Source organism: Pseudomonas sp. 300, assembly GCF_055803035.1.
Genome location: NZ_JAVLRV010000002.1, coordinates 813708 through 871378, shown reverse-complemented (window position 1 = coordinate 871378; position 57671 = coordinate 813708). Strand labels below are relative to the sequence as shown.

The following is a 57671-nucleotide window of genomic DNA, read 5'->3' as shown; positions in this document are numbered from 1 at the left end:
CGAGCAATTGATAAGTCGGGCATGTCGCGTTGCAGAACCCGCAGTGCACGCAGGTGCGCAGGATGCTTTCGGCTTCCTTGGCGCGGGGCAGGCGCCGGGCAGTCTCGCTCAGGGTTGTCTGCATGGTTCAAAGCTCCGCGTACAGGCGTGCGGGGTTGAAGATGCCCCGTGGGTCGAGTTGCTGCTTCAGGCTGCGGTGATAGCGCATCAACGCGGCAGGCAGCGGCTGGAACGGACTGTCGATCAGGCCATGGCTGTAGCAGGTCACATGGCCGCCGACCTCATCCACGACTTGGCGAATGAACGCCGCTTCGGCGTCAGACTTGAGCCAGCGCTGGGCGCCGCCCCAGTCGAGCAGTTGCCGACCGGGAAGGGACAGTCGAGGCGTGTTGTGCGGCACCGACACGCGCCACAGGGGCTGGTCTTCATCGAAAAAGCTCAGTCGATGTTCGTTGAGGTCCGCCCAATACGAAGCGTCCAGCCGCTCACCGCCCAAACGGTCATGAGCCGCCGACACCGAGCCTTCGCCGCCCTCAAGCCGCAAGTGCAGGCGTTGCCCGTCGTGGCACGCGGCACTGATCGGCAATGGCTGCTGACCCCATTCTGCAAGGCGCAGCAAGGCACGATCGCTGTCCATCTCCAGGCTGATGCTCAAGCATTGCCGGGGTCTGGGCAGGACTTTGAGCGAGACTTCGGTGATCACGCCAAGGGCACCAAAACTCCCGGCCATCAGGCGCGACAGGTCGTAGCCGGCGACGTTCTTCATCACTTCGCCACCAAAACGCAAATGCTTGCCATGCCCGGTGATGACCCGCGTGCCGAGGACGAAATCGCGCACCGAGCCTGACCACGGCCGTCGCGGTCCCGACAGGCCACTGGCGATCATTCCGCCGATCGTGGCATCGTCGCCGAAGGACGGCGGTTCGCAGGGCAGCATCTGTTGCGCTTCATCCAGTACGTGCGCCAGTTCGTACAAGGGCGTGCCGCAGCGGGCGGTGATCACCAGTTCGGTCGGGTCGTAGCTGACGATGCCCCGATGGGAGCGCGTATCGAGGACCTCTCCGGCAACGATGCGTCCCAGAAATGCCTTGCTGTTGGAACCCTGAATACGCAGCGGCGTGGCGTTTTCCAGCGCTTGATTGACCTGCTCCAGCAGCGCGCCGCTGTCATCGATATCGAGTTCGCTGCGCATCAGAAACGCTCCAGCTCAGGGAAGGGCAGCTGGCCCAGGTGCACATGCATGGCGCCAAATTCGGCGCAGCGATGCAGCGTCGGAATGTTCTTGCCGGGGTTAAGCAAACCGCCGGGATCGAACGCGGCTTTGACGGCATGGAACAGGGTCAGCTCATCGGCGTTGAACTGCGCGCACATCTGATTGATCTTCTCCCGGCCCACACCGTGTTCGCCGGTGATGCTGCCGCCGACCTTCACGCACAATTCGAGGATTTTGCCGCCCAAGGCTTCGGCGCGGTCGAGCTCACCCGGTTGGTTGGCGTCGAACAGAATCAACGGGTGCATGTTGCCGTCACCGGCGTGGAAAACGTTGGCGACGCGCAAGTCATACTCGGCGGACAACGCCGCAATCGCGTGCAATACACCGGGCAATTCGCGGCGCGGGATCGTGCCATCCATGCAGTAATAATCCGGCGAGAGCCGACCGACCGCCGGGAACGCATTCTTGCGTCCAGCCCAGAAACGCACGCGCTCGGCTTCATCCCTGGCCTGACGCACTTCAGTGGCGCCAGCTTGTTCCAGCACTTGGCGTACGCGGTTGCAGTCATCGTGGACGTCGGCTTCGACGCCATCGAGTTCGCACAGCAGGATGGCTTCGGCGTCCACCGGATAGCCGGCGTGGATGAAGTCTTCAGCGGCACGAATCGCCAGGTTGTCCATCATTTCCAGACCGCCCGGAATGATGCCGGCGGCGATGATGTCACCCACCGCTCGCCCTGCTTTTTCGACGGAATCGAACGCCGCCAGCAGCACCTTGGCGGTCTGCGGTTTGGGCAGCAGTTTGACGGTAACTTCGGTGATCACCCCGAGCATGCCTTCGGAACCGGTGAACAACGCCAACAGGTCGAAGCCGGGAGAATCGAGGGCATCGGAGCCCAGCGTCAGGTGCTCGCCGTCGACGGTCAGGATGTCGACCTTGAGCAGGTTGTGCACGGTCAGACCGTACTTCAGGCAATGCACGCCGCCGGCGTTTTCGGCGACGTTGCCGCCGATGGAACAGGCAATTTGTGAAGACGGGTCCGGTGCGTAATACAGGCCGAACGGCGCCGCTGCCTGGGAAATCGCCAGGTTGCGCACGCCCGGCTGGACCCGTGCCGTGCGGGCGGCCGGGTCGATGTGGAGGATGTTGTTGAAGCGCGCCATCACCAGCAGCACGCCTTTTTCCAGTGGTAACGCACCGCCGGACAAACCGGTGCCGGCACCACGGGCGACCACCGGCACGTGCATTTCATGACAGAGCTTGAGCACGCCTTGCACTTCGTCGAGATGGCGTGGCAATACCACCAGCAGGGGCGTGGTGCGATAGGCCGAAAGTCCGTCGCATTCGTACGGCTTGAGTTCTTCCCGCTGATGCAGGACTTCCAGCGCCGGCAAGCGGGTTTGCAGGGCCCGCAGCAGCGTGGCCTTATCGACATCCGGCAGCACACCGTCAACGCGTTCATCGTAGAGAATGTTCATAGTCGTTTTACGATACTCCGTATCGTGAATACCGGGGGAGCGCTTGGGTGTATATCCGTTTCTGCGGCAACGGCTACTTATGGTTCCGCCCTTATGGCGGGTTACTTGGAGAATCACCCAGGGCGACTACCGCAATGGCACCGCGAGGCGGCCTACCGGCCGGCCTGGTTCTTCGGATGTACGCATTCCCCCTGTGGGAGCTAGCCTGCTAGCGATGGACGTCAACGATAACGCGTACTGTCTGAATGACCGCGGTGTCTGGACGTCCATCGCGAGCAGGTTCGCTCCCACAGGGAAACGCGTTCTGCTCCGGCTTTTGTTTTTGATCTTGCTGTTGATCTTGATCGCCACAAGGGCGGAACCAATAGCCGCCATTACCGCAAAGCCGGATATGCCCACTCAGCTCAATGCCCGCCCACAACCATATGGCTGAACGGCGCCACATAAGCCTGCAACGTCACCAACCCACCCACCAGAATCGCCAGAATGATGGAGTGGAAGAACACATAACGCAGGATTTCCCCTTCATGCCCATACCAGCGCGTGGCAGTGGAAGCCACCACGATTGACTGGGCGTCGACCATCTTGCCCATGACCCCGCCGGAACTGTTGGCGGCGGCCATCAACACCGGGCTTAGCCCCAGTTGCTCGGCGGTCACCCGTTGCAGCCCGCCGAACAGCACGTTGGACGCCGTGTCCGAACCGGTCAGCGCCACGCCGAGCCAGCCAAGCAAGGTGCCGAACATGGGGTAAAAGATCCCCGTCGCGGCGAACGCCAGGCCCATGGTGGCGTCGAGCCCCGAGTAGCGCGTGAGGAACCCGAGCGCGAGCATCGCGACGATGGTAATCAGCGAGTAACGCACCACCCAAATCGTGTGCAGGTACTGCTTGATCAGTTGCGGGATGGAATAACCCATCAACAGCCCGCCCAGGATCGCCGCCAGCAAGATGCCGCTGCCGGTGCTGGTGAGCCAGGTGAATTTGTAGACCGCGTCCTCGGTTTTAGGCGCAGGCACCACTGGCGGGACCTTTTCGATTTGCTGGTGGATCGCGCCGAAAGTGACGACCGGGGCAAAGATCGGGTTCGCTTCGCGCAGCGGTTTGCCTTGAGGATCGAGCTTGACGGAATGGGTGACCGGATCAATCGCCGGGCGGGTATCGAACATGTTTTTGAAGCCCTGGGTGCCCCAGGCGAACACGAATACCGTGAGGATGATCCACGGCATCCACGCGCGCATGACCGCAGGCTTGGCGTCGCTGGCGAACGTCGCGCTGGCGACGGGTTTTTCTTCATGCTCGTCGGCAATTTTGGAGTTGTCGACGCGCCCGGACAGCGCGGCGGAGGTGTGCACGGTCGCGGGTTTCCACACCCTGAGGAAGCCGGTCAGGCAGGCCATGGAAATCAGCGCGGCGATCACGTCCACCAGCATCGGCCCGTGGTAGTTGGACACCAGGAACTGCGGTACGGCGAAACTGACCCCGGCGACCAGAATGGCCGGCCAGATTTCCAGCATCTTGCGCCACCCGGCAAAAGCCCAGATCAACCAGAACGGCACGATCACCGAGAAAAACGGCAATTGCCGACCGACCATCATCGACAGTTCCATTTCATCCAGGCCGGTGACCTTGGCCAGCGTAATGATCGGCGTGCCGAGGGCGCCGAATGCCACGGGCGCGGTGTTGGCGATCAACGCCAGGCCCGACGCCGCCAATGGCGAGAAACCCAGGCCAATCAGAATCGCGCCGGTCACCGCCACCGGCGTGCCGAAGCCGGCAGCCCCTTCAAAGAAGGCGCCGAAGCAGAAGGCAATCAGCAGCAGTTGCAGGCGGCGATCGTCGGTAATGCGCGCCAGCGAGTCCTGCAGCACTTTGAACGAGCCGTTCTCGGTGGTCAGTCGGTGCAGGAAAATGATGTTCAGCACAATCCAGCCGATCGGCAGCAAGCCGTTGGCGGCGCCGTAAAGAGCGGCTGAGCCTGCCATGTTAGCCGGCATGCCGAAGGCGAAAATCGCGATGACCAGCGCCGAGGCGAGGGCGAGCAAGGCCGCCAGGTGGGCCTTGATGTGGAAAAATGCCAGGGCCGCGAGCATCACCACGACCGGCACTGCTGCCATGATGGTTGAAATGACCGGGTTGCCGAACGGATCGTAGATTTGCTGCCAGACCATGTTCCACCTCTGCTTTTTATTGTTGGGATTGCAGACCCCGAAGGGGCGGTGGCTTGTAGTATAGGTGGCATTGCGCCGCTGACCGGTTGAGCGTTCACACGCTTGAATGGGCGTTTTTGGTGCGTGGCGCTGAGCTAACATGGCCAATGGGTACAGGCACGACTCGGCCTTCAACGACGAGAGGAATGCAGCAATGACTGAACGTCATTTGGTCCACACGGAAACGCTGTCGAACAGTTGCAGTATCAAGGTCAAGGCCGAGATCCTGCGAGACGGCTCGTTGGGAATGTTCATCGGCATCTACCGACCCGATGGCTCGGCCATTGAGGAGAATGACCACCCGTCGTTGCATTTTCTCGACATGGAGGCCGCGATGGAGTGGGGGATCGAGCAGGCCAAAGCTATCGGCAATGGTCAGCGGACGTTGTAGGGCCTGACTCTGGATGTGCTGTATGCCGGGCCCGTGATCAAGGGGAGCTGACTGGCGGTCCTTGCCAGAAAAAAGCCAAAAGAGTACAAATGTACTCCATGACGACTTTAACTCCCCGCCGTACTGCCATCCTGACGTTTATCCGTGATCGAATCGCGGAACACGGTCAGTCCCCGAGCCTCGCTGAAATCAGCGAGGCCTTTGGTTTCGCCTCCCGCAGCGTGGCGCGCAAGCATGTGCTGGCGCTGACCGACGCCGGTTTTATCGAGGTCAATGCGCATCAGGCCCGAGGCATTCGTTTGCTCGGGCAACCGGCGCGCCCCGAGTTGCTGGACATTCCGGTCCTCGGCCGGGTGGCGGCGGGGGCGCCGATCGGTGCCGATGCCGAGGTGCACAGCCGCTTGCTGCTCGACCCGTCGATCTTCTCCCGGGTGCCGGATTACATGCTGCGGGTCCAGGGTGACTCGATGATCGAGGACGGCATCCTCGACGGCGATCTGGTGGGCGTGCATCGCAACCCCGAAGCGCTCAATGGCCAGATCGTCGTGGCGCGGCTTGACGGCGAAGTCACCATCAAGCGTTTCGAGCGGGTCGGCGACGTGGTGCGCCTGTTGCCACGCAACCCGGCCTACAAGCCGATTATCGTCGACGCTGATCAGGACCTCGCTATCGAAGGAGTGTTCTGCGGTCTGGTGAGGCAAGGGTGATGGGCGCCGTCGTTGCGCTGGATACGCTGTTCAATGGCGGCCAGGTCTGGAAAGGCCGGCCTGCGCCACCGACGGTCAGCCCGCAACCAACCGGGCATGCTGCGCTGGATGCGGCATTGCCCACCGGCGGCTGGCCGGAAGCGGCGCTGACTGAAATCCTCCTGGCCGGGCAGGGCGTCGGCGAGTTGCAACTGGTGTGGCCGGCGCTGGCGCGGTTGGCGGCGGCGGGCGAGCGTATCGTGCTGGTGGCGCCGCCGTACGTGCCGTATCCGCAAGCCTGGCAGAACGCCGGGATTGATCTGCGCCAGTTGTCGATCATCCAGGCCAGTGAGCGCGATGCGCTGTGGGCGGCGGAACAATGCCTGCGCTCGGGCAGTTGCGGCGCGGTGCTTTGCTGGCCGCACAAAGCTGATGACCGTGCCTTGCGGCGCTTGCAGGTGGCGGCAGAAACCGGCTCGACCCTGGCATTCGCCTACCGCTCGATCCATGAAGCGATCAACCCGTCACCGGCCGCGCTGCGCATCGCCATCGATGCCAGGCCTGCGCAATTGCGCGTGCTCAAGTGCCGGGGCGGGTTGGCCCGCTCGGCACCGATTGCCTTCCCTGTGGGGCATTGAGGTTGCCATGCGCTGGGTGTGCATTCTCTTCCCGCAATTGGCGCTGGACGCGGTACTGCGTCAGCGCCCCGACCCCGATGAGCCGCTGGCGCTGCTGACCGGCCCGGCGCAGCGTCGGGTGTTGCAGGCGGTCAACGCTTCGGCCAGGGCCCTGGGCTTGCGTCCGGGGCAGTCGATGACCGCCGCGCAGGCCTTGAGCAAAGGCTTTGTCACGGCGGAATACGATGCGGCCGAAATCGAGCGCTGGCAGCAGTTTCTCGCAGCGTGGGCCTACCGCTTCAGCTCCCAGGTCAGCGTGCATTACCCGCGTGCGGTGGTGTTTGAAATCGAGTCCAGCCTGGGGTTGTTTGGCGACTGGCCGCAATTCGAAGCGCGCTTGCGCACTGAACTCGGCGAACTGGGCTTTCGTCATCGGATTGTTGCCGCGCCCAATCCGGTGGCGGCGCGGGTATTGGCCAATGCGTATGACGGTCTGGTGGTGCCGGACGATCAAGCCTTGCAGCATCATCTGGGGCAATTGCCTGTCGACCGGATCGCTCTGGAGCCGGCGGTGGCCACGGCGTTGTCGCGCATGGGGCTGCGCACCTTGAGTCAGGTGCAGGCTTTGCCCCGGCAGAGTCTGGCGCGGCGTTTCGAGGCTCAGGTGCTCAAGCATCTGGACGCGCTGTTTGGCGAAAGACGGCTGGCGCTGGCGTTCTACCTGCCGCCGGACCGCTTCGATGTGCGCATCGAGCTCAATTTCGACGTGCAATCCCATCAGGCGCTGCTGTTTCCGTTACGCCGGCTGACCGGCGATCTGTCGGCGTTCCTGTGCGGTCGCGACAGCGGTGTGCAGCGTTTCGACCTGCACCTGGAACATGCCGGGTTGCCGGACAGCGTGATCAAGGTCGGCCTGCTCAGCGCCGAGCGTGATCCGGCGATGCTCTTCGAACTGGCCCGAGGGCGGCTGGAACAGGTTCAGGTCGAGGCGCCGGTGCGCGGTTTTCGTCTGCGCGCCGAAGACTTGCCGGCCTTCGTTCCGCAGTATCAGGAACTGTTCGACGATCGTCCGCAGCAGTCCTTGCCTTGGGAGCAACTGCGCGAACGCTTGCGCGCGCGGCTGGGGGATGACGCGGTGCAAGGCTTGCGGTTCCAGGCCGATCACCGGCCGGAGTGCGCCTGGCAGGCCAGCGCCGAGAGCCAGCGCTGCGCAGTGATGCCTGGCGTGCAGCGTCCGGGCTGGTTGCTGACGGAACCGCAAGCGGTACACGAAGGTTCTACGCGCATCCTCATGGGCCCGGAGCGCATCGAGTCCGGTTGGTGGGACGGCGCCGACGTGCGCCGCGATTACTACCTGATCGAAACCCGTTCCGGCCAGCAGGGCTGGGCCTATCGTGCGGTTGGTGAGGACGGCCCGTTGTGGTTGCAGGGCTGGTTCGCATGAGCATCGATTATGCCGAGCTGCATTGCCTGTCGAACTTCAGTTTCCAGCGCGGCGCCTCCAGCGCCCTCGAACTCTTTCAGCGGGCGAAAAAACTGGGCTATCAGGCGCTGGCGATCACCGACGAATGCACGCTGGCGGGCATCGTCCGCGCCTGGCAGGCGGCCAAGTCCGTAGAGCTGCCCCTGATTATCGGCAGCGAAATGCGCATCGAAAACGGTCCGAAACTGTTGCTGCTGGCCGAGAACCTTGAGGGCTACCAAAACCTGTGTCGGCTGATTACCCGAGCGCGGCGTCGTTCGCAGAAAGGCCAGTATCAGGTGCTGCGGGAGGATTTCAGCGAGCCTTTGCCGGGGCTGTTGGCGTTGTGGGTACCGGATGCGCTGGATGATTTTCAAACCGGTCACTGGCTGAAGCAAACCTTCGCCGAGCGCCTGTGGCTGGCGGTCCAGTTACATCGCGGTCAGGACGATACCCGGCGATTGAGTGCGTTGATGACATTGGCAAGGGAGCTGCGGATCCCGGCAGTGGCCAGCGGCGATGTGCACATGCACGCACGCGGGCGGCGCGCCTTGCAGGACACCATGACCGCGATTCGCCATCACCTGCCGGTGGCCGAGTCCGGGTTGCGCCTGCACCCCAACGGCGAGCGGCATCTGCGCAGCCTCGACGTGTTGCACTCGCTCTACCCGCAAGCGTTGCTCGATGAAACGGTGACCATTGCCCGGCGCTGCACCTTTGATCTTGGCCAGTTGCGTTACCAGTATCCCCGAGAGCTGGTGCCGGAAGGCCACAGCGCCGCGTCCTGGCTGCGTGAGTTGACCGAACGTGGCGCTCGCGAGCGCTGGCCCGAAGGTGCGAGCGAGAAGGTACGCGGGCTGATCGACAAGGAACTGGGGCTGATCGCCGAGCTGGGTTATGAAAGCTATTTCCTGACCGTTCAGGACATTGTCGCTTTCGCCCGGCGCGAGAAAATTCTCTGTCAGGGTCGGGGCTCGGCGGCCAACTCGGCGGTGTGTTTCGCCCTAGGCATCACCGAGATCGACCCGGACCGGATGAATATGCTGTTCGAGCGTTTTCTCTCCAAGGAACGCAACGAGCCGCCGGATATTGATGTGGACTTTGAACATGAACGCCGCGAAGAAGTCTTGCAGTACGTGTTCCAGCGCTATGGCCGGACCCGCGCGGCGCTGACCGCGGTGGTCAGCACCTATCACGCGGCCGGCGCCGTGCGCGATGTGGCCAAGGTGCTGGGTTTGCCGCCGGATCAGATCAATGCCCTGGCCGATTGCTGCGGACACTGGAGTGACACGGCGCCGCCCGTCGAGCGCCTGCTTGAAAATGGCTTCGATCCCGAGAGCCCGGTGCTGCGCCGAGTACTGAGTTTGACGCAACAGCTGATCGGTTTTCCCCGACACCTGTCCCAGCACCCCGGCGGTTTCGTCATTTCCGAACAACCGCTGGACAGTCTGGTACCCGTAGAAAACGCCGCCATGGCCGAGCGCACCATCATCCAGTGGGACAAGGATGATCTGGACGCGGTCGGTTTGCTCAAAGTGGATATTCTGGCGCTGGGCATGCTCAGCGCGATTCGGCGTTGTTTCGATTTGCTGCGCCGTCATCGCGACCTGGATTTGAGTCTGGCGTCGATCCCCTCCGAAGACCCGCAAACCTACGACATGATCGGCCGTGCCGACACCATCGGCGTGTTCCAGATCGAATCCCGGGCACAAATGTCGATGCTGCCCAGGCTCAAGCCCCGCAAGTTTTATGATTTGGTGATTGAGGTGGCCATCGTTCGTCCGGGACCGATTCAGGGCGGGATGGTGCATCCATATCTGCGGCGGCGGAACAAGGAAGAACTCGAAAGCTATCCGTCCGAAGAGTTGAGGGAAGTGTTGAAACGTACGCTTGGGGTGCCGCTGTTTCAGGAGCAGGTGATGCAGATTGCGATTGTCGCCGCCAGTTACAGCCCCGGCGAAGCGGATCAGTTGCGCCGCTCCATGGCCGCCTGGAAACGTCACGGCGGTCTCGAACCGCACAAGGATCGCCTCGCTGCAGGCATGAAGAAAAAAGGCTACGCCCCCGAATTCGCCGCGCAGATTTTCGAGCAGATCAAAGGCTTCGGCAGCTACGGATTCCCCGAGTCCCACGCCGCCAGTTTTGCCTTGCTGACTTATGCCAGTTGCTGGTTGAAATGCCACGAGCCAGCGGCCTTCGCCTGTGCGCTGATCAACAGCTGGCCCATGGGTTTCTACAGTCCGGACCAGATTCTGCAAGATGCGCGCCGGCATCATTTGCAGATCCGCCCGGTGGACGTGCGCGCGAGCGACTGGGATTGCAGCCTCGAACCGGTTATCGGCGCGCAGCCGGCGATTCGCATGGGGCTGCGGATGATCAAGGGCTTTCGCGAGGACGATGCGCGGCGTATCGAAGCCGCGAGGTCGAAGGGGGCGTTTATCGACATCGCCGACCTCGGCGAGCGGGCGCGACTCGATGCCCGTGCGCAGGAACTACTGGCTGATGCCGGGGCGTTGCGTGGGTTGGCCGGTGATCGTCATCGAGCACGCTGGGAAGTGGCGGGCGTGCAGAAGCAATTGGGTTTGTTCGCCGGTTTGCCGAGTCAGGAAGAGGACGCGGTGGCATTGCCCAAACCCACGGTGGGCGAAGACCTGCTGGCGGATTACAACAGCCTCGGCACCACCCTCGGCCCTCATCCGTTGGCGCTGCTGCGGGGGGAATTGAAAGCCCGGCGCTGTCGCAGTTCGCAGGAGCTGCTGGAGGTCGAGCATGGTCGGCCGGTCAGCGTCGCCGGGCTGGTGACCGGTCGGCAGCGTCCGGGCACCGCCAGTGGCGTGACTTTCGTCACACTGGAAGACGAGTTCGGCAACGTCAACGTGGTGGTCTGGCGCGACCTGGCGGAGCGGCAACGGCGGGTGTTGGTCGGCTCGCAGTTGCTCAAGGTCGACGGGCGCTGGGAGAAGGAAGGCGAGGTGCGGCATTTGATTGCCGGACGGTTGAGCGATCTGAGCGAATTGCTCGACGGCATCAGCGTACGCAGCCGGGATTTCCATTGACCCCAATCCACCTCGATCCCACAGGGATCTGCGGCTACCCCGGATTGCCGCAAGATTCAGCTACCCTCTATGAAACCATTGGCCTGCGCGATGCTCGAAACAAACGGGTACCATTTACAGGACACAGAGCCAGTCGATGCAGTTTCTAGACGATAGCCACGGGTGTGCCGGATGGAACGGTGAAATGGCCGGGCGCATCCGTGCGTTCGACTGGAGCCGCACCGAACTGGGCAGTCTGGAGACCTGGTCCGCAAGTCTGTGCAGCGCGGTGCAATTGCTGCTCGCGTCGCCGCTGCCGATGGTCATGCTCTGGGGCCGTCCCGGCTACATGATCTATAACGATGCGTACTCGTCGTTCGCCGGTGGCCGACATCCTTATCTGTTGGGCTCTCCGGTGGAACTGGGCTGGCCGGAAGTCGCCGAATTCAATCGTCACGTGGTCGACACCTGCCTGGCGGGCGGCACCTTGTCCTATCGCAACAAAGAGCTGGTGCTATTGCGCGACGGCGTCCCCGAAGACGTCTGGCTGGACCTCTATTACAGCCCGGTGGCCAATGACGAGGGGCGGCCGGCCGGGGTCATGGCAATGGTGGTTGAAACCACGGAACGTGTGAATTCCGAACGCCGGCGTCAGGAAGCCGAAGATGCCTACCGCGCCGACAATGAGCGCGTGCGTCTGGCGTTGAATGCCGGGGCCTTGCTCGGTTCGTTCGTCTGGGACGTCAAAGGCAATCTGCTCTCCGGCGATGAACGCTTCGCCCGGACCTTTTCCTTTCCCGCCGGGCATGACCTCGGCGACCTGCCAACGGACTTCGCCGAAGCACAGATTCATCCCGACGACCGCAGCTGGGTCAGCGAGCGGGTCAATCAATCCGTCACTACCGGCGAGCCCTTGAACGCCGAATATCGGGTCCTGCGCCCCGACGGCAGCTACCTGTGGGTGCAGGCCAGCGGTTGCTGCGAATTCGATGAGCAGGGCGAGCCGTTCCGCTTTCCCGGCGTGTTGATCGACATCCACGAGCGCAAGACCGCCGAAGAGTCCCTGCTCAAGTTCACCCGAAACCTGGAGCAGCGCGTCGCCGACGAAGTTGAAGCGCGGCTGGCGGCGGAAGAGCAACTGCGCCAGTCGCAAAAGCTCGAAGCCATCGGCGGTCTCACGGGCGGGGTGGCCCATGACTTCAATAACCTGCTGCAAGTGATCGCCGGCAACCTGCACCTGCTGGCGAGGCACGAACCGGACAATGCCAACGTGCAGCGTCGGGTCTCGGCGTCGATTGCGGCGGTGGAGCGGGGGGCGAAACTGTCTTCGCAATTGCTCGCCTTTGCCCGCCGTCAGCCACTGTCGCCAGCGGTCTGCGACCCACGGCAGATCTTCGAAGGCCTGGGCGAGCTGCTGCAACGGGCGTTGGGCGAAACCATCCAGATCGATGTGCGGCTGCCTCAAGCGTCCTGGCACATCAACGTTGATCGCAACCAACTGGAAAACGCCATTCTCAATCTGGCGATCAATGCCCGTGATGCCATGGCGGGCGAAGGCACCATTGAACTGAGCGCCGAGAACGTGACCCTCGACCGCAAGTTTTGCGCGGGCAAAGGTATTTCCCCTGGCGATTACGTGCGTGTCTCCGTGGCGGATACCGGTGCCGGCATGTCTGCGCAGGTGCTCGCACAAGCGTTCGAACCGTTTTTCACCACCAAGGCCGACGGTCAAGGCACCGGGCTGGGACTGAGCATGGTGTTCGGCTTCGTCAAACAGAGCGGCGGACATATCGAAATGGCCAGTGTCGAGGGGCAGGGGACACGGGTGCAGTTGTATTTTTCGCGCAGCCTGCGACCGTTGCTGAGTGAAATCGCGGCCACTGACGTGCAACAGCGCGGCGGCCACGAAACCATTCTGGTGGTCGAAGACAACGAGGCGGTGCGTAGCTCGGCGGTGGAGTTGCTGCGGGAGGAGGGCTATCAAGTCCTGACGGCGGCCAACGCCGACGCCGCCATGCAGATGTTGCTGGAAGGCGTGGTGGTTGAGCTGATTTTCACCGACGTGGTCATGCCCGGCCTGATCAAAAGTTCGGACCTGGCCGCTTGGGCAAAAGTGCAGAATCCACCCGTGGCAGTGCTGTTCACCTCGGGCCACACCCGTGACATTATTTCGCGCAATCACCAACTCAACCCCGACACGTTTCTGCTGAGCAAACCCTATGGCCCCGAGGCGCTGACCCGAATGGTCCGCACCGTCCTCAATGGCTGAACACCGATCCAATTGTAGGCGCCGGCTTGCTGGCGATGGCGTCCGTCAGATCGCTATCGCCAGCAAGCCGGCTCCTACAATTGGATCGCTAAATTCCTGGCTATGCGTCAATCTTTCGAACCTTCTAATCAAGGCCACCTGATGACTTCCAAGCGCACCTCCAATCCTCCTTCCGGCATGGTCAGGGTACGCGGGGCCCGTGAACACAACCTCAAGAATGTCGATGTCGATATCCCCCGTGATGCGTTGGTGGTATTCACCGGCGTATCCGGTTCAGGGAAGTCATCCCTGGCGTTTTCGACCTTGTACGCCGAAGCGCAGCGACGTTATTTCGAATCCGTGGCGCCGTATGCGCGACGTTTGATTGACCAGGTCGGCGTACCCGATGTCGACTCCATCGAAGGTTTGCCGCCCGCGGTAGCCTTGCAACAACAACGGGGCACGCCGAGCACGCGGTCTTCGGTGGGCAGCGTGACCACGTTGTCGAGCCTGATCCGCATGCTGTATTCCCGCGCCGGCAGTTATCCGCCGGGGCAAGCGATGCTCTATGCGGAAGACTTTTCACCGAACACGCCTCAGGGCGCATGCCCTGAATGCCATGGTTTGGGGCGGGTGTATGAAGTCACCGAAGCCCTGATGGTCCCGGACCCGAGCCTGACCATTCGCCAGCGCGCGGTCGCTTCCTGGCCCATGGCGTGGCAAGGGCAGAACCTGCGGGACATCCTCGTGACCCTGGGCTACGACGTTGATAAACCCTGGCGCGATCTGCCGAAAAAGCAACGCGACTGGATTCTCTTCACCGAAGAAACCCCGACGGTTCCGGTGTATGCAGGGCTCACACCCGAAGAAACCAAAGTCGCGCTCAAGCGCAACATGGAGCCGAGCTACCAGGGCACCTTCACCGGTGCCCGGCGCTACATCCTGCACACGTTCACCCACTCGCAAAGTGCGCTGATGAAGAAGCGCGTCTCGCAGTTCATGCTCGGCAGCCCATGCCCGCTGTGCGACGGCAAGCGCCTCAAACGCGAGGCGTTGTCGGTGACCTTTGCCGGTTACGACATCGGCGAGTTGGCGCAAATGCCGTTGCTGCAAGTGGCGGAAGTCTTGAAACCGGTGGCGGCGCACAGTTACCTCGAACAGGCCGATGAGGCGGGCGAAGTCTTGACCCACGAGCAGACCCGCGAGGCCCGTGAGCAGCGAGTGGCCCACGGTGCCAGCGGTCACGCCAATGCGCCGGATGTGCGCCACACGCCCAACCTGTCGGTGGAAAAGCGCCTGGCCGCGCAACGCATCGCCCAGGATTTGCTGGAGCGGGTCAGTACGTTGACGGACCTGGGGCTCGGTTACCTGGCACTGGAGCGCAGCACGCCGACGTTGTCGTCCGGTGAGCTGCAGCGGCTTCGTCTGGCGACGCAATTGGGTTCGCAGTTATTCGGGGTGATTTACGTGCTGGATGAACCGTCGGCCGGTCTGCACCCGGCGGATGGCGAAGCGTTGTTCGAAGCCCTGCAACGTTTGAAAGCGGCGGGCAACACGCTGTTCGTGGTCGAGCATGATCTGGAAACCATGCGCCGCGCCGACTGGCTGATCGATGTCGGGCCGGCGGCGGGCGAGCATGGCGGGCGGATTCTGTACAGCGGACCGCCGCAGGGCCTGGCCGACGTGACGAACTCGCAGACTCGCGCTTACCTGTTCGCCGATCAGGTCAGGCTGCCGCTAGCCAGCCGCAAGCCGACCGATTGGCTGCGGCTGGAAGGCATCACCCGCAACAACCTGGACAACCTCAGCGTCGAGTTTCCGCTGGGTTGTTTCACCTCGGTGACCGGCGTGTCGGGCTCCGGTAAATCCAGTCTGGTCAGTCAGGCGTTGCTGGAACTGGTGGGCGCGCATCTCGGGCGTGCGGCCAGTGACAGCGAAACGCAAGAATTGAGCCTTGAGGACGATGCACCGCAAGTCAGTGGCGGTCAGGTCAGCGCAGGGCTGGAGTCGATCAAGCGGCTGGTGCAAGTCGATCAGAAACCCATCGGCCGCACGCCGCGTTCTAACCTGGCAACCTACACCGGGCTGTTCGACAACGTGCGCAAGCTCTACGCCGCGACTCCCCAGGCGCAGGTTGAGGGCTACGACGCCGGTCAGTTCTCCTTCAACGTCGCCAAAGGCCGCTGCCCGACCTGCGAAGGTGAGGGGTTTGTCAGCGTCGAATTGCTGTTCATGCCCAGCGTCTACGCACCCTGCCCGACCTGCCACGGCGCCCGTTACAACCCCGAGACGCTGGCGATTTACTGGCAGGGTTTGAACATCGCCCAGGTGTTGCAGTTGACGGTGGACGAAGCGGTCGAGGTGTTTGTTGAGCAACCGGGGATCCGCCGCTCACTGGAAGTGCTGCGCGACATTGGCCTGGGTTACCTGCGGCTCGGCCAACCGGCCACCGAGTTGTCGGGCGGCGAAGCCCAGCGCATCAAACTGGCCACCGAACTGCAACGCAACCAGCGCGGGGCAACACTTTACGTGCTTGACGAACCCACCACCGGGTTGCATCCACGGGATGTCGATCGCTTGCTCGAACAGTTGAACACGCTGGTCACGGCGGGGCACACGGTGATCGTCGTCGAACATGAAATGCGCGTGGTGGCGCAGAGTGACTGGGTGATCGACATCGGGCCGGGGGCCGGGGATCAGGGCGGCAAGATTGTGGTGGCGGGCACGCCGCAGAAGGTCGCCAAGAGCAAAAAGAGCCGAACCGCGCCGTTTTTGGCTCGGGTGCTTGGGTGAGGATGAATCAAAAGATCGCCGCCTCCGCAACGCCTGCAGAATCCGTGGTCTGTCCAATGGAACGATGCCTCCCGCAAAGCTTCGAATTCACAAGGCCGATGTTTTCAGCCGCGCATTCGCAGTGACGAACGAGGTACATATGAACGATCAACGTGAGCTTGAGGAAAACGCTAAAACCGCCGAACCGGAAAGTGCCGATCAAGCGGTGGATCAGAAAAATCGCCACACCGACAACGACAATGAGTTCAGCCCGGGCTTCAAGCCGCATCCGGATCGCCCGAAACCTGGCGAGGAGACGGACGCCGACATCGATACCGACGGCGGCTAGTACCGGCGCAAACCAAAAGACCGCCTCCATGGAGGCGGTCTTTTGTTGTGGCGCGCGTTACTTGCTCGGGTGGGCCGCTTGCAGTTTCTTCGCCGCCTCCAGATGCTTTTCCAGCCCCGGCAACATTTTTTGTGCGAAACCTTTCAGTTCGGTGGCGCCTTTGACTTGGTCATCGGTCACGGTGTTGGCTTCTTTCTTGAACAGTTCGATGGTTTCTTCGTGCGCCTTGACCTGATTATTGGCGTACGCGGCATCGAACGACTCGTCACGCATGTCGAGGATCTTTTCCTTGGCCTGTTTCACCAGCGTCGTGGTGTCTGGCACCTCGATGTCGTTTTTCTTCGCGATGGCCGCGAGTTCATCGTTGGCCTTGGAATGATCGGTGATCATCATGTTGGCGAAGCTTTTGATGTCGGCCGATGCGCTTTTTTCCAGTGCCAGTTTGCTGGTTTCGATCTCGGCGATACCGCCGGCGGCCGCCTTGTCGACGAAATCATTGTCAGTGGCCGCGAAGGCCGTACCCATGCTGGTGCTCAAGGCTACGGCCAAAGTGAGGTGGCGCAGGGTCAATCCGTCCATTGGTTATTCTCCACACAGGTTTTCATGAGCGATCGAGTGATCGTTAATCTGTGGAGGTCGACGGGCGGCCAAAGGTTTTATCGGGTTTGCGCCAGGACGACGAACGGACACCGCTGGTCTGATAGGCGGTCGACAGAACCCGTCAACCGAGGCCATTCTGATGGTTGGTGAACGCAATCGATCGCGTTTGCCACCGATCAACAAACGGAGGTGTTCCATGCCGGTGCCACACGACCTTTATCAGGACTTGAAACTTTCAAAGGAAGATATCCAGCAAAAACGCACCAAGGATCCGTTACTGGATTCACTGATCAACAAGTATTCACAAGCGGACGCCGAGGTCGTAAAGGCTGAAACCGCCCAATCGGATGCGCCCAGTGATGACGTACTGAAGAAGCTCAAGGAGAAGCGCTTGCAGGTCAAGGACAAGATCGTCCAACAACTCCAGGCACCGTCCTGACATGTCGCTTCAGCCACCGACGACCGGTGACTGAAAAATTGGAACGGCGATAAATCCCGGCACCTCGAATGATCAGAGTCCGAATCTACGGCTCCATGCGAGGTGCCCCATGAATGACCCCAAATTTCCAAGTGAAGAACAGGGCGGCTACGATCCGATCCCGACCCATCCCGAACCGTTGAGCCCCGGCCGCACCGCCATCAATCCCGAAGACGAACCGGGCATCGACGAACTGCCGAACAACGAAGGCGCCATTCCCATGGACCAGGACGACGGCACCGACCTCGACCCTGAGCGCGTGCGTGAAGAAACCGATAATGCGGTGCGTGATGGCGAGATGGATCCGCGCTAACCTTTGAACGACACGGAACCTGTAGGAGCCGGTTTGCTGGCGAAGCGATGGCGGCCGTGACGACGCCATCGCTGGCAAGCCAGCTCCTACAGTTCAATTGGGTGTTTGCGACAACGCGCTGGTGAGCGGCAATCGCGCCATGTGTTTGGCTTTCAACGAGCCGAAATACAACCACTCCCCATACTCACGCACCGTGGTGATCGGCGAGTAATTTCCACTGCTGCCGTCCTGCAGATTGGCGATCACCTTTCCTTCCAGGTCCAGTCCCAAGGCAAATGCGCGCTTCTCCACCGGTTTGGGCAGGACGGTCATCGCCCGCACAATCATCTTGCGCACGAAGGGGTGCGGCGCCGTGGCATCGAGCAGGGCGTTGCGTGGTGCGTACAACGCCACCCAGAAACGGTCTCGGCCATTGAACGCCAGGTTGTCCGGCAAGCCCGGCAAGTTGTCGATAAACAGATCGTGAGTGCCGGCCTTGGGGCCGCTCAGCCAGTAACGGCTGATGCGATAGGCGCCGGTCTCGTTCACCAGCACAAAGGCATCGTCCGGGCCCAGCGTCACGCCGTTGGCGAACTCCAGTTTATCCAGCAAGACTGCTGTTTTACCGGTCTGGAAGTCATAACGCAGCAAGCGACCGTCGCCGCCATGCTCGATGATTGACTCGCCGTCGTGGCCGTAGCCGAAGCGGCTGGAAGCATCGCTGAAATAGGCGTAGTGCCCGGACTTGTCGATGACCACGTCGTCAGTGAAACCGAAAGGCACGCCGTTGGCCGCCGTGGTCAATGGAATCAAGCGCCCCTGAGCGTCCAGCGAGAGCAATCCCTTGACCCCGTCGGCGATCACCAGCAACCCATTGGGGTGACGCGCCAGGCCCAGCGGTCGGCCGCCGGTATCGGCCAGCACCTTGGTGACTTTGCCGTCGAGGCTGGTGCGAATCAGTCGACCGTCATGCAGGCCTGTAATGAGTACGTTGTCCTCCAGCAGCAACGCTTCCGGCCCGTCGATGTCATCCGCGCCGACACGCTCCACACCTTTGAGGCGTTGATTGTCGGCATAGGGGCCGCTGGTGAGGGACGGTGCTGGCGGCGGATTCCAGGCCACCGGTTGCACGTTGGTCGGCATCAGCAGCACAAAGGCGCCAATGGCTACGATCACCAGCAACACGACATGGCGAAACTTGACGGTTCGACTCACGCGTTGACTCCTGCGGCGGCCAGTTGTTTATGCGCCATCTCGCGCAAGGCCTGCATCGACGCTGCCGATTCATGATCAATGCGCCGCTTGAGCAGCATTCGATTGGCAATGCGCATCATCACGCCGCTGAATTGATATTCCAGGGTACGGACAAACCGCGTGCCATCGCCTTCGGCCGTGCATTCGTAAGTCACCACCAGCGACAGCCCATTGTCACCTTGAGCCCGTGCGCTCCAGCGGCGACCGGGCAGATATTCGTTGACCACCCAGCTCAGATGCCCCTCGCGCCCGCCGGCGCGGATGTCTTCCTCGAACCGCGCCCCGGCATGCAGCGAGCCGCCCGGGCCATCGACCTTGAGCGACGACGGGTGCCACTCGGGCCAACGGGTCACGGTGCTGGCGTAGGCGAGCACGTCAATCGGGCTGCCGATAATGTTGATCTGATGCTGCATGCGGGTCATGGGCGTTCTCGTCAGGTAGGTCGGCTCGGGCTCCCAATAGAGCGTGCCGAACAGGTAATCCATCAGCGGAAAAACGATGTTGAAATTGCGTTCCTGCATCAACTCACGGCGGTGATGCAGCTCATGCAGACGGCGCATCTGGCGGATCCACGGCCAGCGTGTGACCGGGTTTTCGGGCGGCAGGTGTTCGCAGGCATGAAACACTTCATAGGCCAGGTAACCGAGGACCAGACTGCCCCCGAATAGCCCGGCGACGTTGGTATCGAACTGTTCAAGCAGCCACCAGAGGGGCAGGGTGATGACAACCGTGTGCACCACGATCAGCCATGCCGGAAACAGGATCACCCGCCAGTCACGGGCGCTGTCGTAGGTCATGTGGCCGGGCGCAAAGAAACTGTGATGGTCGCCGGCGTGACGGGCATAGAACATCCGCGCGAAGCTCTTTTTGTGATGCCCCAGGTGGCGATGCACCGTGTACACGCCAAAGTTGAAGAACAATAACGTCAGCGGCACCGCCAGCCACTCCAGCGGCTGTACCTGATGCACAGTGCTCCAGAACACTGCGATGGCCAGCACGCCGAACAGCAGCACAAACGCGCCGTGCAGCCAGGGGTTGTAGAGCGGATGAATGTCCGCTCGATAGCGGCTGCGAAATGCCTCGGTGGTCTGCCTCACTGCGGTCACCTGTGGTTATTGTTGTCCCAGCAGATTAGACGATCCCGCCGTGCAGGGCGGACCGAAGCTTGAGGACACAAACGCCATGATCCGGTGTAAAGCGGACTCAGGTCAGCGGGTTCCAGCGTTGCGACCAGTCTTCATCGGACTGGATGACTTGGCGTAGCAGGTCGAAGGCCCTTTGCAGGGTCGCCGAGTCGCGGTCGCGGGAGTAGACCAGATAGGTTGGGTAGCTGAATTCCGGAGCTTTGGGCACCTGCTCCAGTACGCCGCTTTCCAGATAACTCTGCACCACGCGGGTACGGAAATAGCCACTGCCGCCATTTTCAAGGATGTACTGCAAGCCCAGTGGGCCGAGATTGAAGCTCAGGGCAGCCTTGGCTTTTTCCGGTAAGGCCGCATCGTGCTGGCGACGGAAATCCGGGCCCCAGTCGATGTAGACATAGGGATCGGGTTTACCGGGCAGCCGCACGAGGACCAGTTTTTCTTCCAGCACCTGCTCGACTTGCAGGCGCGGCCAATACTCCGGCTGATAGACCAGCGCCGCGTCCAACACCCCCAGTTCCAGTTGGCGCAGCAGGTTTTCGCCGTCACGGATTTCCATGCGCAGCGCGTGGCTGGGAATTTTCTCCCGCAGCTCGCCAGCCCAGCTGAGCATCAGCGGGTTGCACAGGCTGACCTCGCCACCGATGTGCAATACGTCGTGGTAACCCTCGGGCAAGGGCAAGTCCCGACGCGCAGCGTCCCAGGTTTCGACCAGTTGATTGGCGTACACCACAAATGCCTCGCCGTTCGGGGTCAGGCGGGCGCCGGCGCGGTTGCGCACGAACAGTGTGCTGCCCAGTTGGCTTTCGAGTTTCTGCACGCGCGCGGTGATCGCGGTCTGGGTAACGTGGAGTTTTTCCGCCGCAGCGGCGAGGCTGCCGTGGCGGACGATTTCCAGAAAGGTGCGGGCGAGGTCGATGTCCATGGGGTGGCCGGTGTGGGAGGTGCGGGCATTGTAAACGGATACAGGCGAACCCGTTGGGTGCGCATTGGCGCGAGGCGGCCTCTACAAACGTACGCATTCCCCCTGTGGGAGCTAGCCTGCTAGCGATGGACGCCAACGATAACGCGTGCAGTCTGAATGAATGTGGTGTCTGGACGTCCATCGCTAGCAGGCTAGCTCCCACAGGTATGAGTTCGCTCCAGTTGTTGATCTGGCTTTTGCTTTGGCTTTTGATCTGCCCCGCTGTGAGGGCAGAACCAATCAATTCAAAACGCAAAACACGAACAGCCAAACGCCCCCCAGAATCCCTGAAAGTCACTCACCGGCGCCGAGGACAATCGCGCCCGCTCATGGCTGTGGGCATGCACGGCGCAAGCTCCCACACACTGATGAACCTGCGCCGTCATCGGCGCCAGCGGTCGCCAATGGCCCGGCACGTTGACCACCGGAGACCATTCCGGCACCACCGGTACCGGCGGCGGTCCGAGCTTTTCGAATTCTGCGGTGCCATAGACGATCTTGCCGTCGACAATCGTCAGCACCGACTCGATCCATTTGACTGCTTCGTCCTCGATGTGGAAATAGTCCGCCGACAGCGCAATCAGGTCCGCCAGTTGCCCGACCTTGATCTGGCCTTTCTTGCCTTGCTCGGAGGAGAACCAGGCGCTGCCATGGGTGAACAGTTCCAGCGCGGTGTCGCGGCTCAAGCCTTGCGGGTACAGCTCCAGACCTCCGACGGTGCGGCCGCTGACCAGCCAATACATCGAGGTCCAGGGGTTGTAGCTCGACACCCGCGTGGCGTCGGTACCGGCACCGACCGGAATGCCTTCGGCAAGCATGCGCGCGATCGGTGGTGTGTGTTCGGCAGCCTTGGCGCCGTAGCGGTCGACGAAGTACTCGCCTTGAAATGCCATGCGGTCTTGAATCGCAATGCCGCCGCCCAAGGCTTTGACCCGTTCGATGTTCTGCGGGGTGATGGTTTCGGCGTGGTCGAAAAACCATGGCAAACCATCGAACGGAATGTCGCGATTGACCTTCTCGAATACATCAAGCATGCGGCTGATGGATTCGTTGTACGTGGCGTGCAGGCGGAATGGCCAACGCTGTTCCACCAGGTGCCGGACCACCGGTTCCAGTTCCTGCTCCATGGTTTGCGGCAGGTCCGGGCGTGGTTCAAGGAAGTCTTCGAAATCCGCCGCCGAAAACACCAGCATTTCCCCGGCACCGTTGTGCCGCAGAAAATCGTCGCCCTGACCGTAACGTGACGTACTGGTCCAGTTTTTGAAGTCGGTCAACTCTTCCTTGGGTTTCTGCGTGAACAGGTTGTAGGCGATCCGGACTGTCAGCTGTTGGTCTTTGGCCAGTTGCTGAATGACCTGATAGTCGTCGGGGTAATTCTGATAACCGCCGCCGGCATCGATGGCGCTGGTGACTCCGAGGCGATTGAGTTCGCGCATGAACTGCCGGGTCGAGTTGACCTGGTACTCCAGCGGCAGTTTCGGTCCCTTGGCCAGCGTCGAGTAAAGAATCATCGCATTGGGGCGGGCGATCAGCATGCCGGTCGGGTCGCCGTTGGCGTCACGCTGGATTTCACCGCCCGGCGGGTTCGGCGTGTCACGGGTGTAGCCGACCACTTTCAACGCAGCGCGGTTGAGCAGGGCACGGTCGTAGAGGTGCAGCACGAACACCGGCGTATCCGGCGCGGCTTTGTTCAGTTCATCAATCGTTGGCAGGCGCTTTTCGGCGAACTGGAATTCGTTCCAGCCACCGACCACCCGCACCCATTGTGGCGTGGGGGTGCGGTCGGCCTGATCCTTGAGCATCCGCAACGCATCGACCAGTGACGGCACGCCTTCCCAGCGCAGTTCAAGGTTGTAATTCAGGCCACCGCGAATCAGGTGCAGGTGCGAGTCGTTGAGACCGGGAATGACCGTGCGACCGTGCAAATCAATAATTTGCGTGCCGGGGCCTTGCAGGGCCATGGCCTGAGCGTCACTGCCGACCACCACGAAGCGTCCGTCCTTGATCGCGACGGCACTGGCCTGGGGTTTCTTGCGATCGACGGTGTGCAGGCGTCCGTTGTACAGAATGAGGTCGGCCGGGGTATCTGGCATGGTTTTACTCCCTGCGAACAGCGGGCTGATCCAGGCACCTACGGCACCTGCCGAAAGGCCTTGCAATACACGTCGACGGTTGAAACCGTCGCGGTCGTCAGGTGGGGGCATAGCAGTGTTCTCCGCAAAAATGATCGGATTGAACAGCCGATGTCTGACGCATACGGCCAGAAGGAATATAGACCGCAAATCTGCAGAGGGCGGTTTTCCAAAGGTGAAAAACGACGAATCCCGCCACAAGGGGCGGGATTCGTTTGCAGACAGAGAGGCTCCCGGGCGCGGGAACCGCCGTCTTAGCTTGGGAACAGCTCGGACAGTTTCATGGCCAGCATCATGTCGCCTTCAGCGCGCAGCTTGCCGCCCATGAACGCCTGCATGCCGTCGGTCGAACCGTCAACGATGCCTTCCAGGGTTTCGCCGTCCATCACCAGAGTGACCTGGGCGTCCGGGTTTTCGCCTTCTTTCAGCTCGCAGGTGCTGTCCTTGACGATCAGCGAGAAATTCTTGGTGTCGTCGATGCGGAAACCGAATACCAGGTCCAGACCGGCAGCAGCGGCTGGGTTGAACTTGGCTTTCATTGCTTGTACGGCATCAGCTACGGAGGTCATGGTTCGATCCTTTCTTGGGTAATTAGAGCTGGGTGATTACAGCCAGGGTCACAATAGTCCGGACTCAGCGAAACGTGATGAGTTCCGGTGCTTTCAACAGTTGCAAATGCGCATGACTGTTGAAAGAAGCCAGTGCTACCTCGCGACCACGGAATTTCAGTTGGTTGAGCGAGGTGTTGACGATTTGCCAGTTCAGTTCAAAGGCCTGCTTGGCGGGCATTTGGGTAATGAGGTGGAGCAGGGCAGTGATGGTGCCGCCGGAGGTGAACACGGCGATTTTCTGAGTGTTGTCGGCGCTTTCGAGGATTCGGTGCAGACCGGCCTGCACCCGCTCGACAAAACCCAGCCAGCTTTCCAGACCCGGCGTGTCATACGTACCGGCGAGCCAGCGTTCGATGATCAGGGCGAAGATACGCTGGAACTCAGCGCGGTTTTGCGCGGCGTTGCGCAGGATCTCCAACGCTTCGGGTTCGTCGTCGAGCATGGCCGGCAGCAGCGCACGGATCACCGCATCGGCGTCGAATTCGTTGAAGGCGGAATCGGTTTCCACAATCGGCACCGGCAAGCCTGCGGCAGCGAACTGTTCCAGCGCACTGCTGGCAGTATGCTGCTGACGGCGCAAGTCGCCCGAGAGGCAGCGATCGAAGCTGATGCCCAGCCCGGCGAGGTGCTGGCCGAGGATTTCTGCCTGGCGAACACCGGTCGGCGACAGGACGTCATAGTCGTCTGCACCAAAGGAGGCCTGGCCATGTCGAATCAAATAGATACTGCCCACGTCCGCGTCATCCCGGTACGTTGAAGGTTCGGCGAGGTTATGAGGATGACGGTGAGCTGTCAATGAAAAAACATACGCTTGTTTGAAATGCTCGTTACAGGCCTGTTGCCAGAGCTTTCACGGCTGGCCGCGGGGCCGGCGCATGGGTATGCTGGTGGTATCCCGCGCGCGTTTATGCAGCGCACTGTATTGAAGGAGTAACTGTGGATTTTCTGTCCGAGTACGCCAGTTTTCTGGCTAAAACCGTGACACTGGTGATCGCCATTCTGGTGGTCCTGGCCAGTTTCGCGGCATTGCGCAGCAAAGGTCGACGCAAGTCGGCCGGCCAATTGCAAGTCAGCAAACTCAATGATTTCTACAAAGGGCTGCGCGAACGCCTGGAGCAGACCTTGCTCGACAAGGACCAGCTCAAGGCCTTGCGCAAGGTCGAGGCTAAATCCGAGAAAAAGCAAAAGAAGAAACCCGAAGCCAGGCCTCGGGTGTTCGTGCTGGATTTTGACGGTGACATCAAGGCGTCGGCCACTGAAAGCCTGCGTCACGAGATCACCGCGCTGCTGACCCTGGCCACGCCCAAGGATGAAGTGGTGTTGCGTCTGGAAAGCGGCGGCGGCATGGTTCACAGCTACGGCCTGGCATCCTCGCAACTGGCGCGTATCCGAGATGCCGGCGTGCCGTTGACCGTGTGCATCGACAAGGTCGCGGCCAGCGGCGGCTACATGATGGCGTGCATCGGCGAGAAGATCATCAGCGCGCCGTTCGCGATTCTCGGCTCGATCGGCGTGGTGGCGCAGTTACCCAACGTCAACCGTCTGCTGAAAAAACACGACATCGACTTCGAAGTGCTGACCGCCGGCGAATACAAACGCACCCTCACCGTGTTTGGCGAAAACACCGAAAAGGGCCGTGAGAAATTCCAGGAAGACCTGGACATCACTCACCAACTGTTCAAGAACTTCGTTGCCCGTTATCGCCCGCAACTGGCCATCGACGAAGTGGCGACCGGCGAAATCTGGCTCGGTATCGCGGCACTGGACAAGCAACTGGTGGACGAACTCAAGACCAGCGATGAATACCTCGCCGAACGTGCGAAGAAGTCGGAGCTTTATCACCTGCACTATGCCGAACGCAAAAGCCTGCAGGAGCGCATCGGCATGGCGGCCAGCGGTTCGGTCGATCGCGTATTGCTGAGCTGGTGGAGCCGGTTGACCCAGCAACGCTTCTGGTGAGTTTTCAAAACTCCATTGCCCTGAAAAATGAAACCGTGGATTACCTCCACGGTTTTTTTTGCCTTCCACAAGGGCGCGTTTTTCCCGTGTAAGCAGCGAAATTTCCTATCGTCACTGTCAATCGGTCCGGCTTTTTCGGCGGCCCAGGTTGGGTAGGGTGGTGTTCCTGAAATGATTGCAATGGAATGCACCATGAAAGAGTTGCTTCATAACGATGCTGCCGGCCCTCATCCCACGCCCTCTGCGCGATTGCGCGACGAACTGAAAGCCGCGCTGGATATCGCGCTGCCCCAAACCCCCGGTCAGTTTGGAGAGCGTCTGATCAAGGAAAAATGGGGGCAGACCATTGATCCGCAGACAGCTTTGCTAGTCACGCTCGATTACAACTACAAGGGCCATCCTGCCATTGATGGTGTGGAGCAAGGGCAGGTGGCGAGCTCACGATCGCTGCTGCAAACGCTGCTGTCCAACTATCAGACTGTCGGGGATGGGCGTTTCGCTGAAACCGCGTTCGGCTTGTACACGCCACCGGATATCGGACCGGCCGTACGCATCGTGAAAAATGTCGATGAGTTTGCCGATCACGGCAGCGGCAATCACCAGACGTATGAAGGCATCTATCGCCAGACCACACCGCAAGTTTACGGGCCGTCGACACAGATCAATCTGAGGCCCGCCGATTTCAAGAAATGGGCCTGGGAGCTGGAACTGAAGGACTTGTACGAAGCGTATCTCGGTCAGGCCTGGCCAGCCGAGAACGTGCTTGTCGCAGCCAAACCTTACGCGTTGAGAACGTCGGTCAAAGCAGCATTCGTCATGGCAGCCTGGTTGCAGTTTCGTGAACAGCACCTGTCGCCAAAAGGCCTGGAACTGGCGATGCAAGCGGCAGGTTTGCCACCGGATCAGCCATGGGAAACGCTGGCCATCGAGCAACTGCAAGCACCGACTCGCGCGCCTTCATCGGTCAGGACCGGGCGGTTGAAGCTCTACCGTTACACCGCGACAGATATCTGGGCCTTCCGTGACACCGCCAGTGCCAGAGTGCTGTTGTACATTCCCGGCAATTCTTCCCCGCTGCACGAATTCGCCGACGCCACAAAACTGCACCAATGGATTGCCGCACTAGGCAAGGTGAATGAAACGAAGCAGGCTTTGGCCGCCCACTTTGCCGAAGATGACCGTGAGGACGGTACGTTTCATGCCGGTGTTCTGACGGCGCTCGATGGCATGGCGTTGTATCCGGCAAAACACTGGCTGACGAACAATGCCGGTTTTTTCAACAACGACGGCTATTGGGACCCGGACGAGTACATTGGCTACGACGATCCTGACTCCGCCACCGATCCGTTTGCCCTGTGTGTGCTGACGATGAAGCAGGCAGCCCGGGCCAGCATCGAGAGCATCCGTGACGATGCCCAGGTCAATCGTGACAATTTAAGTGCGGTCGTTGAACCGCTTGTGCAGTGGGTCAACCGGTTTGGACCCTTGGCGTTGTTCGTTCCGGGAGGCGAGGGAATATTGGCATTGGCCGGGCTTATCGACGCGGGTTACGGGATTGATCAGGTGGTCAACGGCAAGACATTCAGCGAACGGTCAGAGGGTGCGACGCGCACTGTTTTTGGCTTGCTCAATGCATTGCCGATCGTCGCGGAGGCGGCGCTAAAAGGTGACGCGGCAATCGCCGATGCAACAGAGGAAGGCGCAAGGCCTGCGCCGGAAGTGGCTGTTGCCCCAACGCCCGACCCGTTGAACGGGGTGCCGGCGACCCGGGTCGAACTCATTCGCGCCATTGGACCCTCGGTGGCGTCGTTCAGCGATGAAATGCTGGCGCAGATCGGCAAGGTCTGCGCGATTGATGACGACATGCTGCGGTTGATTCAGGCGGGGCGCGCGCCGACGCCTTTGCTGGCTGACACCATCAATCGCTTCAGGATCGATCAGGCGCTCGGTCTGGCGGGGGATGTTGCGCAATTCAGCCTGCGTTACCAGGCACTTCAACGTTCGGAGCTGGAATGGGTGCGGCTGTTCCAGGAGCAATACCCGGACGTGCCAACAAGCGCAATCGAGCAAATGCTCGACCGCTACGGCGTGGACATCCAACGGCCGCCCGACATTGCCGAGGCCAGGCAGGTGTTCGCACGCCTGGACGGCAAAGCACGGCAATACCAACAGCAGGTGCGGCTCAATCGCGCTTATGAAGGCTTCTATCTGCGCTCGGTGGTGAACGCCGAGACGGACACGCTAGCATTTCACTCCCTGAAAAACCTGCCCGGCTGGCCAAAAGATCTGCGGATCGAAATCCTCGAAGGCTCTTCCACCGGTCGGGTTCTTGACCGTTGCGGTGCCCTCGATACCCCTAAGTACCGAAGCGTCATCAAGGTGGGCAACCGTTACCTGCGGGAAGGCCGGCCAACGGATTTCTACGACGCGATCCTCGGCGTGCTGTCGGAGGAGGAGCGCTCGGTGTTGCATCTCACGTCGCTGGATCCGGCCAGCGAGTTGCGGCTCAGCCTCAGCGATCGGGCATTGTCCCGTGCCGAAACCCTGCTCGGCCTGCAAAGACTCGACTCAGGGTTGACCTTCGAACGGCAGGGGCTGCGCGGTGGAGGCTACCCGTCGACGCCTCAGGGTGAAGCCATGGCATTGCAAGCCACCAGGTTACAGATCAAGGATATTTACCCGGACTTCACCGATGCGGAGGCGGATCAGGTCATACAGCGTGAGGGTGGCTCGGTGCAGGCGTATATCGATCGGCTGAATCTGCAGTTACAACAACTCAACACCGAATTGAATGCCTGGGTCGATCAAGCGGTGCAAGACATTGCCGATATGGACATCCCCGTGCTGGCCATCGGCGATGAAGAGGCGGCGGGTATGAACCCTGCGCAAATTGCCGTGCACAATGCCCACCTCCTGCAAATGGCCTTGCACGAGGAGCAGACGGTCCGGGGGGAGCTGGCTGTGGAACTTGCCGCCATTTGGCAAAAACGCACGCCGAACCGTCGTGTCAGGCTCGATCTCGCCTTCGAGGACTATCACCGCCTGCCCACCCTGAGCGTCCGGCTTAACGATGTGGTCGAATTGTCGATGCAAGGCTTCCATCTGACCGAGGAGGGCAGTTTGAACGGCTTTCTCGAGAGCTTCCCGAACCTCGAGGTGTTGAATCTGGAGCGCGTCGACTTGCGTCATTTCTTCGTGGACGGCCACGAAGGGTGTGCCTTGCCGCCTGCCCTGTGCCAGTTGAGAAACCTATCCTCACTCAATCTGCGCGCCACCCAGCTGGTATTCAGTGAACGCGCCGCTTCACAACTGACTGACCTGACAAGCTTGCAAAGCCTTGACCTGAGCGACAACCCGTTGGGTGTACCGCCGATGGTACTGGGCTTGAACAACCTGCGCCGACTCAACCTGAGGAATACGCAGATAAGCCGTTGTCCGGTCGGGATCATGGATGAGCCGTACCTGACGTCCCTGGATTTGCGCGATAACCAGATCACGCGGATCCCCCAAGCGGTTTTGAACCAGGCCATCGCCAGGGATCGGGTGCTGCTGTGGAACAACCCGTTGAGCGATGAGGACACCTTGCAGCGGTTGGTCGCGCATCGAGAACAAACGGGGATCAACTTGTGGTTGCGTGCCGCAGGGCCTGACTATGCGAATCCGGCGCTCTGGCTGAACGGGATTGAGGCAGGGCTGCGCGATGCCCGGCTGCACATCTGGCAGCAACTGGCGCTCAAGCCGGGTGGTGGGCGGTTTTTAGGAACCATGAACACATTGACGCTCACCCCGGATTTCCAGATCGGTTATCTGGATCTTCAGGCACGGGTGTGGCGACTGTTGACGGAAGCAGACGCTTCGGACGAGTTGTTGGCGCGATTGACCCGGGATGTACCGATTCCGGAGGGTGCTTTCGACAACCCTCTTGCGGTATTCACGGCACTGGAAAGCCGTTTGCAGCTGTACCGGGACTGGGTGGCTTTGGGGCGACCGATTCCGATCGAGCGATAACAGAGGGGTGGAGCCGATAAAGCCCTGATCCCGTTGGACCAGGGCTTTATGTGTCAGCGGCGACGGAACAGCGGGAGCGGTTCGTCGGTGGCGGCCTGATAGGTCACTGAGAAGTCCTTGAGGCCTTCAAGGGCTTCGTACGGGTCTTTATCTGCGCGAACCGCAAAGGCGTCGAAACCGCAGCGACGCATGTAGAACAGCTGGTCGCGCAGCACATCGCCAATCGCCCGTAGTTCACCTTTGAAACCGTAGCGGTCACGCAGCAGGCGGGCGTTGGAGTAGTTGCGGCCATCGGTGAAGGCCGGGAAGTTCAAGGCGATGACCTGGAAGTTCGCGACGTCTTCACCGATTTCTTCGGCTTCTTCATCGGCGTCCAGCCACACACCCAGGCCGCCATCGCGGGCCTTGAGCATACGGCCGTGTTCACGCCACAGCTGCAACGGAACGATCAGGTCGTCGCAGTTGCTGATCTCGTCGATGTTGAAATCCTTGGGCAACAGGTGCCAGGTTTCGTCGACGACTTCGTTGTTCTTAATGATTCGCTGCATAGACGCGTTCCTTGAAGAGGTCGATGCCAATACGCTGATAGGTGTCGATGAAGCGCTCGTCTTCGGTACGTTGTTCGATGTACACGTCGATCAGCTTTTCGATCACGTCTGGCATGGCGTCCTGGGCAAAGGACGGGCCGAGGATCTTGCCCAGGCTCGCATCGCGACTGGCGCTGCCGCCGAGGGATACCTGGTAGAACTCTTCGCCTTTCTTGTCCACCCCAAGGATGCCGATGTGGCCGACGTGGTGGTGACCACAGGCGTTCATGCAGCCGGAGATGTTCAGGTCCAGTTCACCGATGTCGAACAGATAGTCCAGGTCGTCGAAACGGCGCTGGATCGATTCGGCGATCGGGATCGACTTGGCGTTGGCCAGCGAGCAGAAATCACCGCCAGGGCAGCAGATGATGTCGGTCAGCAACCCGATGTTCGGCGTGGCGAAGCCTTGCTCGCGCAACTCGCCCCACATCGCGAACAGTTGGGACTGTTCAACGTCGGCCAGAATGATGTTCTGTTCGTGAGAGGTGCGCAGTTGACCGAAGCTGTAACGATCGGCCAGGTCGGCCACGGCGTCGAGCTGCTTGTCGGTGATGTCGCCCGGCGCAACGCCGGTCGGCTTCAGGGACAGGGTCACAGCGACATAACCCGGCTTCTTGTGCGCCAGGGTATTGCGCGTACGCCACCGAGCGAAGCCCGGGTGTTGCTTGTCGAGTTCGGCAAGTTCGGCGGTCTGGTTGTCCAGCGCCTTGTAGTCGGGGTCGACGAAGTGTTTGGCAACGCGATGAACTTCGGCTTCGGTCAGCGTGGTCTGGCCACCGCGAAGGTGTTCCATTTCCGCATCGACTTTCTGCGCAAAGACTTCAGGCGTCAGGGCCTTGACCAGAATCTTGATCCGCGCCTTGTACTTGTTGTCGCGACGGCCATAGCGGTTGTACACACGCAGGATGGCGTCGAGGTAGCTCAACAGGTCTTGCCACGGCAGGAATTCATTGATGAACGCGCCAACCACCGGTGTACGGCCCAGGCCACCACCAACCAGCACACGGAAGCCCAATTCGCCCGCAGCGTTGTGCACCGGCTCAAGGCCGATATCATGGACTTCGATGGCGGCACGGTCGGAGGTCGAACCGTTGATCGCGATCTTGAATTTACGCGGCAGGTAAGCGAATTCCGGGTGGAATGTCGTCCATTGGCGAACAATCTCGCACCATGGGCGCGGGTCGATCAGCTCATCGGCAGCGACACCGGCGAACTGGTCGGTAGTGACGTTGCGCAGGCAGTTGCCGCTGGTCTGGATCGCATGCATCTGCACCGTCGCCAGCTCAGCGAGGATGTCCGGGATGTCTTCCAGCGCCGGCCAGTTGAACTGTACGTTCTGGCGGGTACTGATGTGGGCATAGCCCTTGTCATAGTCGCGGGCAATCTTCGCCATCATTCGCGTCTGGCGCGAAGTCAGCTGGCCGTAAGGCACCGCCACCCGCAACATCGGCGCGAAACGCTGGATATAAAGCCCGTTTTGCAAGCGCAGAGGGCGGAATTCTTCTTCGCTCAGCTCGCCTGCCAGATAGCGTCGGGTCTGATCACGGAACTGCTTGACGCGGTCCTCGATGATCCGCTGATCGTACTCGTCGTATACGTACATATAAGTCCTGTTCTCAGGCTTGGGCCGGTCGGATCCAGTTGCGATTTTCGCTTGCTGAAATCTCCGATACTGCCTCGGCAATTCTGCGCGCACGGCCGCGCACTCCCTACGGAGCCGGGGCAAGATACCAGTTTGGAGTTATGCGCAAAAGTGATGTTTGAGTATATGTAAAGAACCAAATCGACTAACGAGAATTGTTATTGATAAACCCGTATTTGTGGTGTGGGCAATCATCGTCTTAACTGTGGTCGAGTCTTTATGCAATCACCGATAAAACCGACAAGAGGCGATGCAATGAGCAACCCTACCAAAGCTTCAAAACCTGACAGTACGGTCGATGCCTGGGCCATTCTGTTTCTGATCATTCTGGTCGTGGGCACAGCGGTATTCTGGGTCAGCCATCAATAACCGACCCCGTCCGGGCCCGGCCCCGACAATTGTCGGACAAAATCTGCAATAAACGCCGTTTTACGGGCGTTCGCCAGCTATAATACGCGGCGAATTTCCGGGGCTCGGACGATCAATGTTGAAGTTTTTCTACACCTTCCTGTTGCTGCTTGGTACGGTTTACGGCCCTGCTGCGCGTGCGGAATCGGTGTTGTTCCTCAATCCCGGGAGTACTGACGAAGCCTTCTGGATCAGCTATTCGCAATTTATGCAGGCGGCCGCCACGGACCTGGGCATCGACCTGAGGATTCTCTATTCCCGGCGCATGCCCGAACTCACGCTGGCGCAAGCGCGCCGTGCCCTGCAAGGTCCCGATCGTCCGGACTATCTGGTCTTCGTCAACGAACAGTACATTGCCCCGCAAGTGTTGCGTCTGGCTCAAGGCAGTGGCGTGAAACTGTTTATGGTCAACGCCTCGCTGACCGCCAACCAGTTGAACCTGCTGGGCGAACGCCCCGATCGACTGGGCAGCCTGGTGCCCAATGACGAGGAGGGCGGCTACCTGATGCTCAAGGAGCTGATTCGCCAGCATCCGCCCGTGGCGCCCGGTCAGGTGATCGAGTTGCTGGCGTTCTCCGGCCTGAAAATCACGCCATCGGCGCAACTGCGTGAACAAGGCATGATGCGAGCGCTGGCCGAGCACCCGCAGGTGCGTTTGCGGCAACTGGTTTATAGCGGCTGGACCCGCGCCCGTGCGTATGAACAGGCAAAGCTGCTGTTCCGGCGCTACCCGAAGGTCACGCTGGTATGGTCCGCCAATGACGAGATGGCGTTTGGCGCCATGCAGGCGTACTCGGAGGCGGGCGGTGTGCCCGGAAAGGACGCGTATTTCAGTGCGGTCAATACATCGACGGCCGCGTTACAGGCGAAGGTCGACGGAAAGTTGAGTGTTTTGTTGGGCGGACATTTCACCCTGGGTGGCTGGGCTCTGGTGGAATTGCATGACCTCGATCAGGGCGTGGACATCAGCCGGTACGGCGGTCGTGACCGCCAGATCCCGCTGCTGCAACTGGTCGACAAGGCAACCGCCAGGCGAATGCTGACCATGGGTGAATCGCCGCACTACGGCGTGAACTTCCGTCGACTGTCGGCCAAGGGCCGGCCGACGTCCTATCGCTATCCGTTCAGCCTGCAAACCCTGATGCGCTAGACCCCGGCCAGATGCACCACCAGTTGCACGATGCCGAACAGCATTAATGCAAACACCGCGGTGAACAAAATCCCCAGGACCACGAAATGACTGGGCTTGCCGTGAGTGAAATCCCGAGCCCGATTCTTCCCGCTCTGCACCCCGAATGCCGCCGCCAGGACGCTGTGCAGCATCTGCCAGAAAGTAGGCGGCTTGTTGTCGACTGGATCGTCCATAAACCCCTCGTCACGGATGTGTGAAGCGTAAGCATAGACAATCCAATCCGGGAGGGTACAAATCCTGTGGGAGCGGGCTTGCCCGCGATGGCGGACTGACAGTCACCCATAATGTTGACTGGCAGGGCCCCATCGCGGGCAAGCCCGCTCCCACAGGGATCTCAGTTGGCCACGGGAATGTGGCCAGGCGATTGATCTTAGTTGTCGTAGCCGAGGTTCGGCGCCAGCCAGCGCTCGGTCACGCTCAACTCCTGACCCTTGCGCGAGGTGTAGCTCTGCACCTGATCCTTGTCGACCTTGCCTACCGCGAAATACTGCGCCTGCGGGTGAGCGAAGTACCAGCCGCTGACCGCCGCCGCCGGGAACATCGCGTAGTGCTCGGTGAGGAACACGCCGCTGCGACCCGCCTTCATTTCGCTCGCTTCAGGATCGAGCAAGGCAAACAGCGTCGATTTCTCGGTGTGATCCGGGCAGGCCGGGTAGCCAGGAGCAGGGCGGATGCCGGTGTATTGCTCTTTGATCAGTGCCTCGTTGTCCAGTGTCTCGTCCTTGGCGTAACCCCAGTAATCCTTGCGAACCTGCTGGTGCAGCCATTCGGCGCAGGCCTCAGCCAGACGGTCGGCCAGGGCCTTGACCATGATCGAGTTGTAATCGTCGCCGGCGTCTTGATACGCCTTGGCCACTTCTTCGGCGCCGATGCCGGCGGTGGTGATGAAACCACCCACGTAGTCGGTGATTTCGCTGTCCTTCGGCGCCACGAAGTCGGCGAGGGAGAAGTTCGGCTTGCCGTCGGTCTTGATGATCTGCTGGCGCAGGTGATGCAACTTGGCCAAAGGCTTGCCGTCATCGCCATAGACTTCGATGTCGTCGTCACGCACCTGGTTGGCCGGCCAGAAACCGAACACTGCGCGGGCGCTGATCAGTTTCTCGTCGATCAGTTTGGCGAGCATTTCCTTGGCATCGGCGTATAGCGCGGTGGCGGCTTCACCGACCACTTCGTCTTCGAGGATGCGCGGGAACTTGCCGGCCAGGTCCCAGGAGATGAAGAACGGGGTCCAGTCGATGTACTCGGCCAGGACTTTCAGGTCGATGTTGTCCAGCACTTTGGCGCCGGTGAACGTCGGTTTGACCGGCGCGTAGGTGCTCCAGTCGAACTGCGGCTTCTTGGCGATGGCGGCCGCATAGCTCAGGCGTTCGGTACGGGCGCTGCGGTTGGCGGTACGCTCGCGAACGTCGATGTATTCCAGGCGGGTCTTCTCGACGAACGCCGGTTTCAATTCCTTGGACAGCAACTGCGTCGCCACGCCCACGGCGCGGGAGGCGTCGGTGACGTAGATCACCGCGTCGTTGCTGTACTTCGGCTCGATCTTCACCGCCGTGTGTGCCTTGGAAGTGGTCGCGCCGCCGATCATCAGCGGCAGGTGGAAGTCCTGACGCTGCATCTCGCGGGCCACGTGGACCATTTCATCCAGCGACGGCGTGATCAAACCGGACAGACCGATGATGTCGCACTTCTGCTCCTTGGCCACCTGCAGGATCTTCTCCGCCGGCACCATCACGCCGAGATCGACGATGTCATAGCCGTTGCAGCCGAGTACCACGCCGACAATGTTCTTGCCGATGTCGTGCACGTCGCCTTTCACCGTCGCCATGAGGATCTTGCCCTTGGCTTCCGGCTTGTCGCCTTTTTCCAGTTCGATGAACGGAATCAAGTGCGCCACCGCCTGCTTCATCACACGGGCAGATTTCACCACCTGTGGCAGGAACATTTTGCCGGCACCGAACAGGTCACCGACGATGTTCATGCCGGACATCAGCGGGCCTTCGATCACCTCGATCGGGCGCGCGAACGACTGGCGCGACTCTTCGGTGTCTTCAACGATGTGTGTGGTGATGCCTTTGACCAGCGCATGCTCCAGACGCTTGTTGACGTCCCAGCCGCGCCACTCTTCGGTCTCGGCTTCCTTGACGCTGCCGTCGCCCTTGTACTTGTCGGCAATGGCGAGGAGGGCGTCGGTGCCGTGCGGGGTGCGGTTGAGCACCACGTCTTCGACGGCGTCGCGCAGTTCCACCGGGATCTGGTCGTAGATTTCCAGCTGACCGGCGTTGACGATGCCCATGGTCAGGCCGTTGCGGATCGCATACAGCAGGAACACCGAGTGAATCGCCTCACGCACCGGGTTGTTGCCCCGGAACGAGAACGACACGTTGGACACGCCGCCCGAGGTCAGCGCATACGGCAGCTCGTCACGGATGTAGGCACAGGCGTTGATGAAGTCCACGGCGTAGTTGTTGTGTTCTTCGATGCCGGTGGCCACGGCGAAGATGTTTGGGTCGAAAATGATGTCTTCCGGCGGGAAGCCGACGTCGTTGACCAGAATGTCGTAGGAGCGTTTGCAGATTTCTTTCTTGCGCGCTTCGGTGTCGGCCTGACCGGCTTCGTCGAACGCCATTACGACCACGGCGGCGCCGTAGCGCTTGCACAGTTTGGCGTGATGAATGAACTGCTCGACGCCTTCTTTCATGCTGATCGAGTTGACGATGCCTTTGCCCTGGATGCACTTGAGGCCGGCTTCGATGACTTCCCACTTCGAGGAGTCGATCATGATCGGCACGCGGGAGATGTCCGGTTCACCCGCAATCAGATTGAGGAAGGTCACCATCGCCTTCTTCGAATCGAGCATCCCTTCGTCCATGTTGATGTCGATCACCTGAGCGCCGGCTTCGACCTGCTGCAGGGCGACTTCCAGGGCTTCGGTGTAGTTGTCTTCACGGATCAGGCGGGCAAATTTTGCCGAACCGGTGATGTTGGTGCGCTCACCGACGTTGACGAACAACGAGCTGCGATCGATGGTGAACGGTTCCAGGCCGGAGAGGCGGCAGGCCTTCGCGATGTCCGGGATTTCCCGCGGCGCATAACCGGCGACGGCTTTGGCGATGGCTTCGATGTGCCCCGGCGTGGTGCCGCAGCAGCCGCCAACGATATTGAGGAAGCCGCTCTGGGCGAATTCTTCGATGACTTTGGCGGTTTCCGACGGCAGTTCGTCGTACTCGCCGAATTCGTTTGGCAGACCGGCATTCGGGTGTGCGGAGACGTGGGTGCCGGCCTTGTTCGACAGCTCTTCAAGGTACGGACGCAGTTCGCTGGCGCCGAGCGCGCAGTTCAGACCGACCGAAATTGGTTTGGCATGGGCCACGGAGTTCCAGAACGCTTCAGTGGTCTGGCCCGACAGGGTGCGGCCGGAGGCGTCGGTGATAGTGCCGGAGATCATGATCGGCAGTTCGACGCCCAGTTCTTCAAACACCCCTTGCACGGCGAAGATCGCGGCTTTGGCGTTGAGGGTGTCGAAGATGGTTTCGATCAGGATCAGGTCGGCGCCGCCTTCGATCAGGCCTTTGGTGGCCTCGGTGTAGTTCACCACCAGTTCATCGAAGGTCACGTTGCGGTAGCCGGGGTTGTTCACGTCCGGCGACAACGAGCAGGTGCGGCTGGTCGGGCCGAGCACGCCGGCGACGAAGCGTGGCTTGTCCGGGTTCTCGAGGGTTTTCGCGTCGGCGACCTTGCGGGCCAGGCGAGCGCCTTCTACGTTCAGTTCGTAGGCCAGTTCTTCCATGCCGTAATCGGCCATGGAAATCCGGGTGGCGTTGAAGGTGTTGGTTTCCAGAATGTCCGCGCCGGCATCCAGGTAGGCTTTTTCGATGCCGCCAATCACGTCCGGGCGCGTCAACACCAACAGGTCGTTGTTGCCTTTGACATCGCTTGGCCAGTCGGCAAAGCGTTTGCCGCGATAATCCTGCTCTTCGAGCTTGTAGCTCTGGATCATCGTGCCCATGCCGCCATCGAGAATCAGAATGCGCTCTTTGAGGGCGTGCTTGAGGGCTTGAAGGCGAACACTGCGATCGGACATTGGGACTACTCGGAAAGACCATGACGAAGGGCCGGGATCATAGCAAACCTGTGCGCTTTTAGAGCATGTGCGGTTTTTGCATGAATATCGTTCATGTTGATGCGGGCGCTGTCCCGGTAGAATCGCGGCGTTTTTTCAAGGATCGGGAACAGGGACATGTCGTATCGCGTCGTCATCAGCAGCGTATTGCTGTTTTTAAGCTGGGGCGCCGTAGCGCAGGAGCCGGCGATTTCTACTGGCATTTCCTACAGCCGCGACATCCAACCGATCTTCACCGAAAAGTGCGTGGCCTGCCATGCCTGCAATGACGCCCCCTGTCAGCTCAATCTGGGCAGTGGCGAGGGGGCTGCGCGCGGCGCGTCGAAAGTCTCGGTCTACGATGGCGAGCGCAGCCTGGCTGCCGCGCCGACCCGGTTGTTTTATGACGCCTTCGGCAAGCACGCCTGGCAGCAAAAAGGCTTCTACCCGGTGCTCGATGCCCAGGGCAGCCAGGCCGCGTTAATGGCGCGGATGCTGGAGCTGGGCCACAAAACACCGCTGACGCCCAACGCCAAGTTGCCCGAAGACATTGTCCTGGGTCTGAATCGGGAAAACATGTGCGCGATGCCGGGCGAGTTCGACGGTTACGCCAGCGCGCATCCGAAGGAAGGCATGCCGCTGGCGGTTACCGGCCTGACCGATCAGCAGTACCAGACGCTGCAACGCTGGCTGGCTTCGGGCGCGCCAATCGATGAGCAAGGTCTGGTGCCGTCGGCCAAAGAAGCCTTGCAAGTGGTGCAATGGGAAAACCTGCTCAACGCGCCGGGCGCTCGCCAAAGCCTGGTGGGGCGCTGGTTGTTTGAACACTGGTTCCTCGCCCACCTTTACTTCAAGGACGGCGAGCCGGGGCATTTCTTCCAGTGGGTGCGTTCGCGCACGCCGACCGGCCAGCCGATTGACCTGATCAACACTCGCCGCCCGAATGACGATCCGGGCACGCAGGTGTATTACCGCTTGTGGCCGGTGCAGGGTGTGATCGTACAGAAGACCCACATCACTTATCCGCTGAGTGCGGCGAAGATGGCGCGGATCAAAAGCCTGTTCTACAACGGCAACTGGCAGGTCAATGCCTTGCCGGGGTACGGCCCCGAGCGCCGGGCCAATCCGTTCAGCACGTTTGAGGCGATCCCGGCGCAGGCGCGCTATCAGTTCATGCTCGATAACGCCGAATACTTTGTGCGCACCTTTATCCGCGGGCCGGTGTGCCGTGGCCAGATAGCCACCGACGTGATTCGCGATAACTTCTGGGCATTGTTTCAGGCGCCGGAACACGATCTCTACATCGTCGACCCGAACTATCGCGGCCAAGCCACGCCGTTGCTGGCGATGCCGGGGCAGAACGACGACGTCGGCAGTGTGCTGAGCCTGTGGCACGACTACCGCGATAAACGCAACGAATACGAGGCGTTGCGCCGCGACAACTATGCCGACGCGCCGGCGCCGAGCTGGTCGACCTTGTGGGCCGGTAACGACAACGCGCTGCTGACGATCTTCCGGCACTTCGACAGTGCTTCGGTAAACAAGGGCCTGATCGGCGACGTGCCACAAACCATGTGGCTATTCGATTTCCCGTTGCTGGAGCGCACGTATTATCAGTTGGCAGTCAACTTCGACGTGTTCGGTAACGTCTCCCATCAGGCGCAGACGCGCCTGTACTTCGACCTGATTCGCAACGGCGCCGAGCAGAACTTCCTGCGCCTGATGCCCGCCGATTCACGCGATGGCTATCTCGATGACTGGTATCAGAGCGGTGGCAAATTCAAGATGTGGCTGGACTATGAAGCCATCGACAACGACAAACCGACGGCGCTGAAACTCGACGAGAAAGACCCGAAGCGCGACTTTGCCATGCAGTTGCTGGCTCGATACGGTGAACTCAACGCCAGGCCCGACCCGATCAATCGCTGCGACGGGGCTTATTGCTCGCGGCCAAACATCGATCCGGCATTACAGAGTGCCGAACAGGCGCTCAGCCGCCTGACCTCGCGTCCGGCTGCCGGGCTGAAAGTTATCGATCAGTTGCCGGAAGCGACGATGCTGCGTATCGAAACGACGAGCGGCAAGCGTGAGGTCTATAGCCTGTTGCGCAACCGCGCGCACAGCAACGTCGCATTCCTGCTCGGCGAGTCGCTGCGTTATCAGCCGGGGCTCGACACGCTCACCCTGTTTCCCGGCGTGCTCAGCAGCTATCCGAACTTCATGTTCAACATTCCCGCCGAGCAAGTACCAGCGTTTGTGGAGGCGATGGAAAGCGCCAGGGATGCCCATCGTTTCGAGCAAATCGTCGAACGATGGGGGATTCGTCGTAGTCATCCGCAGTTCTGGTTTTACTTCCATGACCTGAGCCAGTACGTCCACGAAACCGACCCGGTGGAAGAGGGTGTGCTGGACATGAACCGCTACCAGAATCTTTGATCGACTTTTGATAGATGCCTGATGTCCCAATCTTGAGGCGCCGTTGAACCCCTGTGGGCGGGCTTGCCCGCGATAGCGATGGATCAGTCGCCATCAATGTTGAATGTGATGGCGCCATCGCGGTGTAGAAACGGACACATCCTTTACGATTGAAACCGGGGACATCCTTTACGTTTCAACTGCTGCCGCATCGGTGGATGCCCGCCTGAGTCACGCAAGGTGACTTCGGCGGACGCTTACTTTTATCAAAGCATGTGGGAACAGCTAAAGGCAGGGGATCGCTGGCAAGGCGAAATCTGGAATCGGCGTAAAAACGGGGAGATTTTCCCGCAATGGCTGTCGATCAGCGCGGTGCGAAATACCCAGGGCCAGGTCATCAATTACGTCGCATCGATTGACGATACCTCCGAGCGGAAGGCGGCCGAGGAGCGAATCCAACGCCTTGCCTTTTTTGATGGGCTGACCGACCTCCCCAATCGAAGCCTTCTCCTCGATCGCTTACAGCACGTGTTGGATGGTTGCGTGACTAGCGGCGAATGCGCAGCGCTTATGTTTCTAGACCTCGACGGGTTCAAGAACATCAACGATCTGCATGGGCATCATATTGGTGACAAAGTTTTGTGTCTGGTTGCTGAGCGGCTCAACGGCGTAGTGCGGGTGAGTAAAACCGTGGCACGCCTTGGCGGCGATGAATTCGTGGTGCTGCTAGAGCATCTCAACAAGCAACCAGAACAGGCCGCCATTCAGGTCGAGCATATCACTGCATTACTGCTAGCGACACTGGCCGAACCTTACCAAATTGACGGACTAGAACTGCACAGCAGCGCGAGTATCGGCGTAACCCTATTTAATGACGAGTCTTGCTCAATAGATGAACTCATGCAACGCGCTGACCTGTCGATGTACGAGGCAAAAGCTGCGGGCAAACATACTGTGCGGTTCTTCGATCCGCGCATGCAAGAAGCTGTTAGCGAGCGACTAAATCTAGAACAGGATATCCGGCGGGGACTATTGTCCGAAGAGTTCATACCCTACCTGCAACCACAGCTTGATGACAAAGGTTGTTTGGTTGGCGCTGAAGTATTGGCACGTTGGCAACACCCTAAGCGTGGTCTACTGAGTCCAGCGGCCTTTGTTGAGGTGGCTGAGCTCGCCGGGTTGATTGAAACGCTGGATATGCAAATGCTGCAGAAGGCTTGCCATCAGCTAGCATTATGGAGTCGCCAATCGGCAACAGCATCGCTCAGTTTATCCGTCAATCTAAGTGCACGCCTCCTCTACCAGAAAAATTTTGTCGAGCAAGTGTTCCAGACTTTGGAGCGAAGTGGCGCAGACCCCCACAGACTAAAATTAGAGCTCACCGAGACGCTGCTGCTTGACGATTTACCAAGTGCGATTGCTCGCATATGTGAACTCAAGGCGCATGGCATTCGTTTCTCGATCGACGACTTTGGTACGGGTTACTCGTCGCTGGCTTACTTGCAGCAATTGTCCCTAGATCAGTTGAAGATCGACCAGTCCTTTGTTCGCGAGCTGCCAAGAGATAAAAATAGTCTTGCAATCATCAGATCCATCTGCGCACTGGCCAGCAGTCTGCAGCTAGAAGTTATTGCCGAAGGGGTTGAGACTCATGAGCAATACATCGCTCTATTAGAGCTCGGCTGCCAGAGTTTCCAAGGCTACCTATTTGGCCGACCAATGCCGCTGACCGAGTTCGAGCGCTTAATACCGACGAATGTTGTGAATAGTACCTGTAATAAAATGTGAGCCAAAATTAAGATAAGTTCTATTGCGACCCTTGGTGTTCTCAAAGTCCCACTTTAGGCTTTACCGTTAGCATGACTGCCAAAGAGGCGACGCGACTGACCTGCAGAGACATCTGTTGGGCAATCAGCCTGTCTTGATGATTGGTTAGAAGTATGGATCCGACATCACGCCTTGCGTGATTAGACCGGCTGCCACTTATGCGGCAGCAACTGATCCATTTCACTCGTCCGCTGCGTCGGCAAACGAGTCAGCACGTCCTTCAAATATGCATACGGATCATGCCTGTTCATGGGGGGCGACTGGATCAGACTCATGATCGCCGCCGCCCGTTTGCCACTGCGAAGCGACACGGCAAACAACCAGTTTGAGCGCCCAAGTGCCCATGGCCGGATCTGGTTCTCCTCTTGGTTATTGTCGATGGGCACGGCTCCGCCTTCCTGGTAGCGCGTCAGCGTTACCCAGCGTTTGAGACTGTAATTCAGGGCTTTGGCCGTTGCTGATCCATTGGGCACAAAATCGCGCTGGGCCAGCATGCAGGCATGCAGCCATGCAGCGTCTTGATGATTGGGGCTTGATTGTTACCGAGGGCACTCAAATCGAACCACAAGGTTATGCTTGGACTCTAGGCATCCATACAGCCGAGCAGATCGCCGGATGGCGTAAAGTGGCCGAAGCTGTGCATGCCCGCGAAGGCGTTATCTTCGCGCAGCTCTGGCACGTAGGACGCGCCTTTCACACCGCCCTGCAATCTGAGAGTGCAGCTCCTGTTTCGGCTTTTGCAATTGCGACCGACCGAGTGAGCGTCCTCATAGACACCGATCAAGGTGCCGAAGCATTGGTGAAGCCGTCAACCCCAAGAGCTCTGACCACTCGTGAAAATGAAGAACTTGTACAGCTTTACATTCAGGCGGCACGTAATGCCATAGAAGCAGGCTTCGACGGTATTAAGCTACATTGCGCCAATGGTTACCTGATCAATCAGTTCATTTCAGCCCACAGCAATATTCGCGAAGACCAGTACGGCGGTTCCCTTCAAAACCGCTTGCGGTTTCTGCGTGAGGTAGTAGCTGGGGTAACCGCGTGTATTGGTAAAGAGAAGGTCGGCGTACGTTTCGCGCCTTTGTTCAGCAGCACCGATGAGGAGCGCACTTACCTCGGGATGGTTGAAGACGATCCTCATACTACCTACATCGAAGCGATCAAATTACTTGAGGATGCCGGCATTGCTTACCTCTCCATCGCAGAAGTGGACTGGGATAGTGCACCACGGATGCCGGAATCGTTCCGTCGCGCAGTCCGTAGTACCGTCAGTGGAGCGATGATCTATGCCGGTCGTTACACCGCACAAAGCGGTACGCATTTGCTGGATTCAGGACTGGCCGACGTCATAGCTTTCGGCCGTACGTTCATGGCCAATCCGGATCTACCGGCCAGAATCGCGAACGATTGGCCGCCTAACCCTCTGAACTCAGCCTCAGTGTATGGTGGTAATGCCAAGGGTTATACTCATTACTCTGTGTATGGTGGGTAACCGCCAAAAATGATATGTCATTCACTGGGGCTCTGAAAATGATCAACGCAGAACTGCTGAAACTGGTGGTTGAAGCATCCAACGATGGCATCGTGGTAGCAGAGCAGGAAGGCGACGAAAATATCCTAATTTATGCCAACCCGGCCTTTCAGCGCCTGACGGGGTACAGCGTTGACGACATCCTGTACCAGGACTGCCGTTTCCTACAGGGTGATGACCGTGATCAAGCCGGTTTGACAGTAATCCGCGAGGCGATAAGGAACCTTCTCCCCTGCCGGCAAGTCGTTCGCAACTATCGCAAGGATGGCAGCGCCTTCTGGAACGAGCTGTCGATCACCCCAGTGTTCAACGACACCGATCAACTCACCTACTTCATCGGTATCCAAAAGGACGTCAGCGTCGAAGTTGAGGCCAAAGAGCGAGTGCGTGAACTGGAAGCTGAAGTCGCACAGCTGAAGACCCAGCTGGCTCAATTGCAACGCTAAGCCCAAGAGCACTCAGAGAAAGAACAACTTTGAACATAACTGGCGGCACCGAATGCTGCCGGAAACAGACCAACGTAGCTGGTGAGTTCAAACACTCGGACATCGCCTTATGCGTTCAATCCGATCCAGCCATGGAAGCCGACGTACAGACCAACACCGATGATCAAGACACTGGACAGGTAAGGCGCACGCCGAGCAACAGTACCCAGCCATGGCCAACGGTTGGAAGCTTGTTTAGCACCAATAGCTGCCGCAGCACCTACAGTGACCAGGGTGAGCGCCAATCCGATGCTAAAGCTCAGGACGAGCATGCCTCCCAGCGCGACTTCTTTAACCTGAAGACTGAATCGGCCCGGGTTTCGTAGACACATCCTTGCCTTAAACTGAGGCCAATCACGAGTTGCCATGAGCAACCCACGTCATCTCGAAGAATCCAAATCCAAGCGGGCAATCAAGTGACCGAAAAAGCCGTCTGTCGCTGATGTGGCGGCGCGTCTTCGTGTGCCAACCCATAGCCCCTTTGCCTGGATAAAGCACTAGAGCAACCCCCGAGAAAAACGACGGCAAGACGATGAAAACACGCCGAGCGGGGTAGTCCAAGCAGTTATTCAATGCGTCTATAAACGTAGGCTCGATTCAGCTGGATGCGTTTTTTTTATTTCAAACCCTCGCGAAGGTAATAGATTACTTATTGAACATTTCGTAAAAAAGCGTAACATCCCCAACCATGATACTCGAACAGCTCAAAGCCTTGGGCAATGACACTCGCATGCAAATGATGGAGTGGCTCAAAGACCCACTCAGTAATTTCCCACCTCAGGATCATGGCGATCCTGCGATAGGAGTGTGCGTAACCCATTTGCAGCACAAAGCTGGGCTTTCACCTTCTACCGCGTCTGCACATTTAGCTATCTTGCAACGTGCAGGCTTCGTGCTAACCACCCGCATCGGAAAGTGGACTTACTACCGGCGCAATGAGCAGGCGATTGATGACTTTGCGGCTAGGCTGATCATCGAGTTGTAATTTTTAAATTTTCATTTCGTTATTTCGCGTAATTAGAAAACATAAGGAACCCCCTATGAGCAGCAAAACTATCTTCGTCCAACCCGGTGGCGGCTATGAAAACGTTATGGTTGGCAGCAGCGAAGTCCGAGCCGCAGCGCGTGGCGAAATCACCGTACGCCTCCACGCCAACTCGCTCAACTACCACGACTTCGCGGTGGTCAGCGGTATGTGGGGCCCTAGCGAAAAACGCATCCCCATGGCCGATGGTGCCGGTGAGGTCATTGCTGTCGGCCCAGATGTCACTGAATTCAAGGTGGGTGACTCGGTCGTCAGCACCTTCTTCCCGGAGTGGATCGACGGTGTGCCACTGGTTGAAGGCTTTGTCAGCGTGCCAGGCGATGGCATTGACGGCTACGCTCGTGAGCAAGTGACGGCCAAAGCCACATCGTTCACCCTCGCGCCTACTGGCTACAGCCATGCTGAAGCGTCGACGCTTACCACCGCCGGCCTTACTGCATGGCGCGCCCTGATGGCCGATGACTCACTCAAACCGGGCGACACCGTGCTCGTCCAAGGCACTGGTGGCGTTTCAATTTTCGCCCTGCAGTTCGCTAAAATGGCCGGTGCTACCGTCATTGCTACCTCTTCAAGCGACGAAAAGCTTGAACGTCTGAAAGCTCTAGGCGCTGATCATGTAATCAATTACCGCAAAGACCTTAACTGGGGCGAAACTGCACGCGCTCTAACGGGTGGCCGTGGTGTTGACCACATCATCGAAGTCGGCGGCCCTGCGACGCTTGAGCAATCGATGCTTGCAATTCGGGTTGCTGGTCACATTTCCGTCATCGGGATACTGAGTGGCGTAAGCGGTGCAATGAATTTTGTACCGGCACTGATCAAGCAAGTGCTTCTGCAGGGGGTATTGGTGGGTAGCCGCAGCCAGCAGCAAGACATGATCCGAGCCATCAATGCTAATGGCATGCGCCCGATTATTGATCGTCATTTCCCTTTGAGCGAGATTGTCGAAGCGTTCAAGTATCAGGAAACCAACCAGCATTTCGGCAAAATTTGCCTGGATATCTAAGCCCACATGAATGGGCATGATCCATATGCCTATCTCAAAGATATGCTGACATGGCTGCCGACGCAGCGGACGAGATTGATTGGCCCATTGCTGCCTGTCGCAACGGCAGCGATGGGTCGTTTTCTGCCGGTCATGGCCACGCAGTGTGATGGTTGGGATAGTCGGTTAAATGCAAATGGGTGGGCAAGCCCGTGCAATTACCCAGTCGAGTCAGTCAGAAGGGGAATTGAGGCACTGAGAGAAACCTCTCACTCAATTCACTATATCGATACTAGGTTCTCAAAAGGGCACAAGTTTTTTTTCCTAGTTCGTCATTTTCCCGAACTGCCTTTGGAAATGATTCTCATGATGCGACTCAGAATCGAAGTAGCAAATACGCCCCAAAGGTTGGATTGTGTGGATGGATGGTGAATTTATTTCGCAGCTATGCCGAAGCCGAAGCGTTCATAAAAAGTCGGGAAGTTCGCGTAATTGCAGTCCACCCTTTAACTATCAGCATAAACTGCCCCTAGCTGAACTGGCTTCTCCAAGGCACCTGCTTTGAAGGAAAAACCAGTCATCGTTTTTAAAACTTTCTGAAAGCGTAATACTCAGGCGACTCAACCCGCGCTTATTCTCTGGCTGCCACTTTAGCCGGCTTTTTTTTGCCCGAGGATTTTGGCAGCCGTGTTGCCAAGTCTTTCAATTGAGTCTCCGCTTTTTCGAGTGCAGTCGCTGCGCAGCGCTGCCAAACCTTTTCCAGCGGGAGTAGGTCGGATTCGATCAACGCTTTTTGGCACCACTGATAATGGTCATGCCAAGCCCCCAAAGCCGACTGCAGGGCTTTGAGAGAATTCGCTGCTTCACCCGAAAGCGGTGACAATTTCGGAAAAGCCTCCGTCAGATAGCGAGTCCGCTTGACCAAGATTCTCAACTCATGCCGATCAAACACAGCGTCGTCTACCGCCGCATGCAATCGGTCAATCTGCTTTTTGAGTGCTTTTTCAATTTGAGGCTGGGCCTGCTTTAAACCGCCGTTGATCTCAGCCAAACGAAAATTTGAGGGCCACTCATCCAACTGGATGAACAAGTTCTGGAGAGCTGCGCTTTTTAGAATTTTGGAGTAGTCAGACGCCAAACGCGCTGTTCTGAGCTGCGCCTGGACAGGAAAGCCCCTTTCCTCTAACTCCTGAATCATCACCTCCAAATCGCGGGCCGGCGTGGTTAGCCTTCCCACTTCCGCAGCAGCATGGTTCAGCGCCACGACTTCGCTCATCGAACGCATCGGTCGAAGTAGGCTCCGGATGCGCCTCACAGCGATTCTGAGGTCATGCAAAGCCTCGCTATCAGTCCTCGCCTCCAACCGAGAACGGGAGTGATACAGAGCAACCTGAAGAGCCAGTATCTCAGCAACGAAATTGTCTACGAAAGACATACGGTCATCCCATTGAATAGGCAAACGACGAGCTTAGCAGAGGCGCAGATCACCAAGCGTTGACCCAACTTAAGAACTGCTACGCGTACTCGGCGACCGCATGAAACAAGAAACTTTGCCCGAACGCTAGCCATGGGTACTTCAGGGAAAAAGGCCGCAGAGGTACGGCCTTATAGGTTGTTAAATCTCCATCTGCGTTCCCAGTTCAATCACTCTGTTCAGTGGCAATTTGAAATACTTTAGATTGCTATTGGCATTCTTCAGCTCGTGAAGCACCTGGTTATGCAGCAGGTTGTGCAATAGTGCATGGGGAACGGCGTCGGCCCTGACCGTCAGGAAAAGCACCAAGGGGAGAGTACATTTACAGATCATCAAATCAATGGTTCGAACACATCAGAGTTCTTCCAGCGCCTTGGTAAACTGACGCACTGCGTCTACTACTTGTCGTGCACCGCTCTGAATTTCGTCTATCACTTGACCGGCTTCATTGACCAAGCTGACGCCTTGATCGACCTTGTGACGACTAGCCTGCATGCTGTCGACTGCGTCCTGAGCTAGTTCATGGTTGCGCTTGACTACGTCGACGATTTCTACGGTGGCCTGGGCAGTGCGCGCAGCGAGGTTTCGTACTTCATCGGCGACTACGGCAAAACCTCGCCCCTGCTAACCCGCTCTTGCAGCTTCGATTGCAGCATTCAAGGCAAGAAGGTTAGTCTGCTCGGCGATACCCCGGATGGCGGCGACCACACAAGAAGTCGCGAGCCATGTCCAGCGCACTGCTGACGCCACCCAGGAGGCTAACCGGCTGACCGGACGCGACATTGCCCGAGATACCCGCGAAGCGATCCAGCGCCTCTCTGCAGTGGTGGGTGAAACTGTGGAGACCGTCGCGCAGTTGGCCAAGGACAGCAACGAAATCGGAACAGTGGTCGACGTAATCAAAGGTATTGCCGATCAAACCAACTTACTGGCACTGAATGCCGCGATCGAGGCCGCGCGCGCTGGCGATATGGGTCGAGGCTTCGCTGTGGTGGCTGACGAGGTACGTCAGTTGGCACAGCGCACGTCTGAGTCCACTAAGCAGATCCATGACCTGATCACCAAGCTTCAGACTTCCTCTAACAATGCCGTACAGACAATGGAAAGCGGTCATCGTCAAGCCGAAGAAGGTGTGGCGTGGGTACTTGAAGCAGACAAGGCGTTGGTAGGAATCAGTGAAGCCGTAGCCAACATCACTGATATGACAACGCAGATTGCCGCCGCCACTGAAGAGCAAACCGCTGTCGCCGAGGAAATCAGCCGTAACATCACCACCATTGCCCAACTGGCGGATCAGACATCGGAGCAAGCTCATCACTCAGCAGAACTAAGCAAGGAGTTGACCAAGACAGCTGCAACTCAATATTCGTTGGTCGAACGCTTTAATCGATAGTCCCAATGCGCTTAACCACCGGCGTTGTCATTGCCTGGGCAGCCAAAGTAAACGCGCTGCTTTCTCGTTCATGTCCTCTTCCTAGCCAACTAATTAAGGGCCCTCTCAGGCCCTTTGTACTCAAACCAAACTCACTTGGTCAGCCAGGACTCGACAGTGTCGGAACCGTATTTCGCTTTCCATTCCTTCAGCGTTTTGTGGTTGCCGCCTTTGGTTTCCACGACTTCGCCCGAGTTAGGTTTTTTGTAGACCTTCACTTGGCGAGGCTTACGAGTACCTGATTTAGACTCGGCAGCTGGTGCGCGACGTCCAGCCTTAGGATCAAGCAAGTTGATCACGTTCAGCAGGCTATAACCGTACTCGGCGAGCAAAGCGCGCAGCTTTGTTTCAAATTCAATTTCTTTCTTCAGGCCAGCATCACCTTTCAGCGCTTCGAGAGCTTGAAGCTGTTCGGCGAGGTGTTTTTCGAGTTGACGGTATTCTGCGAGTTTGGACATGGTAAATCTCATATGTGATTTGTATGTACGAAAAAAGCGCTCGGCTAACACATCTTTTGCGCTTGGAGCGAAAATCCATGAAGAGCCACCGAGGCATTATCAACCATTATTGCTACCAGCGAAGCCATCGCGGCCCTAGTAATGCGCCTAAGGCAGTCGGAACTAACATACCCAGCAAATACCAGGCCCCCCAAAATGGAGCCTCCATTTCAGGGCAATGCAGGCAATAGGCAATCGTAGCCATCGCACTCGCCAATAATCCACCACAGGCACCCGTCAGTGACAGTCGCGTCGGGGCCATCCCGCGTAGGGCCCAGAAAACAGCAATAAACCCAGGAATCGAGAGCAAGGTGATGTTCATCGCGCATACCCGCCAAGTCTTGCCCAGAATGATCGCGACGCGCGTATCGGGAACTGCAGTCATGAGGACATAGAGGGTACCGGCCCACACCGCTGCCACCGTTGCACCGATCAGGAGGCTTCCGGTGCCCGGAGTTACTCCAGGTCTTGCCAGTCGCGTCACCACGCTCAGAGCGCCGATCATCAGACTCAGCGGGAAGGCGATCTTCGCCCAGAAGATAGGGGTTGTTGCAACTGTGGCCAGGTCTGGGCGGACACCCAATATGATCGTCACCAGCAAGGTGGCAACTACAAGCCCTGCCAGCACCGCAACACTGAAGCGTTTGGCAAGCGCATGCCGGTCTACCGGGGTGATCCCGGAGGCGAGCATGCCAATAAAATCATCAGTTTTCATAGTGCACCTCTAATCTTAAGTGCCAGCGCTTTAAGCCCGCGATGGATGCCGATCTTAACGGCTGACTCCGACAAACCTGTCATTTGCGCAGTTTCTGTGACGGACAATCCCTCAAGCTTCACGTGCATGATCGGCAGACGCTGACGCTCAGGTAATTGCTCAAGTAACTTGCCCAGGTCGCGACTGGCCTGCGCCGGTTCAAGTTGAGGCTCGGCAAACAGTTCCGCCGCATCGTCGAGGGTGTCGTTGAAGACCTCATGGCGCGACCGTCCTCGGAAAAAATCTGTGAGTTTGTAGCGGGTGATGGCAAAAACCCACGCCGTCAGGGGTTGATCCGTCTGATACGTATGGCGACCGTTATGCACGGCCAGCAGCACCTCTTGCAGCAAGTCCTCGATTTCGCTGGGCTGGCGTTGCAGCCGGGCGCGCAAAAAGCCGCGTACATGACCACTTAACACCGACAGGAACGAGCGATAAGCCCGCTCGTCGCCCTCAAGGCCTGCGAGGAACAGAGCATGAAGCTGCATCTCTCGGCTGCGCAACGCGTCGTTACATGTAGTTCGTTCCATCGTCCGCCCTGGTTACACGAGGAGTAAAAATTTTTTTGTACCTATTCAACGCCAGCCCTGACGACAGGCAACGGATGATGCTTGCGCTCAAGGACATAAGGCAACAATCAACCTTGTTTGCGGCTTATGAAAAGTTTTTGAAAAATATTTTGTGGTGGCTGTAACCGGAAAGGAGAAGCCAGCGAACTACTTATCGGATCGCAAGTACAGAGCATCCTGCACTGATACGACGACCCATCCCCATGATCCCGGAGTAACAGCCATGAACAATCTGAGACTTGCCGCCCTCGCCGTTGCCTTTTCTTCCTTCGCCGCTGGCGCCATTGCCGCAGAGACCCCAACCGCAGCCGGTTCCATGGATAAAGCAGGTGCCATGGAAAAATGTTACGGCGTTGCCATGGCTGGTCACAACGATTGCAAAGCCGGCGCCGGCACCACCTGTGCAGGCACTGCCAAAATGGACTACCAGCCTAACGCCTGGAAAAACGTTCCAGCGGGTACTTGCACCAGCATCAAGACGCCAAAAGGCACCGGCACCCTCGCACCTATGTAATACCGTCACCATGGGGCACACGCCAATCATGAATAAGCCATTCCAGATAGGGGCCGGACTCGGTCTCAAACCGAACCATTATGAGGACGCCCTCGAGTGTACCGTCGAGGGTCTCTGGTTCGAAGTTCATCCGGAAAACTACATGGTTGGCGGTGGCCCCCGTTTGGCATGGCTGGAAGCCATTGGTGAGCGACACCCACTGTCGTTGCATGGTGTATCGCTATCACTGGCCGCCGATTGCCCGCCGGACGAAGAGCATTTGAAACGTCTGAAAATGCTCGCGGATCGCGTTCAACCGGCCTTAATCTCCGAGCATCTGGCGTGGTCAACCTGGCGCGGAAAGTACCATCCTGACCTACTGCCCTTTCCCCGTACCGGAGAAGCCTTGCAGCGCATCGCAGGCAATATTCAACGCACACAAGATATCCTCGGACGTCGCATTGCGATCGAAAATCCGACCCACTATTTGCACTTCGATGGACATGACTACAGCGAGCTCGACTTTCTCACCGAGCTGAGTCGGCGAACGGGCTGCGGTTTGCTGCTGGATGTGAATAACGTGCACATCAGCGCCCATAACCTGGGGTTCGATGCGGCTACCTATCTGGATGCGTTTCCGGCGAAAGCGATCATGGAGATTCATCTAGCAGGATTCGCCGAAGATCCTGGCAACTCCACGTTACTGATTGATACCCACGATGCCCCTATCGCCGAGGACGTCTGGTCTTTGTATCGACGTCTGATCGAGAGGATCGGCCTGCGCCCTACACTGATTGAACGTGATGATCATATCCCTGACTTCGACGTTTTACTGTCCGAACGCAACCGGGCACAGACCGTGTTGAACCTTGGGCAAAACCAGCGATTGCAGGTGGCGATATGAAACCATCCCTTGCGAGTTTTCAGGATGCATTCGTGGATGCGTTGTACGGCATCGAATCATCCCTCATGGACTCACTTACCACTCAGCCTGGTTTTACGGTGTATCGCAATACAGTACTCAAGGGTTCGACTGATGCGCTGCTCGCCAACTTTCCAACTGTTGAGCGCCTGGTGGGCACTGACTGGCTCAGAAGTGCGGTGGCGATATACGCACGCCTTTCGCCGCCAACGGATGCCCGGTTGCTGCACTACGGCACCGACTTCCCCCGCTTTCTCGACGAATTTGAGCCTGCGCGAGAAATGCCTTACTTAGGCGGTGTCGCCCGGCTGGATTTGCTCTGGACACACGTTCATTGCGCCATTGATGAACCGGGTCTGGATCTGAGCGACTTGTCGCAGTTTACCGAGACAGAACTTGGCAATCTGTGGCTGACACCAAGGGCCGCAGCCGGTTGGCTCTGGTTACCTGACTGCCCGGCCTACACCATATGGCGTGTCAATCGCGAACAACTGGAAATGCCAGAGGAACTCGAATGGCAAGGCGAAGGCGCGCTGCTGACACGTAAAGCCGGTCGCGTGCATTGGCAACCCGCCAGTGCTGCTGATTGTGCCTTTCTCGACGCCTGTACAGCGCACCTGCCCCTCGATCTCGCGGCAGATAAAGCCATAGAAGCCGAACCAGACTTGAATCTGGAGAATCTCATTATCCGCCTGGTGAGTGCCGATGCATTCGTTTCTATGGACTTGGGTCTTTCCTCCTGAAAAACCGGTTACTGACATCATTAAAGGAGCACGACATGGACACTCTCCAAACCCGCTCACCCGCCGCTGACCACTCCCTGCGCGGACTCTGGAATCTCGTCGCGAACCGGCTGAGCACACTCATCGGCGATTCGTTTTTGGTTCTGGTGGCGCGCATTGCTATTGCCGCCATTTTCTTCATGTCCGGACGCACCAAAGTCTCGGACTTTATGACAATCACTCCGAGCACATACGAGCTTTTCCGCACGGAGTACGCATTGCCGTTGATCTCTCCAGAACTGGCGGCGCACCTCTCGACGTACAGCGAGCATCTGTTTCCTGTGCTTCTGGTGCTGGGTCTGTTTACCCGTCTATCAGCATTGGCACTGCTGGGCATGACCTTTGTAATCGAAGTGTTTGTGTACCCCGATGCCTGGCCAACTCACCTCTCTTGGGCAGGCCTACTGCTGCTCATAGTCGCGCGCGGGGCTGGATCACTTTCACTTGATCGGCGGCTGGGCATCCGATGAAACCTTCACCATTGAGCATGGTTTCAGAAAGCAACCTTGTTCATGGTTTTCGGCAACCAGTGTACCGCTAAACGCTTCGTTCTCCGTGCGCCGCAAATCACGCCAGTACAACGCCCGCCTTCCGTAGGGCTGCAACTTCCAGGTAATTCACATGCAAAGTAATGCCGTCCGATTTTCCTGCGTAGGCTGCGGTATTTGCTGCAAAGGCAGACTGATACCGTTGACGTTAGCTGAAGCACAACAGTGGCTGACTAGGGGGGATGAAGTCGCAGTGATTGTCGAAGCCTTCGACGAATCGAACTGGCCTCGTTCATCAGAGGAATTCGCCCACGCCAAAGGTCGGTCGGTAAGCGTTCGTTGTGGCGATGCACGGATAAACGTCATCGCCGTATTTGCTGGCAAAGCCCTCGAGCAATGTCCCAACCTCAGAGCGGATAATCTGTGCGGTATCTACGACGAGCGCCCGTTGGTTTGTCGAATTTATCCAATGGAAATCAACCCATTTATCCCGTTACTCCAAGAAAACAAGGTGTGCCCGCCAGAAGCGTGGGAGAGCAACGATATTCTATGTACCGATGGACGAGCCAATCCAGCGCTAGAAGCGCTCATCCATCAGTCTCGACTGGCAGACAACTCCGACGCCACAAGCAAAGTCGCCATTTGTGCGCAACTGGGATTAAATGTGGCGAGTTGGAAAGACAATGCGCTGGCCGTTTATTTTCCGCCTCGGACAAATTTGCTAGAGGCGATAGACAGCGCCATAGGTAACTCAGAGGATCATCCAGATTATGAGTGGCTAGTACGGGTCGATGATCCATCACTCAATGAACGATTGGCCATGGCGAATCTAGTAATGGCTGCCAACGATTCCACCGATTACATCTTCCATACTTTATGAACTGCCTTCACAGACCGACCATAAATGTATGATGGATTGCTCTTCACCAACGATCGCTTATCGAACCGTGCTCGCGTCCTGATTGAATAGCAGCTTGCGTGTTTCCTCGTCGACGACCGGAGCGATGTAGATTCGTTCCGCCATCGCATATGCACGCTTTGTCGCAGGTCGATCACCTACTCGCTCAAACCAGCGAGCCAAATGAGGGAAGTCGGCAAGCTCTTGCTGCTGCCGGACGTGGGGCACAATCCATGGATAACTGGCCATGTCGGCAATGCTGTAGTCGCCAGCGATGTAGTCACGGCCATCCGCCAAGTGTTTATTCAACACGCCATACAATCGAGCGGTTTCCTTGACGTAGCGCTCCTGCGCATAGGGAATTGGCACCGGAGCGTATTGTACGAAGTGATGATTCTGCCCCGCCATCGGCCCCAACCCACCCATTTGCCAGAACAACCACTGCAAGGTTTCGTTGCGCCCTCGTAGATCGCCAGGAATGAACTGATGAGTTTTATCTGCCAGGTACAACAAAATGGCGCCCGACTCGAAGACTGACAACGGCTGACCACCGTCCAGTGGCACATGATCGACAATGGCTGGAATACGATTATTGGGAGCAATTTTTAAAAATGAAGGCGTGAATTGCTCCCCTTTCCCAATGTTCACCGGCACGATGCGATAAGGCAGGCCCGACTCTTCAAGGAACATGGAAATTTTGTGCCCGTTAGGGGTAGTCCAGTAATGCAGGTCGATCATGATCTTGCACCTCTACTGAATAATCTGAGGGAACATCGCTTTACGGGCGTCAGCATCCATTTCGGTCTTGTAACTGTGTTGGGTCTTCAGTGCTTCAGCTCGCTGGGCTGCCGGTCGCGCATTGATTTCATCAAGGAGCCGTTTGACGTTTGGAAGTTTCCCCCAAGCTTCGTCACCCAGGATGAAAGGTACTGCACGCGCCCAGCCCCACACCGCCATATCCACCAACGTGTACTCATTTCCTAACATGTAAGGCATGTTTGCCAAGCGGTCGTTGATGATCGTCCAGTGACGCCAGGCTTCGAAGGTGTAACGGGTAACGGCGTAATCTTTGGGATCGGGGGCGAAGTGTTTGAAATGCACTGCCTGACCAGAGTACGGGCCGATGCCAGTCGCGACGAACATGAGCCAGGAATACATTTCGCCACGGGCTTTCAGATTGTCAGCGGGCAGGAATTTTCCGCTCTTTTCCGCCAGGTAAAGCAGTATGGCGTTGCTGTCGAACACTACGGTGTCGCCGTCAACCAAAGCCGGTGTCTTGGCGTTTGGGTTGATCTTGAGAAACGCCGGATCGTGCTGCTCTCCCTTGCGGGTATCGACAGGGATGAGTTCGTACGCAAGACCTGCTTCCTCGAGGAAAAGCGCAACTTTTGCGGGGTTGGGTGACGGGTGATAGTAGAACTTGATCATGTTGACTCCGTGTAGTGGCGGTCAGTGAATGTCGCAAAGTGCCAGGGGCGGAAGCCCAAGACTTTTGAGTGCAATACCAATAGCGTCTGTGACACACGCAGGATCAGGATTAATTCGCGCCAACACTCGAACGCCTAGCAATACGCTAAGGAGGTGATTGGCGCCCGCCGTTGCATCGACTTCTCCAGCAACGTCGCGTTGCGTGGTGAAGGCAACCAGCCGGCCTTCAAAAAAACTTCGAATTGTCTGGAGCTCATCTACCACTGCCTGACGCAAGTCTGCGTCATCTGCTCTCGCCTCGATGGCCGAATTTACCAGCAGGCATCCGCGATGAAGGGGATCGTTCAGCGTGCGATCTACCAGTTCTGCAAAAAACCTGGTAACGGCCATTCCAGAATGAGGCAAGCCTTCAAGACGCTGAATTCGCTCGCGCACACTGCATTCCAGATAGTGATCAAGGGAGCGACGATAAAGACTGCGTTTATCGCCAAAGGCGTTGTACAGGCTTGGCTGGTTTAGGCCTGTTGCCTTGACCAGATCTCGGGTGGAAGTGCCCTCATATCCATGCGTCCAGAAGGCTTCGACTGCGGCGCTTAGAACCATTGACTCATCGAATGTACGAGGGCGGCCCATTGACTGAATAATCTCTGCAGGTTTCTAACAGACCATAACACATGTTTTGTATCGATCGACACAAAATGAATTTTCGATTCCGTATTCTTCGGGTTTGCGCTGTAACCGAGGGGGCGAGCCCTACCCTGCAAGCATCAGGACTTCCGTTGCGAGGCTACTGCTTGACGGATGCGGGTCTCAATTCAGTAACTCAGGGAAAGCTCACTCTTAATCGGCCCGGGTTTCGTACACACCTCCTGCCTTAAACTGAGGCCAATCAGGAGGTGCCATGAGCAACCCACGTTATCCCGAAGAATTCAAAATCCAAGCGGTCAATCAAGTGACCGAAAAGAAGCTGCCTGTCGCTGATGTGGCAGCACGTCTTGGTGTGTCGACGCATAGCCTCTATGCCTGGATAAAGCGCTACAGCAAACCTCAAGCAGAACGGCAGCAAGACGACGATCAGCACGCTGAACTGCGTCGTCTGCGAGCCGAACTCAAGCGGGTCACCGAATAGCGAGACATCTTAAAAAAGGCCGCCGCGTACTTTGCCAAGGAGTGCGGTTGAAGTACGCCTTTATCAAGCAGCGAGCGGGCGACTATTCGATTCGACGGCTTTGCCTGACGCTGAAAGTCCATCCCAGCGGTTATTGCGCCTGGCTGTCTGAGCCGCAATCTATACGCGCCGAAGACGACCAGCGACTGCTGGGTTTGATCAAGCATTCCTGGCTGGAGAGCGGCGGCGTTTATGGCTATCGCAAAGTCCATGACGATCTGCGCGAAGTCGGTGAGGATTGTGGTCGGCATCGTGTGGCGAGGCTGATGCGTCTTGAAAGTCTGCGCTCTCAGACAGGGTATCGACGCCGTCCTGGCAAATACGGCGGTAAGCCTGCGGTCGCCTCACCCAATTTACTGAAGCGCCAGTTCGATGTCGTAGAACCCAACAAAGTTGGGTCACCGACATCACTTACATTCGTACGTATGAAGGCTGGCTGTATTTGGCGGTGGTGCTGGATCTGTTTTCTCGTCAGGTCGTTGGATGGTCAATGAAGTCGCAGATGACCAGTGATTTGGCCATTGATGCGTTATTGATGGCGGTTTGGAGGCGAAAACCGAAACAGGAGGTGATGGTTCACTCCGACCAGGGCAGCCAGTACAGCAGCTCCGATTGGCGCAGTTTTTTGAAAGCGAACAATTTGGTTGCCAGT

Annotated in this window: 45 protein-coding genes and 8 pseudogenes (1 of these 53 only partly in view); 27 read left to right on the top strand and 26 right to left on the bottom strand. The window is 58.6% G+C overall.

Annotated features, from left to right (window positions below; all coding sequences use genetic code 11):
* The 4 genes from glcF to Q7W83_RS10275 form a co-directional block, all read right to left on the bottom strand.
* Window positions 1–124 carry the start of a glycolate oxidase subunit GlcF gene (gene glcF / locus Q7W83_RS10290; RefSeq protein WP_150633030.1) on the bottom strand. It extends 1121 nt beyond the left edge of the window, so the window shows 124 of its 1245 coding nt (coding positions 1–124); its start codon is at window positions 122–124; its stop codon lies off the left edge, out of view.
* Between the two features lie 3 nt (window positions 125–127).
* Window positions 128–1192: a glycolate oxidase subunit GlcE gene (gene glcE, locus Q7W83_RS10285; protein ID WP_150633031.1), complete on the bottom strand. Its 1065-nt coding sequence runs from the start codon at window positions 1190–1192 to the stop codon at window positions 128–130.
* The gene (gene glcD, locus Q7W83_RS10280) at window positions 1192–2691 is read right to left on the bottom strand and encodes a glycolate oxidase subunit GlcD (protein ID WP_150633032.1); all 1500 of its coding nucleotides are present in this window, start codon (window positions 2689–2691) and stop codon (window positions 1192–1194) included. Before glcD ends, glcE begins: the two co-directional genes overlap by 1 nt.
* A 404-nt stretch (window positions 2692–3095) precedes the next feature.
* Entirely contained in the window at window positions 3096–4859 is a 1764-nt protein-coding gene (locus tag Q7W83_RS10275; RefSeq protein WP_150633034.1) for an L-lactate permease, read from the bottom strand.
* Between the two features lie 193 nt (window positions 4860–5052).
* Between Q7W83_RS10275 and Q7W83_RS10270 the strand changes: the two genes are divergently transcribed.
* The 8 genes from Q7W83_RS10270 (at window position 5053) to Q7W83_RS10235 (ending at window position 16458) form a co-directional block, all read left to right on the top strand.
* The gene (locus Q7W83_RS10270) at window positions 5053–5289 is read left to right on the top strand and encodes a hypothetical protein (protein ID WP_150633035.1); all 237 of its coding nucleotides are present in this window, start codon (window positions 5053–5055) and stop codon (window positions 5287–5289) included.
* 89 nt (window positions 5290–5378) lie between these two features.
* Window positions 5379–5996, top strand: coding sequence for a transcriptional repressor LexA (gene lexA / locus Q7W83_RS10265; protein ID WP_150633036.1), 618 nt, complete (start codon window positions 5379–5381; stop codon window positions 5994–5996).
* Window positions 5996–6613 carry a translesion DNA synthesis-associated protein ImuA gene (imuA, locus tag Q7W83_RS10260; RefSeq protein ID WP_458377322.1) on the top strand — a complete coding sequence of 206 codons (618 nt, stop codon included), beginning with the start codon at window positions 5996–5998 and terminating at the stop codon, window positions 6611–6613. The genes lexA and imuA overlap by 1 nt, the downstream gene beginning before the upstream one ends.
* Window positions 6614–6620: 7 nt before the next feature.
* Window positions 6621–8036 carry a Y-family DNA polymerase gene (locus Q7W83_RS10255; protein ID WP_150639780.1) on the top strand — a complete coding sequence of 472 codons (1416 nt, stop codon included), beginning with the start codon at window positions 6621–6623 and terminating at the stop codon, window positions 8034–8036.
* Window positions 8012–11110 (top strand): error-prone DNA polymerase, encoded by a 3099-nt coding sequence (locus tag Q7W83_RS10250; protein WP_473655972.1) that lies wholly within the window; start codon window positions 8012–8014, stop codon window positions 11108–11110. Before Q7W83_RS10255 ends, Q7W83_RS10250 begins: the two co-directional genes overlap by 25 nt.
* 136 nt (window positions 11111–11246) lie before the next feature.
* A complete protein-coding gene (locus Q7W83_RS10245) occupies window positions 11247–13358 on the top strand; it encodes a hybrid sensor histidine kinase/response regulator (protein WP_150633039.1) in 2112 nt (703 codons plus the stop codon).
* Window positions 13359–13499: 141 nt separating this feature from the next.
* Window positions 13500–16130: an excinuclease ABC subunit UvrA gene (locus Q7W83_RS10240; RefSeq protein ID WP_150633040.1), complete on the top strand. Its 2631-nt coding sequence runs from the start codon at window positions 13500–13502 to the stop codon at window positions 16128–16130.
* Window positions 16131–16269: 139 nt separating this feature from the next.
* Window positions 16270–16458 carry a hypothetical protein gene (locus Q7W83_RS10235; RefSeq protein WP_150639778.1) on the top strand — a complete coding sequence of 63 codons (189 nt, stop codon included), beginning with the start codon at window positions 16270–16272 and terminating at the stop codon, window positions 16456–16458.
* A 57-nt stretch (window positions 16459–16515) separates the two neighbouring features.
* Here the strand turns inward: Q7W83_RS10235 and Q7W83_RS10230 are convergent, their stop codons facing one another.
* Window positions 16516–17037, bottom strand: coding sequence for a DUF4142 domain-containing protein (locus Q7W83_RS10230; protein WP_150634460.1), 522 nt, complete (start codon window positions 17035–17037; stop codon window positions 16516–16518).
* A 217-nt stretch (window positions 17038–17254) separates the two neighbouring features.
* Between Q7W83_RS10230 and Q7W83_RS10225 the strand changes: the two genes are divergently transcribed.
* Both Q7W83_RS10225 and Q7W83_RS10220 read left to right on the top strand, forming a co-directional pair.
* Window positions 17255–17497: an HP1242/YdcH family protein gene (locus tag Q7W83_RS10225; RefSeq protein ID WP_150634461.1), complete on the top strand. Its 243-nt coding sequence runs from the start codon at window positions 17255–17257 to the stop codon at window positions 17495–17497.
* Window positions 17498–17606: 109 nt separating this feature from the next.
* Window positions 17607–17849 carry a hypothetical protein gene (locus Q7W83_RS10220; protein ID WP_150634462.1) on the top strand — a complete coding sequence of 81 codons (243 nt, stop codon included), beginning with the start codon at window positions 17607–17609 and terminating at the stop codon, window positions 17847–17849.
* 93 nt (window positions 17850–17942) lie between these two features.
* On the opposite strand, the gene Q7W83_RS10215 is transcribed toward Q7W83_RS10220, so the two are convergent.
* The 6 genes from Q7W83_RS10215 to Q7W83_RS10190 form a co-directional block, all read right to left on the bottom strand.
* Complete coding sequence (locus tag Q7W83_RS10215) at window positions 17943–19043, bottom strand: SMP-30/gluconolactonase/LRE family protein (RefSeq protein ID WP_473655971.1); 1101 nt, start codon at window positions 19041–19043, stop codon at window positions 17943–17945.
* Window positions 19040–20179: a sterol desaturase/SRPBCC family protein gene (locus Q7W83_RS10210; RefSeq protein ID WP_150634464.1), complete on the bottom strand. Its 1140-nt coding sequence runs from the start codon at window positions 20177–20179 to the stop codon at window positions 19040–19042. The genes Q7W83_RS10215 and Q7W83_RS10210 overlap by 4 nt, the downstream gene beginning before the upstream one ends.
* Before the next feature lie 106 nt (window positions 20180–20285).
* A complete protein-coding gene (locus tag Q7W83_RS10205; protein WP_150634465.1) occupies window positions 20286–21149 on the bottom strand; it encodes a LysR family transcriptional regulator in 864 nt (287 codons plus the stop codon).
* Window positions 21150–21433: 284 nt separating this feature from the next.
* Window positions 21434–23281, bottom strand: coding sequence for an amidohydrolase (locus Q7W83_RS10200; protein WP_458378082.1), 1848 nt, complete (start codon window positions 23279–23281; stop codon window positions 21434–21436).
* A gap of 293 nt (window positions 23282–23574) precedes the next feature.
* Complete coding sequence (locus Q7W83_RS10195; RefSeq protein WP_019690779.1) at window positions 23575–23889, bottom strand: SCP2 sterol-binding domain-containing protein; 315 nt, start codon at window positions 23887–23889, stop codon at window positions 23575–23577.
* 64 nt (window positions 23890–23953) lie between these two features.
* Complete coding sequence (locus Q7W83_RS10190) at window positions 23954–24664, bottom strand: histidine phosphatase family protein (protein ID WP_150634466.1); 711 nt, start codon at window positions 24662–24664, stop codon at window positions 23954–23956.
* Between the two features lie 203 nt (window positions 24665–24867).
* Here Q7W83_RS10190 and sohB point away from each other — a divergent pair, with 203 nt between their 5' ends.
* Both sohB and Q7W83_RS10180 read left to right on the top strand, forming a co-directional pair.
* Window positions 24868–25890: a protease SohB gene (gene sohB, locus Q7W83_RS10185; RefSeq protein ID WP_150634467.1), complete on the top strand. Its 1023-nt coding sequence runs from the start codon at window positions 24868–24870 to the stop codon at window positions 25888–25890.
* Window positions 25891–26082: 192 nt separating this feature from the next.
* Window positions 26083–29898 carry a leucine-rich repeat domain-containing protein gene (locus Q7W83_RS10180; RefSeq protein WP_473655970.1) on the top strand — a complete coding sequence of 1272 codons (3816 nt, stop codon included), beginning with the start codon at window positions 26083–26085 and terminating at the stop codon, window positions 29896–29898.
* 53 nt (window positions 29899–29951) lie between these two features.
* Here Q7W83_RS10180 and Q7W83_RS10175 read toward each other — a convergent pair whose 3' ends face one another.
* Window positions 29952–30446 carry a DUF934 domain-containing protein gene (locus tag Q7W83_RS10175; RefSeq protein WP_150634469.1) on the bottom strand — a complete coding sequence of 165 codons (495 nt, stop codon included), beginning with the start codon at window positions 30444–30446 and terminating at the stop codon, window positions 29952–29954.
* Window positions 30430–32088, bottom strand: a complete 1659-nt coding sequence (locus Q7W83_RS10170; RefSeq protein ID WP_150634470.1) for a nitrite/sulfite reductase — start codon at window positions 32086–32088, stop codon at window positions 30430–30432. Before Q7W83_RS10170 ends, Q7W83_RS10175 begins: the two co-directional genes overlap by 17 nt.
* A gap of 523 nt (window positions 32089–32611) precedes the next feature.
* On the opposite strand from Q7W83_RS10170, the gene Q7W83_RS10165 reads away from it, so the two are divergent.
* Entirely contained in the window at window positions 32612–33685 is a 1074-nt protein-coding gene (locus tag Q7W83_RS10165) for an ABC transporter substrate-binding protein (RefSeq protein ID WP_150639774.1), read from the top strand.
* On the opposite strand, the gene Q7W83_RS10160 is transcribed toward Q7W83_RS10165, so the two are convergent.
* Both Q7W83_RS10160 and metH read right to left on the bottom strand, forming a co-directional pair.
* The gene (locus tag Q7W83_RS10160) at window positions 33682–33900 is read right to left on the bottom strand and encodes a DUF2970 domain-containing protein (protein ID WP_150634472.1); all 219 of its coding nucleotides are present in this window, start codon (window positions 33898–33900) and stop codon (window positions 33682–33684) included. The genes Q7W83_RS10165 and Q7W83_RS10160 overlap by 4 nt on opposite strands.
* A gap of 197 nt (window positions 33901–34097) precedes the next feature.
* A complete protein-coding gene (gene metH / locus Q7W83_RS10155; RefSeq protein ID WP_473655969.1) occupies window positions 34098–37808 on the bottom strand; it encodes a methionine synthase in 3711 nt (1236 codons plus the stop codon).
* A gap of 156 nt (window positions 37809–37964) precedes the next feature.
* On the opposite strand from metH, the gene Q7W83_RS10150 reads away from it, so the two are divergent.
* Window positions 37965–40262 (top strand): fatty acid cis/trans isomerase, encoded by a 2298-nt coding sequence (locus Q7W83_RS10150; protein ID WP_473655968.1) that lies wholly within the window; start codon window positions 37965–37967, stop codon window positions 40260–40262.
* A 240-nt stretch (window positions 40263–40502) separates the two neighbouring features.
* Window positions 40503–42029 (top strand): annotated as a pseudogene (locus Q7W83_RS10145) (putative bifunctional diguanylate cyclase/phosphodiesterase); the annotation flags it as partial.
* A 179-nt stretch (window positions 42030–42208) separates the two neighbouring features.
* Here Q7W83_RS10145 and Q7W83_RS10140 read toward each other — a convergent pair.
* A pseudogene (locus Q7W83_RS10140) lies at window positions 42209–42574 on the bottom strand (IS66 family transposase); the annotation flags it as partial.
* A 2-nt stretch (window positions 42575–42576) separates the two neighbouring features.
* On the opposite strand from Q7W83_RS10140, the gene Q7W83_RS10135 reads away from it, so the two are divergent.
* Window positions 42577–43560, top strand: coding sequence for an oxidoreductase (locus Q7W83_RS10135; protein WP_473655967.1), 984 nt, complete (start codon window positions 42577–42579; stop codon window positions 43558–43560).
* Between the two features lie 38 nt (window positions 43561–43598).
* A complete protein-coding gene (locus Q7W83_RS10130; RefSeq protein WP_473655966.1) occupies window positions 43599–44045 on the top strand; it encodes a PAS domain-containing protein in 447 nt (148 codons plus the stop codon).
* Window positions 44046–44152: 107 nt separating this feature from the next.
* Here the strand turns inward: Q7W83_RS10130 and Q7W83_RS10125 are convergent.
* A pseudogene (locus Q7W83_RS10125) lies at window positions 44153–44386 on the bottom strand (nickel/cobalt efflux protein RcnA); the annotation flags it as partial.
* A 386-nt stretch (window positions 44387–44772) separates the two neighbouring features.
* Here Q7W83_RS10125 and Q7W83_RS10120 point away from each other — a divergent pair.
* The 3 genes and pseudogenes from Q7W83_RS10120 to Q7W83_RS10110 all read left to right on the top strand — a co-directional run.
* Window positions 44773–45069, top strand: coding sequence for an ArsR/SmtB family transcription factor (locus tag Q7W83_RS10120; RefSeq protein WP_072405141.1), 297 nt, complete (start codon window positions 44773–44775; stop codon window positions 45067–45069).
* A 55-nt stretch (window positions 45070–45124) separates the two neighbouring features.
* On the top strand, window positions 45125–46135 hold the full coding sequence (locus Q7W83_RS10115; RefSeq protein WP_473655965.1) for a zinc-dependent alcohol dehydrogenase family protein: 1011 nt from the start codon (window positions 45125–45127) through the stop codon (window positions 46133–46135).
* A pseudogene (locus Q7W83_RS10110) lies at window positions 46136–46231 on the top strand (transposase domain-containing protein); the annotation flags it as partial.
* Between the two features lie 514 nt (window positions 46232–46745).
* Here Q7W83_RS10110 and Q7W83_RS10105 read toward each other — a convergent pair.
* From Q7W83_RS10105 to Q7W83_RS10095, 3 genes and pseudogenes are all read right to left on the bottom strand, one after another.
* Complete coding sequence (locus Q7W83_RS10105) at window positions 46746–47549, bottom strand: CHAD domain-containing protein (RefSeq protein WP_473655964.1); 804 nt, start codon at window positions 47547–47549, stop codon at window positions 46746–46748.
* Between the two features lie 180 nt (window positions 47550–47729).
* Window positions 47730–47891, bottom strand: a pseudogene (locus Q7W83_RS10100) (hypothetical protein); the annotation flags it as partial.
* Between the two features lie 51 nt (window positions 47892–47942).
* Window positions 47943–48296, bottom strand: a pseudogene (locus tag Q7W83_RS10095) (methyl-accepting chemotaxis protein); the annotation flags it as partial.
* Between Q7W83_RS10095 and Q7W83_RS10090 the strand changes: the two are divergent.
* A pseudogene (locus tag Q7W83_RS10090) lies at window positions 48277–48981 on the top strand (methyl-accepting chemotaxis protein); the annotation flags it as partial. The pseudogenes Q7W83_RS10095 and Q7W83_RS10090 overlap by 20 nt on opposite strands.
* 131 nt (window positions 48982–49112) lie before the next feature.
* On the opposite strand, the gene Q7W83_RS10085 reads toward Q7W83_RS10090, so the two are convergent.
* The 3 genes from Q7W83_RS10085 to Q7W83_RS10075 all read right to left on the bottom strand — a co-directional run bounded on the left by Q7W83_RS10085 (window position 49113) and on the right by Q7W83_RS10075 (window position 50801).
* Window positions 49113–49478, bottom strand: coding sequence for a histone-like nucleoid-structuring protein, MvaT/MvaU family (locus Q7W83_RS10085; RefSeq protein WP_473655963.1), 366 nt, complete (start codon window positions 49476–49478; stop codon window positions 49113–49115).
* A 112-nt stretch (window positions 49479–49590) separates the two neighbouring features.
* Window positions 49591–50232 carry a DUF1109 domain-containing protein gene (locus Q7W83_RS10080; protein WP_473655962.1) on the bottom strand — a complete coding sequence of 214 codons (642 nt, stop codon included), beginning with the start codon at window positions 50230–50232 and terminating at the stop codon, window positions 49591–49593.
* Window positions 50229–50801: a sigma-70 family RNA polymerase sigma factor gene (locus Q7W83_RS10075; RefSeq protein ID WP_473655961.1), complete on the bottom strand. Its 573-nt coding sequence runs from the start codon at window positions 50799–50801 to the stop codon at window positions 50229–50231. Before Q7W83_RS10075 ends, Q7W83_RS10080 begins: the two co-directional genes overlap by 4 nt.
* A 262-nt stretch (window positions 50802–51063) precedes the next feature.
* On the opposite strand from Q7W83_RS10075, the gene Q7W83_RS10070 reads away from it, so the two are divergent.
* The 5 genes from Q7W83_RS10070 (at window position 51064) to Q7W83_RS10050 (ending at window position 54405) form a co-directional block, all read left to right on the top strand.
* Window positions 51064–51354, top strand: a complete 291-nt coding sequence (locus Q7W83_RS10070) for a BufA1 family periplasmic bufferin-type metallophore (RefSeq protein ID WP_473655960.1) — start codon at window positions 51064–51066, stop codon at window positions 51352–51354.
* A 28-nt stretch (window positions 51355–51382) separates the two neighbouring features.
* Window positions 51383–52237, top strand: a complete 855-nt coding sequence (bufB, locus tag Q7W83_RS10065; protein WP_473655959.1) for an MNIO family bufferin maturase — start codon at window positions 51383–51385, stop codon at window positions 52235–52237.
* Window positions 52234–52998: an HvfC/BufC family peptide modification chaperone gene (locus Q7W83_RS10060; protein WP_473655958.1), complete on the top strand. Its 765-nt coding sequence runs from the start codon at window positions 52234–52236 to the stop codon at window positions 52996–52998. Before bufB ends, Q7W83_RS10060 begins: the two co-directional genes overlap by 4 nt.
* Before the next feature lie 35 nt (window positions 52999–53033).
* A complete protein-coding gene (locus Q7W83_RS10055) occupies window positions 53034–53507 on the top strand; it encodes a DoxX family protein (RefSeq protein ID WP_094468396.1) in 474 nt (157 codons plus the stop codon).
* Window positions 53508–53658: 151 nt separating this feature from the next.
* The gene (locus tag Q7W83_RS10050; RefSeq protein WP_473655957.1) at window positions 53659–54405 is read left to right on the top strand and encodes a YkgJ family cysteine cluster protein; all 747 of its coding nucleotides are present in this window, start codon (window positions 53659–53661) and stop codon (window positions 54403–54405) included.
* A gap of 57 nt (window positions 54406–54462) precedes the next feature.
* Here Q7W83_RS10050 and Q7W83_RS10045 read toward each other — a convergent pair whose 3' ends face one another.
* From Q7W83_RS10045 to Q7W83_RS10035, 3 genes are read right to left on the bottom strand one after another with little or no spacing between them, the layout of a single operon-like run.
* Complete coding sequence (locus Q7W83_RS10045; protein ID WP_473655956.1) at window positions 54463–55161, bottom strand: glutathione S-transferase N-terminal domain-containing protein; 699 nt, start codon at window positions 55159–55161, stop codon at window positions 54463–54465.
* Between the two features lie 12 nt (window positions 55162–55173).
* On the bottom strand, window positions 55174–55851 hold the full coding sequence (locus Q7W83_RS10040) for a glutathione S-transferase family protein (RefSeq protein WP_473655955.1): 678 nt from the start codon (window positions 55849–55851) through the stop codon (window positions 55174–55176).
* Window positions 55852–55872: 21 nt separating this feature from the next.
* Window positions 55873–56454, bottom strand: coding sequence for a TetR/AcrR family transcriptional regulator (locus tag Q7W83_RS10035; RefSeq protein ID WP_473655954.1), 582 nt, complete (start codon window positions 56452–56454; stop codon window positions 55873–55875).
* A gap of 298 nt (window positions 56455–56752) precedes the next feature.
* Between Q7W83_RS10035 and Q7W83_RS10030 the strand changes: the two are divergent.
* Window positions 56753–57671: pseudogene (locus Q7W83_RS10030) on the top strand (IS3 family transposase); the annotation flags it as partial.

Excerpts from the sequence above, each read along its gene's own strand:
- glcE (WP_150633031.1), bottom strand. The coding sequence starts at position 1,192 with ATGCGCAGCGAACTCGATATCGATGACAGCGGCGCGCTGCTGGAGCAG.
- glcD (WP_150633032.1), bottom strand. The coding sequence starts at position 2,691 with ATGAACATTCTCTACGATGAACGCGTTGACGGTGTGCTGCCGGATGTC.
- Q7W83_RS10275 (WP_150633034.1), bottom strand. The coding sequence starts at position 4,859 with ATGGTCTGGCAGCAAATCTACGATCCGTTCGGCAACCCGGTCATTTCA.
- Q7W83_RS10270 (WP_150633035.1), top strand. The coding sequence starts at position 5,053 with ATGACTGAACGTCATTTGGTCCACACGGAAACGCTGTCGAACAGTTGC.
- lexA (WP_150633036.1), top strand. The coding sequence starts at position 5,379 with ATGTACTCCATGACGACTTTAACTCCCCGCCGTACTGCCATCCTGACG.
- imuA (WP_458377322.1), top strand. The coding sequence starts at position 5,996 with ATGGGCGCCGTCGTTGCGCTGGATACGCTGTTCAATGGCGGCCAGGTC.
- Q7W83_RS10255 (WP_150639780.1), top strand. The coding sequence starts at position 6,621 with ATGCGCTGGGTGTGCATTCTCTTCCCGCAATTGGCGCTGGACGCGGTA.
- Q7W83_RS10245 (WP_150633039.1), top strand. The coding sequence starts at position 11,247 with ATGCAGTTTCTAGACGATAGCCACGGGTGTGCCGGATGGAACGGTGAA.
- Q7W83_RS10240 (WP_150633040.1), top strand. The coding sequence starts at position 13,500 with ATGACTTCCAAGCGCACCTCCAATCCTCCTTCCGGCATGGTCAGGGTA.
- Q7W83_RS10235 (WP_150639778.1), top strand. The coding sequence starts at position 16,270 with ATGAACGATCAACGTGAGCTTGAGGAAAACGCTAAAACCGCCGAACCG.
- Q7W83_RS10230 (WP_150634460.1), bottom strand. The coding sequence starts at position 17,037 with ATGGACGGATTGACCCTGCGCCACCTCACTTTGGCCGTAGCCTTGAGC.
- Q7W83_RS10225 (WP_150634461.1), top strand. The coding sequence starts at position 17,255 with ATGCCGGTGCCACACGACCTTTATCAGGACTTGAAACTTTCAAAGGAA.
- Q7W83_RS10220 (WP_150634462.1), top strand. The coding sequence starts at position 17,607 with ATGAATGACCCCAAATTTCCAAGTGAAGAACAGGGCGGCTACGATCCG.
- Q7W83_RS10205 (WP_150634465.1), bottom strand. The coding sequence starts at position 21,149 with ATGGACATCGACCTCGCCCGCACCTTTCTGGAAATCGTCCGCCACGGC.
- Q7W83_RS10200 (WP_458378082.1), bottom strand. The coding sequence starts at position 23,281 with ATGCCAGATACCCCGGCCGACCTCATTCTGTACAACGGACGCCTGCAC.
- Q7W83_RS10195 (WP_019690779.1), bottom strand. The coding sequence starts at position 23,889 with ATGACCTCCGTAGCTGATGCCGTACAAGCAATGAAAGCCAAGTTCAAC.
- Q7W83_RS10180 (WP_473655970.1), top strand. The coding sequence starts at position 26,083 with ATGAAAGAGTTGCTTCATAACGATGCTGCCGGCCCTCATCCCACGCCC.
- Q7W83_RS10175 (WP_150634469.1), bottom strand. The coding sequence starts at position 30,446 with ATGCAGCGAATCATTAAGAACAACGAAGTCGTCGACGAAACCTGGCAC.
- Q7W83_RS10170 (WP_150634470.1), bottom strand. The coding sequence starts at position 32,088 with ATGTACGTATACGACGAGTACGATCAGCGGATCATCGAGGACCGCGTC.
- Q7W83_RS10165 (WP_150639774.1), top strand. The coding sequence starts at position 32,612 with ATGTTGAAGTTTTTCTACACCTTCCTGTTGCTGCTTGGTACGGTTTAC.
- Q7W83_RS10160 (WP_150634472.1), bottom strand. The coding sequence starts at position 33,900 with ATGGACGATCCAGTCGACAACAAGCCGCCTACTTTCTGGCAGATGCTG.
- metH (WP_473655969.1), bottom strand. The coding sequence starts at position 37,808 with ATGTCCGATCGCAGTGTTCGCCTTCAAGCCCTCAAGCACGCCCTCAAA.
- Q7W83_RS10150 (WP_473655968.1), top strand. The coding sequence starts at position 37,965 with ATGTCGTATCGCGTCGTCATCAGCAGCGTATTGCTGTTTTTAAGCTGG.
- Q7W83_RS10135 (WP_473655967.1), top strand. The coding sequence starts at position 42,577 with ATGCAGCGTCTTGATGATTGGGGCTTGATTGTTACCGAGGGCACTCAA.
- Q7W83_RS10130 (WP_473655966.1), top strand. The coding sequence starts at position 43,599 with ATGATCAACGCAGAACTGCTGAAACTGGTGGTTGAAGCATCCAACGAT.
- Q7W83_RS10120 (WP_072405141.1), top strand. The coding sequence starts at position 44,773 with ATGATACTCGAACAGCTCAAAGCCTTGGGCAATGACACTCGCATGCAA.
- Q7W83_RS10115 (WP_473655965.1), top strand. The coding sequence starts at position 45,125 with ATGAGCAGCAAAACTATCTTCGTCCAACCCGGTGGCGGCTATGAAAAC.
- Q7W83_RS10105 (WP_473655964.1), bottom strand. The coding sequence starts at position 47,549 with ATGTCTTTCGTAGACAATTTCGTTGCTGAGATACTGGCTCTTCAGGTT.
- Q7W83_RS10085 (WP_473655963.1), bottom strand. The coding sequence starts at position 49,478 with ATGTCCAAACTCGCAGAATACCGTCAACTCGAAAAACACCTCGCCGAA.
- Q7W83_RS10080 (WP_473655962.1), bottom strand. The coding sequence starts at position 50,232 with ATGAAAACTGATGATTTTATTGGCATGCTCGCCTCCGGGATCACCCCG.
- Q7W83_RS10075 (WP_473655961.1), bottom strand. The coding sequence starts at position 50,801 with ATGGAACGAACTACATGTAACGACGCGTTGCGCAGCCGAGAGATGCAG.
- Q7W83_RS10070 (WP_473655960.1), top strand. The coding sequence starts at position 51,064 with ATGAACAATCTGAGACTTGCCGCCCTCGCCGTTGCCTTTTCTTCCTTC.
- bufB (WP_473655959.1), top strand. The coding sequence starts at position 51,383 with ATGAATAAGCCATTCCAGATAGGGGCCGGACTCGGTCTCAAACCGAAC.
- Q7W83_RS10060 (WP_473655958.1), top strand. The coding sequence starts at position 52,234 with ATGAAACCATCCCTTGCGAGTTTTCAGGATGCATTCGTGGATGCGTTG.
- Q7W83_RS10055 (WP_094468396.1), top strand. The coding sequence starts at position 53,034 with ATGGACACTCTCCAAACCCGCTCACCCGCCGCTGACCACTCCCTGCGC.
- Q7W83_RS10050 (WP_473655957.1), top strand. The coding sequence starts at position 53,659 with ATGCAAAGTAATGCCGTCCGATTTTCCTGCGTAGGCTGCGGTATTTGC.
- Q7W83_RS10045 (WP_473655956.1), bottom strand. The coding sequence starts at position 55,161 with ATGATCGACCTGCATTACTGGACTACCCCTAACGGGCACAAAATTTCC.
- Q7W83_RS10040 (WP_473655955.1), bottom strand. The coding sequence starts at position 55,851 with ATGATCAAGTTCTACTATCACCCGTCACCCAACCCCGCAAAAGTTGCG.
- Q7W83_RS10035 (WP_473655954.1), bottom strand. The coding sequence starts at position 56,454 with ATGGTTCTAAGCGCCGCAGTCGAAGCCTTCTGGACGCATGGATATGAG.